The following is a 57,032-nucleotide window of genomic DNA, read 5'->3' on the forward strand; positions in this document are numbered from 1 at the left end:
TGCACCTTCAGGCCCTCCAGAACCCCGTCGGCGCCCTCGTCGTGCTTTCCGGCGTCCTCGCGGGCTCGGACGCGGGCGCCTGGAGAACGGGAACCTTCGGCCCCTGCGGTGCGCTCCCTCGTTCCTCGGGGGCGCACCTCTGGTCGCCGTCCGCCCGGACCAGGGTCGTGGACTGGTCCGGGCGGATCGACGGGCCTCGGGATGGTGAACGCGACACGGGCGGTGATCGGTTCCGATCACAGCGAAATCGACGCCGGGCCTGGCGCTTTCCCGCACCGATCAGCGCAGGGTACTCGTTCGATCACCTTACGTGCGTGTCCCGGGGGCGTGTCCAGCACCGCGGCCCCTGTGGAAGACGTGGCCGCCCGGCTCAGGAGGCGTTCGGCTCGGTGGCCTCGGCCGCGCCCAGCAGGGGGCCTGCGGCCTCCGCCAGGCTCGTCTCGGCCACCGGGGCCTCGGGGAGCGACTCCAGCAGGTAAGGCTCCAGGACGACCGCGAGCGAACGCGAGAACGCGTGCGAGAAGTGGTTGGAGTCGTAGTAGGCCAGCTGGTTGCCGATGACCCCCCGGCACACGCCGTCCCCGCACAGGTGCTCGGTCAGGTCCAGGAAGCGGGTGTTGGCCGGGACGTCGGCCAGTTCCTCGTAGGGAGGACGCTCGGCCATGGAGAAGGACTGCTCCTCGACGCATCCGTGCGCGCCCTCGTGGTCCACGCACTCGGCCACGTCGAAGCCGAACCGCGGGGTGTCCCGCACCGCCAGGACCGCCACTCCGAGCTCCTCCAGCTCCCGCCAGCGCTCGACGTAGCCGTCCGGCGTCCGCTCCGGTGGAGTGCCCGGCGGGTCGTCCGCCTCACCGCCGGTCGTCGTGCGGGTCGCGGTCGTGAACACCGCGTCCGGGCCGATCTCGGCGATCCGCTCCATGACGTCGGCGTTCCAGTCCGTGCACTCGGTGTAGGGCTCGCCCCGGTAGACCTGCTCGTCGGTGCTGAACTGGCAGGCGTTCTTGGTCATCATGACCAGCCGCCAACCGTGCTGCTCGGTCACCGCCCGCAGGCCCTGGAACCAGTGCCGGGCGTGCGAACTGCCCGCCAGGACCAGCGTGAACCCGGCCTCCGGGTCGCCGAACTCGCACGAGACGACCTCGGTCGCGTCGGTGAGGGCGTTGCAGTCGCGGGTCTGGTCCACGGTGTCCGTGGCCACCGTCGCGGTGTCGGGGTAGACCGGCAGGGCGGGCAGGTTCTCCGCGAGCACGGGGTTGAGGGTGACGGCCGCGCCCGGGTACGACATCGGGTCCGAGCTCAGCTCATGGCGCAGCCGGCGGTCGTGCTCGATCGCCTGGCCCCACACCAGTCCGGCGAGCAGCACCGGGACCACGAACAGGACCCCGGCCGCGAGCGACCAGGAGGGGGCCCGCAGCGTACGGGTGAGGCGCGTGAGGCTTCCGTCCACCGACCACGTGGTGAGCAGCGCCGCCGCGAACGCGGAGCCCAGCACGAACAGGCCGCCGGCCAGGGTCGGGCGCTCCAGGCCGGTCACCTCCAGGTAGAAGACCAGGATCGGCCAGTGCCACAGGAACAGCGTGTAGGCCCGCCCGCCGAGCCAGACCAGCGGCCGGGCCCCCAGCAGCCGGGTCGCCGAGAGGCGGGCGGGCGCGTCACCGCCGGCCCCGGCGAGGAGGACGGCCGCGGCGGCCAGCGCGGGCCACAGCGACGCGACCCCCGGGTAGGGCAGGGAGTCGCCGATCACGAGTCCGCACATCACCAGCGCGGAGAGGCCGGTCCACCCCAGCGCCATCCGCAGCGCGCGCGGCAGCCGGACGCGGGCGATGACCAGTGCCAGGACGCCGCCCAGCGCGAGTTCCCACAGGCGGGCACCGGTGTCGAAGTAGGCCCACACGGGGTCGGTGGCGGTGATCCACAGCGAGTACCCGAACGAGGCCGCCAGGACCGCGCCCACGGCGGCCAGGGCCGCGGTGCGCACCCGCAGCCCGCAGCGGAGCGCGACCAGCCCGGCGAGGGTGATCAGGACCGGCCACAGCAGGTAGAACTGCCCCTGGACGCCCAGTGACCAGAAGTGCTGCACCGGCCCGGCGGAGGCGTTCTCCGCCATGTAGTCGACCGAGCCCAGCGACAGGTGCCAGTTGCCGTAGTACAGAGCGGAGGCCTGGACGTCGGCGATGACGTCGGTCCACCGCGAGCGCGGCAGCAGCAGGTAGGTGCCGACCAGGACCGCCGCGAGCACGACCGCCCCGGAGGGGAAGAGCCGCCGGGCGAGCTTGCTCCAGAACGCGCCGAAGGCGAGGCGGCCGTCGCGCTCCATGGCGCGCACCAGCGAGCCCGTGATGAGGAACCCGGTCAGCACCAGGAAGACGTCGACGCCGCCGGAGACCGTGCCGAACCAGATGTGGTAGACGGCGATCAGCAGGGCGGCGACGGCGCGCAGCCCCTCGATGTCGGTGCGGTGCGCGGTGCGTGGCGACGCGGACGCGCCGCGCACCTCCTCGGAGGCATGGTTCAGGACGGGAACGGACACAGATCAGCCTTGGGCTCGGCGGCGGTGAGGCGCAGGGGGGCCGGAGTGCGGCGACGGGAAGGGGGCCGGGGGATGGTCGGCGCCCGAGAGAGTGCCCCTGCTTGTCCAGTATCGGCGGCTTACGCCTGTGACCTGTGTGTTTGGCGCTCCTGTTGTCGAGTCGAGATGGAATCTGTGTTAACGCGTATCCGGGTGGGTGGAAACGCAGTGTCACGGGTCACAGATCGCGCGGGGTTCACATCGTGCCCGAAGGCATCAGTCACACCGCGCACGACAGCGCCCGGAGCCGAATCGGTGACCTCGGACTTTATATGGATTTCACATTTGCGTCCGTCCGAGTCACCATGAATGCCGTTTCGTCGTCGCCTCGTGTCATTCGAGGGAGATGTATGTGAACCTTCGGTATTCGGAAGGCGTCCATCTATCGACGGACATCTGAAGCGGCCCCCCGCTCCCAGGCGCCAACGGTCCTGGCCAGTGCTCTGAGGATTCCGTGCACCGCCCTCACCTCTGGGCGGCGCGCCATTTTTCGTCCATTGTTCCTGGAGCTTTCGGCATGCCTGCTTTCACCCTTCGCGATGTCCAAGAACAGACGTACAAGCCGCGTGACTCCTGGTGGACGGTGTGGCTGGTCGACCCCTTGGCTTCACGCCTCGTGAAGGTCACGGCGAACCGGACCGCCATCACCCCGAACCAGCTGACCGTGGCCGCTCTGGTACTGGGCCTGGCCGCCGCGGCGTGCTTCCTCCTCGCCGACTGGTACTGGCTGCTGGCCGGTGCGACGCTCTTCCACCTCAGCTTCGTCCTGGACTGTATGGACGGCAAGATCGCCAGACTCAAGGGCAACGGGTCGGTCATCGGGAGCTGGCTCGACTACGTCTTCGACCGCGTGCGGGTCCTGATCTGCGCCGTCGCCCTCATGGGCGGCCAGTTCGCCCAGACGGAGAACCCCGTCTTCCTCTGGTTCGCGCTGGGCATCGTCTTCACGGACATGTTCCGCTACCTCAACTCGCCCCAGATGGCCAAGGTACGGACCGCGATGCGTCGGCACATGGTCCGAGCCATCAGGGAGGCGGAGGAGAGCGACGCCCCGGAGAGCGGCCGGGTCCGTCTCCTGGCCACCCGGTTCGACGAGGACACCGCGGCTCAGGACGAGGAACAGGACGAGCCCCGGAGGACCCAGGAGAACGCCCAGGAGGAGGCCGGAGCGGCCGAACCCACCCCGGGCGTCAGGGCGCGCCAGATCCAGAGCACCGCGCTGCAGGCCGGTTTCCACCAGCGGTTCCCGTGGTACGAGCGGTTCCGCGACGTCCTGCGTGCGAACCGCATCCGTCCGCACCTGTTCAGCGGCATCGAGTTCCAGATGGGCGTGTTCATCGTCGCCCCCCTGGTCGGCGCGTTCTCCACCGTCGGCATGCTCGCGACCATCATCGGATCGTCCGCCCTGATGTTCGCCTTCGAGTTCCTGATCATCTACAAGCTCTGGCTGTCCACGCGCGAGTTCACGCGGGTGAAGAACGACATCAACACCGTCCTGTCCCAGGTCACCGAAGAGCACCGCGCGGCCTAGCGGGCCGGAGGCGGCCGTGCCGCGAAGCCGTCGACGGGCCCCGGGCGATGGATCGCCCGGGGCCCGTTCCCCTGTGCGGGTCGGCTACCTCTTCGAGGGGGCGAGCAGACTGAGCGCCCAGTAGACGACCAGGGCGGACAGGAAGCCCACGGCCCAGCCGTAGTCGGCGAGCGGCGACAGGAACGGGATGAGGCCCGCCTCCGGGAAGGGCCCCGCGCCCGGGTCGGAGTGCGAGCCGCCCACCGCCAGGACCGCGCCCACCGCGAAGGCGGCCAGGGCCCGCCAGTTCCAGCCGCCCGTGTACCAGTACGCCGAGTCGCGCGTGTAGAGCGCGTTCAGGTCCATGCGGGTGCGGCGCAGCAGCCAGTAGTCGGCGATGAGGATGCCGCCCACGGTCCCCAGGATGCCGCCCACGGTGCCCAGCCACGTGAAGATGTAGATGTTCGGGTCCGAGATCAGCCGCCACGGGAAGATCGCGACGCTCACCAGGCTCGTGATGATCGCGCCCGTCCGGAAGCTGATCAGCCGGGGCTTGAGGTTGGCCAGGTCGTAGGCCGGGCCCACCAGGTTGGCGGCGATGTTCGTGGACACCGTCGCCAGCAGCACCACGAAGGTGGCGAAGAGCAGCGCGATCCCGTTGTCCATCTGCGCGACGATCTCCACCGGGTCCCACAGCGTCTCGCCGTACACCGCCTGCGTGCCCGCGCTCACCATGACCGCCAGCAGGGCGAACGCCGCCATCGTGGTCGGCAGGCCGAACGTCTGGCCCAGCACCTGCGCGCGCTGCGTGGACGCGAAACGGGTGAAGTCGCTGATGTTCAGGCTCAGGGTCGCCCAGAACCCGATCATCGCCATCAGGGACGGGAAGAACAGCGCCCAGAACTCCGGGCCCCAGCCCAGGTCGGAGTTGACCGCGAACAGCGGCGCGAAGCCGCCCGCCTGCACGACCATCCACGCCAGCAGGGCGACGCCGCCCGCCAGCATGAGCGGGGCGGCCCACACCTGCACCTTGCGGACGCCCTCCATGCCCCAGAGGATGATCGCCAACTGGGCCAGCCAGAACAGGCCGAACGACAGCCACATCGTCCACGGCTGCCCGCCGACCGCCGCCGCCTCGCTCCAGCCGTCGCCGAACACGCGCCCCAGGAGGATGAAGACGCCCTGGCCGCCGATCCACGTCTGGATGCCGTACCAGCCGCACGCGACCGCGCCGCGCAGCAGCGCGGGCAGGTTCGCGCCCCGCAGCCCGAAGGACGCCCGCGCGAAGATCGGGTAGGGGATGCCGTACCGCGCCCCGGCGTGGCCGGTCAGCACCATCGGCACCAGCACGATGAGGTTGCCCAGTGCGATGGTCAGGACCGCCTGGCGCCAGTCCATGCCCACCGCGACCAGGCCGCCGGCCAGTGTCCAGGCCGGGATGTTGACCGACATGCTGATCCACAGGGCGGTGAAGCTGCCCGTGCCCCAGGTGCGCTGGGAGATCGGGACCGGGTGCAGGTCGGCGTTGACGTAGGGGCCCGGCGGCAGGGCGGTGCCCTCGGGCAGGGAGACCCGCCCGTCGGCGTGCGTGACGGCCGCGGCGGATTCGGGGGAGGGAGGGGCGTGGGTCACGTGACACCTGGTTTCGGTGGAGCTGACGGGGGATCGGCCGGGCGCGCACCTGCCCGGACCCGGCCAGGACAGTGTGCGCGCCCGTTGTTGACTCGGTGTTTCAGGTCAGGCCCGGGATGATCTCACTGCCGTAGGCGTCGATGACCCCGTCGACGTCGTCGTGCATGGCGTACACGGCGAACTGGTCGACTCCGGCCTCGCGCAGCCGCTCCAGCTTCTCCTTGTGCTCGTCGATCGTGCCCAGCAGGCAGAACCGGTCCACGATGGGGTCGGGGACGAAGGCGGTGTCCGGATTGTCCGCCCGGCCGTGGTGGCTGTAGTCGTACCCCTCGCGGGCGCGGATGTAGTCCGTCAGCTCCTCCGGGACGGCGCCGGAGTGCTCCCCGTAGCGCGACACCAGGTCCGCCACGTGGTTGCCCACCATCCCGCCGAACCACCGGCACTGGTCGCGGGCGTGCGCCAGCGCCTCCGGCGAGCCGTCGGTGACGTAGGCGGGCGCCGCCACGCACACCTTCACCTCGTCGGGGTCGCGGCCCGCCTCGGCCGCCGCCGCGCGCACCGCCTTGACCATCCACTCGGTCAGGTACGGGTCGGCCAGTTGCAGGATGAACCCGTCGGCCTGGCGGCCCACCAGGGACAGCGCCTTGGGCCCGTAGGCGCCCATCCACACCGGCAGGGCGCCCTCCCTCACCCAGGGGATGCGCATCGCGGCGCCGTCGACGTCGGCCTCCCGGCCCTCCGCGAGGTCCTTGATGGCGCGCATCGCCCTGCCGAGCCGGTCCAGGGTGGCGGGCTTGCGGCCCGCCACGCGCATCGCCGAGTCGCCGCGGCCGATGCCGCACACCGTGCGGTTGCCGTACATGTCGTTGAGCGTGGCGAACAGGGAGGCCGTGACCTCCCACGTGCGCGTGCTCGGGTTGGTCACCATCGGGCCGACGACCAGGTCGCGGGTGCGCTCCAGGACGCGGCTGTAGATGACGAAGGGCTCCTGCCAGAGCACGACCGAGTCGAAGGTCCACCCGTGGGTGAACCCCAGCCGGTCGGCGCGCTCCATCCGCTCCACCAGCAGGTCGGCGGGCGGGTCGGTCTGTAGGACGAGTCCGATTTCCACGCTGTGCTTCCTCCTCAGACCAGGTACTGGCAGGTGGACCTGGGCACGAACCGGCCGTGGCCGGCCTCGCCCAGGTAGGCGCCGTCGTCCACGACGACACGGCCGCGCGAGAGCACCGTGCGCGCGCGGCCGGTGAGGCGCTTGCCCTCATAGGCGGAGTAGTCCACGTTCATGTGGTGGGTCTCGGCCGAGACCACCTGCTCGGCCGCCGGGTCGTAGACGACCAGGTCGGCGTCGGCGCCCGGCGAGACGGTGCCCTTGCGCGGGTAGAGGCCGAACATGCGCGCCGGGGTGGCGCAGGCGATCTCGATCCACCGACGGCGGCTGATGTGCCCGTCCACCACGGCCTGGTGCAGCAGGTCCATCCGGTTCTCCACGCCCGGCATGCCGTTGGGGATCTTGGAGAAGTCGCCCCGCCCCATCTCCTTCTGGCCGCTGAAGCAGAACGGGCAGTGGTCGGTGGAGACCACGGACAGGTCGTTGGTGCGCAGCGCCCGCCAGAGGTGTTCCTGGTGCTCCTTGGGGCGCAGCGGCGTGGAGCACACGTACTTGGCGCCCTCGAAGTCCGGCTCGGCCAGGTTGTCGGTGGACAGGAACAGGTACTGCGGACAGGTCTCGCCGAAGACGTTGAGCCCCTTGGCCCGGGCTCGCGACAGCTCCTCCACGGCCTCGTTCGCCGACACGTGCACGACGTAGAGCGGCGCTCCGGCCACCCGCGCCAGCTGGATGGCGCGGTGGGTGGCCTCGGACTCCAGCAGGGCCTTGCGGACCTCGCCGTGGTAGCGGGGGTCGGTCCGGCCCTCGGCCAGGGCCTGTTCGACGAGCACGTCGATGGCGATGCCGTTCTCCGCGTGCATCATCGTCAGCGCGCCGTTGGCGGCGCCCCGCTGCATGGCCCGCAGGATCTGGCCGTCGTCGCTGTAGAACACGCCCGGGTAGGCCATGAACATCTTGAACGAGGTGATGCCCTCGTCCACCAGGACGTCCATCTCCTTGAGCGAGGACTCGTTGACGTCGCTGAGGATGGCGTGGAAGGAGTAGTCGACGGCGCAGTTGCCCTCGGCCTTGGCCATCCACGCGTCCACGCCCGCCCGCACCGCCTCGCCGCGGCTCTGGATGGCGAAGTCGATGATGGTCGTGGTGCCGCCCCACGCGGCGGCCCGGGTGCCGGTCTCGAAGGTGTCGGCGGAGTAGGTGCCGCCGAAGGGCATCTCCATGTGCGTGTGCGCGTCCACGCCGCCGGGGATCACGTAGTGCCCGGCGGCGTCGATGACGTCGGCGCCGCTGTCGGCCCAGGTGCGCGCGGTGTCGCTGCCGCGCAGGGCGAGGGCCGCGACCTTGTCGTCCTCGATCAGGACGTCGGCCTCGACCTCCTCCGCCGCGGTGACGACCAGGCCGCCGCTGATGACGGTTCGTGCCATGTGCCTGCCCCCTATCCCTCGACCAGCGGCCCGTAGGCGTCCGGGCGGCGGTCGCGGTAGAACGCCCACTGCTGCCGGACCTCGTCGATCAGGTCGAAGTCGAGGTCGCGGACGACGAGTTCGGCGGCGGTGTCCGAGGCGACCTCGCCGACGAACTGCCCGCGCGGGTCGACGAAGTAGCTGGTGCCGTAGAAGTCGTTGTCGCCGTACTCCTCCACGCCCACCCGGTTGATGGCGGCGACGTAGTAGGCGTTGGCGACCGCCGACGCGGGCTGTTCGAGCTGCCAGAGGTAGCGGGACAGGCCGCGGTGGGTGGCGGAGGGGTTGTAGACGAGCTGGGCCCCGGCCAGGCCCAGCGCCCGCCAGCCCTCGGGGAAGTGGCGGTCGTAGCAGATGTAGACGCCGACCCGGCCGACGGCGGTGTCGAAGACCGGCCAGCCGAGGTTGCCGGGGCGGAAGTAGAACTTCTCCCAGAAGCCCTTGACCTGGGGGATGTGGTGTTTGCGGTACTTGCCGAGATAGGTGCCGTCGGCGTCGATGACGGCGGCGGTGTTGTAGTAGAAGCCCGGCTTCTCGATCTCGAAGACCGGCAGGACCATCACCATGCCCAGTTCGCGCGCCAGGGCGCTGAAGCGGGTGATGGTGGGGCCGTCGGGGACCGACTCGGCCCAGCGGTAGTGTTCGGCCTCCTGCACCTGGCAGAAGTAGGGCGCGTTGAAGACCTCCTGGAATCCGATGACCTTCGCGCCCTGCGCGGCGGCGTCTCGGGCGTATTTCTCGTGCGCCGCGATCATGGATTCGGTGTCGCCGGTCCACTCGGTCTGGACGAGCGCGGCACGGACGGTGTGCGGCATGGTTCCCTCGCTCCTCGGTGAGCGCCTGTTCGCACTGGTCGTGCGAGTAGGTGGTGCGCGTGCCGGAACACTAGGGAAGGGACGAATGGCGGGTCAATGACCAGTGTTCCCGCGTCCGTGCTACGAGCGGGTTACCCATTTTCGTGATCGTGCCGAAAGTGACGCAATGTCCCTTGTGGGGCAGGAGAAATTCAGAGGAAAAGACAGGTTTGGGGCCTTTGTCCGTGCTGAATTTCATGGGTCCGCACAGGTCGCCGGGGCGATTCCGGCCCGTCCGCGCCCGCACGGGCACGGACGGGCCGCCCACCCGGTGTCACGAGTAGAGGTCGACGGTCACCATGAGGCGGGGATTGGCCTCGGGAGTGACCGTCATGTGGGTGATGTCGGTGCCCGGTGCGTCGAAGACGAGCGGGAGGTCCCGGACCTCACGCGTGTTGACGGTGCCGTACGCCGCGTCGTTCCGGAAGCCGAAGTCGGAGTCGAACAGAGCGGCCGTGCCGGCCTCGGCCGAGGGCGTGTACGCCGTCCCGCCGCTGTAGAGGGCGAAATCGGACATGTCCAGGTCGAGTGCGAGGAAGCTCTCGTTGGTGACCCGGAGGACGACGACCACGAAGGCGTCGTGTTCGACGGGGCGGGCGTTGTCGATGGCGTCGCCGAGCATGGGGATGCCGGGGTGGACACCGCGGATCGTGTAGTGGACGTTCCTGACCTCGAAGCGGTCGCCCACGGCGAACGTGCCGCCTCGGTCGTCGTCGGTCACCACAAGGGCGAGGGCGACGACCAGCGCCAGGACCGTGAGTACGCTCAGGCCGCCGCACCCCAGGCCGATCCAGAGCCAGGGGGACTTCTTCCGGGGCGCCGGGGAGAAAAGGGGGTACTGGGGGATGGGCCCGGGATCGTGCATCTCGTCCTTCTCGAACGTGGAGGGCCACCGGGTGTCCCGGCGGCCCTCCGTCACTGCTGCTCCCGTCGGGGGACGGGTCAGTTCAGGTCGACCTCGACCTCGTTGCCGCCGTAGGTCTCGGCGCTCAGGCCGATGGAGGCCAGGTCGTCGGCGTCGGGGACGTCGAAGACGATGGCGGTCTCCACGGGGCTGCCCGGAGTCAGCGTCAGCAGCATGCTGTCCATCGCTCCGGTGGCGTCGTAGTCCTCCTCGATCGCCGAACCGCTGCTGGTGTACAGGTGCTGCTCGTCGCGCCAGAACGACGCCGAAGAGCCCGCGGCCTCGACCTCCAGCCACAGGACGACGTACTCGCCGCCGGGGGTGAAGGTCTGCCCCTCGATGTCGAGCTCGGAGTAGGGGCCCTCGATCTCCAGGGGGGTGAAGATGATGCCCTCGTGCTCGACGGAGTCGCCGATCGTGCCACCGCTGGGACCGTCGAGGGTCTCGCCCCCGGTGTCCGTGTCGGTGTCGGAGTCGGTGTCCGTGTCGGTGTCCAGGTCGGGTCCGCTGGAGGTGCCGGAGTCCGAACCGCTGCCGTCGCCGGTCGGCTCGTCGTTGCCGTTGGCGACGAAGACGATGATGACGACCAGGACGATGCCGATGATGAACAGGCCACCGCAGCCGAGGCCCACGAACAGCCACGGAGACGTCTTCTTGGGCTGGGCCGGCTGCGGTCCGCCCGGGTACGGGGCGCCGTAGGGGTCGCCGCCGGGGGGCATACCGCCGGGGGGCATGCCGCCGGGCGGCATCCCGCCGGAGCCGTGGCCGTAGGGATCGTGCGGCCCGCTGGGACCGCCGTACCCCTGGCCGTAGGGGTCACCGGGGCCGCCGGGGCCGCCCGGGCCCTGGCCGTAGGGGTCACCGGGGCCGCCGGGACCCTGGCCGTAGGGGTCGCCTCCGGGCGGCATACCGCCGGGAGGGCCCATCGGGGGCTGGCCGCCGGTGGGCGGACCCTGCGGGGGCTGTCCGGGCGGAGGTCCCCCGTAGGGGCCGTGGGGAGGCTGGCTCATGGTGGTCCTTGGCTTTCTGCTGCGAGCTGGGCGGGTACCTGCCCCCGTGGGCTGGGGGAGGCGCTCGGGGACGGGTCCGGCCGAGGCGCCCGCGAACAGCGGCTGTTGGTCTCTGGTGGTTCTGACGCCGTCGGGGCCGCGGGGGTTCCGGGAGCGTACTGCCTAGTGTGGGGGTATGGCACGACTGCTCATCGTTCACCACACTGTCTCGCCCGCCACCCAGGAAATGCTGACGGCGGTGATGGACGGTGCCGCGACCGACGATATCGAAGGGGTGGAGGTGCAGGCCAAGGCGGCCCTGGCCGCGACCGTGGGCGATCTGCTCGCGGCCGACGCGGTCCTCCTGGGGACGCCCGCCAACATCGGGTACATGTCCGGCGCCCTGAAGCACTTCTTCGACTCTGTCTATTATCCCGCCATGGGTGATACGAACGGAATGCCTTATTCGCTCTATGTTCACGGCGACAACGACACCTCGGGCGCCGTGCGCGCCGTGGAGTCGATCACCAAGGGGATGGGCTGGCGGCGCCACCGCCCGCCGGTGGCGGTGACCGGGCGGCCGGGCAACGCCGAGCGCGAGGCCTGCTGGGAACTGGGCGCGGTCACCGCGCTGGCGGCCCTGGAGCACGGGCAGGAGCGCTCGCCCTCGGCGTGACGCCCGACGCCGGGCAGCCGGCGCGGTCCCGCGTAGCGCCTGAATCCGGGAGTTCTCGTCGACGGGGAACACAGCTGCGCCCGCGGGCGAGGGGAGGTACAAGCCCACCACGTCGCGGATCTTGTCGCTGATCAGCGGGTTGGGGGAGTGCTCGTAGTCCTGAATGCGCCAGGCTTGCAGACCGAACGCCTTCCAGACCCGGCCCACGCTGGAGGGCGAGACCCTGACCTGGGCGTCGGTGATGGTGTGCGGTGCTCGTCTTCGGTCAGGTTCAGTGGCAGTCGTGTGTCGCCCATGGGTTCAGAGGAACCCGGATCAGGGGCGGTGTCACCACTGGGCCGTGGATCTGGGGCAGAACACGACTCATGTGGTGACACCGCAACGCAAACCAAGGACACTAGCCGGCCGAGTCCTGCTCAGCGCTCGATGTCGTGGTCGCCGCCGTCTGGTGTGTCACTGACCGGTTCCCGTGTACTCCCGGTGTTCTGGGAGCCCGCACCGGCTGGGAGGATTCCGCTTTGAGCAAGCCGCGCGGCCCTGGACAGGCCGGATGAGGCCTGTCCGCTCTGGGCGAGACGTGCGACCCTGGAGGTTCCGGTGGCGGATGGGGCCTGTCCGCTCTGAGCCAGACGCGCGACCTTGGAGGCCCCGGACGGGGTCTGTCCGCTCTGGGCGAGACGTGCGACCCCGGACACCTCACCGGTCTTGGCGGGTTCCGCTGCCACAGTCGAATCCTGCAACTGCTCCTGAAGTGCCGCACCGATCGACCTGTTCGGCCCTGATGCACTGGGGGCCACCCCCTTACGCCGCAGGTCCTGGTGATCCTGCTCCGCGTAGTCGACGGTCATCTTGACGGTGTCATCGACCGGTTCGGTGCGCACCGCGGGATCCGTGCTGCGCATGTATGCGACCGTGGAGTCGAAGCGCGCGATCTCCTGGGGAGTAGGGGCCCTGTTGCGTTCGTCGGTGATCGCCTCGCGAGCCCCGAGGTCGTTCTGCATGGACCCGTCCGGGTTGCGATGGTTCTCGTAGAGAACCTCGCCGTCGCGGTTGGCCACGTAGATGTGGTCGACCTTGCCTGTGGATTCCAGGTAGTGGGCGACGTGGGGGTTGTTCGCGTAGGCCGAATCGTGAAGTCGAGGGTCAACCCACCGCCCGTACTCCTTTGTAGGGTCATCACGGTCCTGCTGGTAGCGGTGGGCGATACCGAGCATGCTGTTCGACTCGTGGGTCGCGACGAACACCGCGGTCGTCTCATACCCCCGATTGCGGAATCCGTCGAGCCAGTAGTCGGCATGCTCCTTGCGCCCGAAGGGGTGGCTGGCGACCACGTCGTACTTGGGGCCACCCATGTCACCGCGAAGGTGGCCGATCAGCTCCTCGTGGAGACCAGGGGGCAGCCTCTGCCCAACAGCGGACTGGCCCTGAAGGCCGTTGGTCCGCATAATCTCGTCGTGCCGTGGATGGATCTTGGCGTTGTCATCCCCGTCGTAGGTCGCGACCGGCTCCTCCCCTAGAGCACTGATCACGTTTTTCTGGGTCGTCGTCTTACCTGCGGCCTGTTGACCCGCGATGATGATGAACTGCGGTTTCTCACCGTCCGAGCGAACAGGAACATCCTCGGGAACAAGCTCCTTAATGCGCCGATTCTTGCGCCGCTCAATCGCGGCGGTCTCCCGAGAATCGCTGGAGTAACTCACGTGTCACTCCACCTATTCTTTTCGCGAAGCCGTCGAATGAGATCCGGGTATTCAGCGACGATCGGCTTTGCCACCTCCACATCCATCCACTTCATGGACTTCAACAGGGCCGTGTGCCTATCGCTTTCGTTCTCGAATTTTTCTTTCTGCTCGGCATCCTCCTCGTCGAAGGCCAGGTCCGAGTAGAGGTACATCACATCCCTGATATACGATTCGGCCTTCTCTCTCAGGTTCAGGTACTCCATCAGTTCCATGCCCTCGGGTGGGAAAGGGCGTTCTTTTCGGGGATCCGACTCACGCCGCTCGCCCTTGTTCTCGCTGTTCACGGAACTCGTCTCCTCATTCGTCGAATTACGTGATGGTACCGCCTGCCCCGTCCAAGCTCCAGCGAAGCAGGTCGAAGCTCGGCCGGTCCCGGTCCGGGCGGAATCCCTCCAGGGCGGGCAGCTGTCAACCGCGTGGCTGGAAGATGCCGACGATGCCGGTCTACGACGAAGACTCCACGGCCTCCCCCTCGAAGGTGAAGTTCTGGAACGCTGACGCCGGCTCCTCGCCCGATTCCGCCTCGCAAGGAGGTGATCCAAGTGAGATTCATTCCAGGCGCCCATGCTCGAAATGCGTGAGCACGAGGGCGGCTCTGGCGATATCCCCGATCTTGCCGGGGCTGGCGGTGATGTGCCGCAGCAGCCGTCACTGCTGCGTGAGCAGCGCGAACCCGCGCTCGCCCAGACAGCGCACACCCCGCTGGAGCTTGTTGAGGGCGCGATTGCCAGGGGCCACGCTGACCTCGCGGTCGCCGCCCGGTGCCACCCACTGGTCCGAACGCCCCTTGGCCTCCCAGATCAGGATCTCGCCCTCCAGCGTGGGCCGGATCTGGAAGGCGTTCTGTTCTGGTCGACGGTTATGGCGCCGCCGAGCGGACGGGGGCTCTGGCGTTGGCCTTCCTCGCGGCGGGATCCACGCGGCGGAGCGCCGCCGTCGGGGATCGGGGACAGCCTTGCGAGTATCGCTGAGAAGACCGTGGATCATCCGGGTCAGACCGGTTCGAGCAAGGCGGAGAGTAAGCCGATCCTGTCGTTCGGTTCGAACTCGAAGTGCAGATAGCGATCATTGATCTCGTACCGGTCGAAAGCCTGTCCGGCGCGTTCCGGGGTGCCGTGTGGACGGCGGTGTCGGCAGGGATCGCTGAACGAGGACTCGCGGGTGGGCGGATGGGTTCTCCAACAGGACTCCTTGGCTCGGATCCGACCGGCGCGGGCCCCGATCCCGTCGTGCCCCTCACCCGTATTCGGCTCCCCGGTCCTTCAAGGTGCTCATGAGGCCCCGGATTTCCGGTCCAACTTCCAGGGAGCAGTTCATTTCTCCGGGGCCTTCGTGCCGGGTTGTTACAGGCTGTCCCGCCGGGCAACGGCGAGGAACGCTCGCCACTCGCTGGAGTCGGCGAAGGTGAGGTACCCGAGGTCTCTGTGCTGCGTGTCCCGGACGGCCGCGCCAGTGGGCAGGTCGGCGATCTCGACGCAGTCGCGGTCGGTGCTGCTGTAGGTGCTCTTGCGGAAGGTCGGTGTGTCGGCGAACGAATTCATGATCGAACTTCCTAGAGGTCGGCGTGCAGCTTCTTCATGAGCTGGATGGACTCGGCCTGGGACTTCGCGGTGACCTGAAGGTGGTCGAAGACCAGGCGGTACCCTGCGATCTCCGGCTCCTCTTCGAGGAACAGGCCCTCCGTTCTCGACTCCAGATAGACGAGCGGTGCGTCCAGATCGTCAGGGAAGTCGAGGATGACGAAGGGACCGGAGATCCCGGGGTGCAGGCCTGCGGAGAACGGCAGCACCTGGATGGTGATCCCGTTGTCGGGGTCTTCCGCCAGATCGATGAGGTGGCGGAGCTGCCCATCGGCTACACCGTTGGTGGAGGGAAGCCGCAGGAGCGCGGACTCGTCGATGACGGCCCAGACCGTCGGTGGCTGGTCACCGGTCAGTATTTCCTGCCTTGCCATCCGGGCTTCGACTCGACGCTCAACTTCCTTGGCCGGACGAGTGAGGGTGGCACGCGCAGAGGCTTCGGCGTAGCCGGGAGTCTGGAGCAGGCCCGGGATGACGATCGGTTGGTAGGTCGAGATGACCGAAGCCTCAGACTCGAACCCGACCAGCGAATCCGATCCGAATACGTCCTTGAACTTGGTCCACCATCCCCGAACGCGGGACTCCCGGGCCAGGTCGAGGATCGCCTCGCATCGTTCTGAGTCGGTGACCTCGTAGAAGTCGAGCAGCTGGCGGATGTTGCCCAGGTCGGGCCGGACCCACTTGTTCCCCTCCATGTGAGCGAGACGGCCGCGCGACCATTCAAGACTGTCGGTGACTTCTTCGAGCGTCTTCCCTCGCTGGTGCCTGAGCTGCCGGAGCACGGCAGACAGTCGGCGGCGTCGCACGCTTGGGCTGAATCTCCTGGTCATCGTGCCTCTCCCGGGGGTGGTCGTCCTGATCGTATGGCGAACTTCTCAATAGGTCATCTTTCGGAATCCTGGGATCGGATTCCGTTCATTCACTTGCAAACTTTAGATTCCTAAGTTCATCATGGACGAGTAGTCATCCGAACCGCCCGCCCCCAGCGGCATCTACGTTGAGGAGGCGCCCTGTGCGCTACCTGCGTTCTGTGGACCTGGAGGCCGTGCGCGCCACGGCCGCGCGGTCCTTCCACCTGACCCGGGCTCCCGAACCCTCCGACCCCCTCGCCACTCGATCCCCGGCGCCCGAACCCCCGGAATCGGTCGTGGTGTCCTTCCCGAAGAGCACCGACCGGCCTGCGACCGACGACGACGGCGGCTGGGAGCGGCGGCCGTTGGCCCCCGTGATCGAGCTGTGCGAGCACTACCGGCACCGGGAGGGGCGCCCCGGACTGCGCGTGGCCGCCTTCCGGGCCTGCTCGTGCGACTGGGTGGAGCGGCCCAAGCTCCACCGGCCCAAGCACGCCAAGTGCGCGTCCGAACCCGCGAAGCCGCGCAGGCGTCGGGCTTCGCGGGTACGGGCCTACGTCTCCCACCCGGGCGGGGACCTGGCCCCGCTCGCCTTGGCGGTGCGCTCGTGGATGTCGGTGGTCGCTGTCTCGGCTCCGGACGGCGGCATGTCCCCGCGCGGCCCGGGGCTGGAGGCGGTGGCCTGATGAAGCGGACGATCTGCGACATCCGCGAACTGCCCTCGCTGGCCGCGTTGGAGGTGTGGGCGGCCGAGAGGCACGTGGCCATCGAGTACCTCGGCCGGTCGCTGCGCGACGAACCCGTCTACGGCGCCCGACGCGGTGTGGTGACCAGGGTGGCGCGGGGCAAGCGGGAGGGCCCGAGCCGGGTGGCGTGGGCGTGGGAGTCCCCGCTGGAGCGCCTCTCACACGGCGACCTCGGCGAGTGGGGCAACCACCTCAACCGCAAGGGGTGCAGGCCATGAGCAGTGCGAACGAGATGCCCGAGGACCCATGTCCGCGCTGGTGCGAGGCCGACCACGGCATCGACACCGAACGTATGCGTCACCTGCGCCTGGTGCGCGACCGGGGCGAGGAGGGCGTCAGCGTGTGGCTCACGAGATCGGACAGCTGGGCCGGGAAACGGGGCCTGGGGCTGGTGGAGGTGACCGTGTGGGGCCGTCGGGGCGGCTACACCCGCACCTCGCTGGAACCGTCGATGGCCCGGCTGCTCTCCGACCTCGCCGAGCGGTGCGGGCACGCCGAGCTGTCCACGGCCCTGGCCGAGGCCGCCGACCTGGTGGAGGCGACCCCTGACCGCGTGCCCGCCCCCGGATCCGGTCGCGCCGCCGCCCCCTGATCGCGTGCACGTGACCCGGCCGCCGCCCTGGCCGAGGCCGCTGACCTGTTGGAGTCCCCCCCCTGAGCCCGCTCCGGCTCCGAGCCCGACACCGGCCCCCTGACACGACGGTGCCCCCGTCGAGGGGACGGGGGCACCAGGCGCCGCGTGGGGACGAGGGACGGGGCCAGGGGCCCCAGGGGGCTCTAGAGCCGGTCCCAGGCCTCGGTGAGGACCTTGCGCAGGATGCGCTCGATCTCGTCGAAGTGCTCCGGCCCGCAGGTCAGCGGCGGCGAGAGCTGCACGACGGGCTCGCCGCGGTCGTCGGCGCGGCAGACCAGCCCGGCGTCGAACAGCGCCTGCGACAGGAAGCCCTTGAGCAGGCTCGTGGACTCCTCCGCGGTGAAGACCTCCTTGGTCTCCTTGTCCTTCACCAGCTCGATGCCGTAGAAGAACCCGTCACCGCGGACGTCGCCGACGATCGGCAGGTCCAGCAGCTTCTCCAGGGTCGCCCGGAAGACCGGCCCGTTCTCGCGGACGTTGTCGAGGATGCCCTCGCTCTCGAACAGGTCGAGGTTGGCCAGCGCCGCGGCGGCCGCGACCGGGTGGCCGGCGAAGGTGATGCCGTGCAGGAACGCGCTGCCGGGCTCCTTGAACGGCTCCATGACCCGCTCGCGGGCGATCACGCCGCCCAGCGGCACGTAACCGCTGGTGGCGCCCTTGGCGAAGGTGATCATGTCCGGCAGGTAGCCGTACTTGGTGGCGCCGAAGTACTCACCGAGGCGACCGAAGGCGCAGATGACCTCGTCCGAGACCATGAGCACGCCGTAGCGGTCGCAGATCTCCCGCACGCGCTGGAGGTACCCGGGCGGCGGCGGGAAGCAGCCGCCGGAGTTCTGCACCGGCTCCACGAACACCGCGGCGACGGTGTCCGGGTCGTTCTGCAGGATCGCGTCCTCGATCTGGTCCGCCGCCCAGCGGCCGAACGCCTCGTGGTCGTCGCCGTGCACGGGCGCGCGGTAGAAGTCGGTGTTCGGCACCTGGATGGTGCTCGGCACCAGCGGCTCGAACGGGGTCTTGATCGCCTGGAGGCCGGTGATCGAGAGCGCGCCGAGGCTGCTGCCGTGGTAGGCGATCTTCCGGCTGATCACCTTGTGCCGGGTGGGCTCGCCGATCGCCTTGAAGTACTGGCGCGCGAGCTTCCAGGCCGACTCGACGGCCTCGGAACCGCTGGTGGTGAAGAAGACGCGGTTGAGGTCGCCGGGCGCCAGGTCCGCCAGCCGCGCGGCCAGCTCCGCCGCCTTGGGGTGGGCGTAGGTCCAGATCGGGAAGTAGGCCAGCTCCTTGGCCTGCTCCGCGATCGCGTCCGCGATCTCCTCGCGGCCGTGCCCGACCTGCGAGACGAACAGGCCGGCGAGGCCGTCCAGGTACTTCTTGCCCTCGGAGTCGTAGACGTGGACGCCCTCACCACGGGTGATGACGGGGACGTCGGCGTCGTCGTATCCGGCCATCTCCGTGAAGTGCATCCACAGATGGTCCTTGGCGGCCCGCTGGATTTCTGCCGGGCTCAGGTGCGCTGCCACTTGGTGCTCCCAAGATCGCTGAGTGGGGCGGGGACCTCGGTCGGGTCGACCCGGGGGACCCGAACGGGGTCCTCTCAACAGAAATAGTCGCATCTTTGGCGCCAGTGTCAAGTATCCGTCGGGAAACCCAATCTTTACAACGGAATCCCTTGAAGTCGGGCGTCCTGCCTGGCAGTGTGACAGTTCACACCGCCAGCACGTCCGTCGTGCCCCGACCAGCGCGTCTACGGCGCGCCCGACCCGCAGGAGCCACTGTGACCCAGGAGTCAGGCACCGAACACCTCCGCAACTTCGTCAACGGGGAGTACGTCGACACCGCCGACGGGGCACGTGCCGACCTCGTGGACCCCTCGACGGGCAAGGTCTTCGCCACCGCCGCCGTGTCCGGGGCCGAGGACGTCGACCGCGCGTTCAAGGCCGCCCAGAACGCCTTCGAGGGCGGTTGGCGCGACTCCACGCCCGCCGAGCGGCAGATCGCCATGAACAAGTTCGCCGACGCCGTCGAGGAGCGCGCCGACGACCTCGTCGACGCCGAGGTCCGCAACTGCGGCAAGCCGGTCGGCCTGACCAAGAGCGAGGAGATCGGCCAGGTCCTGGACGCCCTGCGCTTCTTCGCGGGCGCCGCGCGCAACCTGGAGGGGCGCGCCGCGGGCGAGTACATGGCCGACCACACCTCGTGGATCCGGCGCGAGCCCCTGGGCGTCGTCGGCCAGATCACCCCGTGGAACTACCCGATGGCCATGGCCGCCTGGAAGATCGGCCCCGCCATGGCCGCGGGCGACACCATCGTCCTCAAGCCCTCCGACACCACGCCGCTGTCCACGCTGCTCCTGGCGGAGATCGCCTCGGAGTTCTTCCCGGCCGGCGTGTTCAACGTCGTCACCGGCAACCGCGACACCGGCCGCGCCCTGGTGGACCACCCCGTGCCCGCGCTGATCTCGCTCACCGGCTCCACGCGCGCCGGGTACGAGGTCGCCCAGGCCGGGTCCAAGGACCTCAAGCGCCTGCACCTGGAGCTGGGCGGCAAGGCCCCCGTCATCGTCTTCGACGACGCCGACGTCGAGAAGGCCGCCGCCGGGATCGCGGAGGCCGGGTACTTCAACGCCGGCCAGGACTGCACCGCCGCCACGCGCGTGCTCGCCGCCCCCGGCATCCACGACGACCTGGCCGCCGCGCTCGCCGAGCAGGCGCGCGGCACCGTCACCGCCCCGCCCAGCAACCCCGACGCCGCCTACGGCCCCGTCAACAACGCCAACCAGCTGGCGCGCGTCACCGGGTTCCTGGAGCGCACCCCCGACCACGCCGAGGTGCTCGCGGGCGGCCACCGGGTCGGCGACGAGGGCTACTTCTTCGCACCCACCGTCGTGTCGGGCCTGCGCCAGGGCGACGAACTCGTGACCGACGAGATCTTCGGCCCGGTCATCACCGTCCAGCGCTTCACCGACGAGGACACCGCGGTCTCCTGGGCCAACTCCGTCGAGTACGGCCTGGCCTCCAGCGTGTGGACCAGGGACCACGCCCGCGCGCTGCGCGTCTCGCGCCGCCTGGACTTCGGCTGCGTGTGGATCAACACCCACATCCCCATCACCGCCGAGATGCCGCACGGCGGCTTCAAGCACTCCGGCTACGGCAAGGACCTGTCGACGTACTCCTTCGAGGAGTACACCCGGATCAAGCACGTCATGAGCTACATCGGTGACTGAGCCGTCGGCACCGGAACCGCCGCCGGACCCGCGTCCCCCCGTACCAGGAACGAGAGCTGATAGGAACTCCGACGCCATGGCCACCAGCACCACGAGTCCCACGCCCGAGGCACCGCCCGCCACCGAACCGGCGGCGAACCGGCCCGCCATCACCCTCAACGGGGTCGTCAAGGCCTTCCGCTCCGGTTCGGAGACCGTGCGCGCGGTCGACGGCGTGGACCTGGCCATCGAGGCCGGGGAGTTCTTCTCCCTGCTCGGTCCGTCCGGCTGCGGCAAGACCACCACGATGCGCATGATCGCCGGGTTCGAGGAGCCCACCGAGGGCACCGTCCTGCTGGAGGGCAAGGACGTCACCGGGGTGGCCGCCAACCACCGCGACGTCAACATGGTCTTCCAGAGCTACGCGCTGTTCCCGCACATGAGCGTCGCGGACAACGTCGCCTTCGGGCTCCGGCGCCGCCGGGTGCCCAAGGACCAGATCCGCACCCGGGTCGCCGAGATGCTCGACCTCGTCGAGCTCGGACACCGCGCCAAGCACCGGCCCACCCAGCTCTCCGGCGGCCAGCAGCAGCGCGTCGCCCTGGCCCGGGCCCTGGTCAACCAGCCCAGCGCCCTGCTGCTGGACGAACCGCTCGGCGCGCTCGACCTCAAGCTCCGCCAGTCCATGCAGGTCGAGCTGAAGCGCATCCAGCGCGAGGTCGGCATCACCTTCGTCTACGTCACCCACGACCAGGGCGAGGCGCTGACGATGTCGGACCGCATCGCGGTCATGAACGAGGGCCGGGTGGAACAGCTCGGCACACCCGCGGAGATCTACGAGCGCCCGGCCACGCGCTTCGTCGCCGACTTCATCGGCACCAGCAACCTGGTCAGGGGCGTGGTGAAGGGCCGGGCGGGCGACCACTGGAAGGTGGAGGTCGCCGACGGCGCCACCGCCCTGGTCGCCGAGCTTCCCGACACCGTCACCACCGGAGCGCACATCCACCTGACCGTGCGGCCCGAGAAGATGCGCATCGGCACCGACGCCCCGGGAACGGACGTCAGCCGGGTCCCCGGGACGGTCACCGAGACCGTGTACATGGGCTCGTCCACGCACTACCAGGTGGACATCGGGGGCGGCGAGGAGGTCACCGTCTACCAGCAGAACGCGTCCGGCTCGACCCTGGTCGCCCAGCGCGGCGAGTCCGTGTGGCTGTCCTGGCGCCCCGAGCACTCCTACGCGCTGTCCTCCTGAGCATCCCCCAAGAACGAGTAGGGAACGACGACATGAGCAACCGCCCTCGCCCCAACCTGAACACACCGCTTCTCCGGGGCCTCACCCGCGCCCGGCGCTCCCCGCTGGTGCTGCCCGGCATGACCCGGCGCCGCACCCTGCAGGCAGGCGGCGCCGCGGCCGCCGCCCTGGCCCTGTCCGCGTGCGGCGTCGGCGGCCAGCAGAGGGACCCCGCGGCGAGCGAGGACTACTGGGCCGACAAGGAGCAGACCGGTTCCCTGCGCTTCGCGAACTGGCCGCTGTACATGGACTCCGAGCGCACCCAGCTCCAGCAGTTCACCGAGTCGACCGGCATCGAGGTCGACTACAAGGAGGACGTGCAGGAGGCGGCGTCGTTCTTCGGGCAGATCCAGCCCCGCCTGGCCAACGGCGACGACACCGGGTACGACCTCATGGTGCTGCCCAACGGCTTCGAGCTCGCCAAGCTCATCGAGCTCGGCTACCTCGTGCAGCTCGACCACACGAAGCTGCCGAACTACGCGGAGTACGCGGGCGAGTCCTACAAGAACACCGCCTACGACCCGGGGAACCAGTTCACGGTGCCCTACACCTCGGGCATCACCGGCATCGCCTACAACCCGGAGTACGTCGACCGGGAGATCACCAGCATCGCCGACCTCTGGGACCCCGCGTTCGAGGGCAAGGTCGGGATGATGGGCGACGCCCAGGAGATCGCCAACTTCGGCCTCCTGCTCAACGGCGTCAACCCGGCCGACTCCACCCTGGAGGACTGGGAGGCCGCCGCGGAGAAGCTGCGCGAGCAGCGCGACGCCGGCATCGTGCGCGCCTACTACGACCAGGACTTCATCCAGCCGCTCACCAACGGCGACCTGTGGATGACCATGGCCTGGTCCGGCGACATCTACCAGCAGAACGCCGAGGAGGGCACGAACCTGAAGTTCGTCGTGCCCGACGAGGGCGCCACGCTGTGGACCGACAACCTGATGATCCCCTACACCTCGCAGGCGCCGGTGGACGCCATCGAGCTGATGAACTTCCTGTACGACCCGGAGATCGCCACCGGGCTCACGGAGTACATCGCCTACATCACGCCGGTGCCCCACGCCCAGGAGGTCATGGCCGAGTGGGCCGACGCCGAGGACGGCAGCGAGCGCGGTGAGGCGCTGCGGGAGATGGCGGAGAGCTCCCTGGTCTTCCCGACCGAGGGCGACTACCAGAAGCTCCACAACTACGTGAACCTGGAGGCCGACGCCCAGGAGGAGTTCGCCTCCCTCTTCCACGAGATCACGCAGAGCTGAGCCCATGAGGAACCGTAAGATCACGCCCTACGCGCTGGTGCTGCCGGCGTGGGCCTGGCTGGCACTGTTCTTCGTGGTGCCCATCGGCGGGATGCTGTCCCTGTCGCTCACCACGGGCAACGTCATCACCGGGTTCGAGCAGTCCTTCGCGGTCGGCAACTACGTCGACGCCGTCAGCACCTACTGGGAGCAGATCCTGCGCTCCCTGTTCTACGGCGCCTGCGCCACGGTGCTGTGCATCGCCATCGGCTACCCGGTGGCCTACTGGATCGCGTTCAAGGGCGGACCGTACAAGTCCACCTACCTGCTCCTGATCCTGCTGCCCTTCTTCGTCTCGTTCGTGCTGCGCACGATCTCGTGGCGGTTCCTGCTCTCCGACAACGGCGTGGTCCTGGGCCCGCTGAAGTCGGTCGGGCTGGTCCCGGAGGGGTTCGCGCTGCTCAACTCCGCGCCCGCGGTGATCCTGGGCCTGGCCTACAACTTCCTGCCGTTCATGATCCTGCCGATCTACGCGGTGCTGGAGCGCATGGACCCGCGGATGGTGGAGGCCGCCCACGACCTGTACGCGGGCCGCTTCCAGGCCTTCGTGCGGGTGATCCTGCCCGTCTCGCTGCCCGGTGTGTTCGCCGGTGTGCTGATGACCTTCATCCCGACCAGCTCCGACTACGTCAACGCCTCGGTGCTGGGCGGCACGCACAACACGATGATCGGCAACGTCATCCAGACGCAGTACCTGATCAACAACAACTACCCGATCGCGTCGTCGATCACCTTCGTCCTCATGGGCCTGCTGCTGATCGGCATCTTCAGCTACGCACGGGCCCTGGGCACCGAGCGCGTCATGGAGGTGCACGCGTGAGCACCGACGTCCTGACACCCCCGGCGGAGCCGGGCACCCCGGCCGGGCCGCGGCGCGCCGCACGCGCGCGCCGCCGGATCGACTGGGGCCGCTGGTACACGTGGGCCGTCCTGGCCTGGCTGTTCCTGCCGATCGTGTTCATGGCCGCGTTCAGCTTCAACGACCCGGCCGGACGGCACAACGTCACCTGGCAGGGCTTCACCCTGCACTGGTACCAGAACGCGTTCGCCTACCCCGAGCTCAACGAGGCGATGTTCAACTCGGTGAGCATCGCACTGCTCACCATGCTGGTGTCGGGCGTGCTGGGCACGCTCCTCGGCCTGGCCCTGGGGCGGTTCACCTTCCGGGGCAAGCAGCTCACCAACCTGGTGATGTTCGCGGCGATCAGCGCCCCCGAGGTGGTGCTGGGCGCGGCGCTGCTGTCCACGTTCCTGATGATGGGCGTCACCACGGGCTACTGGACGACCGTCGTCGCGCACGTGATGTTCTGCGTGTCCTTCGTGGCGATCACCGTGCGGGCCAGGGTCATCACCCTCGACCCGCAGCTGGAGGAGGCCGCCCAGGACCTCGGCGCCGGCCCGTGGACGACGTTCCGGCTGGTCACACTGCCGATGCTCTTCCCCGCGGTGATGGCGGGCGGGCTGCTCGCCTTCGCCCTGTCGATCGACGACTACATCATCACCACGTTCGTCAGCGGCGACGTCACGACGTTCCCGCTGTGGATCTGGGGTACGACCAGGGTGGGCATCCCGCCCCAGGTCAACGTGATGGGAACACTGCTCTTCCTGGTGGGTGTGGTCCTGGCGGTGGCCAACATCGTCATGGCGCGCCGCCGGAGGTAGCGGGCACGGGCCCCGAGTACGGGAACCTCCGGGCCCGGAGGCGGACCCCCTCCCCGAGGGATCCGCCTCCGGGCCGGCCGGGACCCCGTCGGCGCCCCCGTGCCCGAACCGGGCCACCGGCCCGGGTCCGGGGCGCGGTCCGGCACATCCGTCCGTGCCGGCCCGCGCCCCGCTCTGCTGCATCCGTGCCCGCCGAATCCCCGGCGGGCACGGCCACGACGAGACGGAGTGATACCCATGGCCGACGGAGCCGCCGCGCGAGCGGAGAAGGCGCTGGAGGGCGCCCGCCCGAAGGTCTTCTGGCTGGACCCCGACGTTCCCGGACACGAGGTGCCCGAACCGGCCCCCGAGCTGGTCGGCGACGTCCACGCCGACCTGGCCGTGGTCGGCGCCGGGTTCAGCGGACTGTGGACCGCCCTGATCGCCAAGGAGCGCGACCCCGACCGGAACGTGGTGGTCGTGGAGGCGCGCACGGCCGGATGGGCGGCCTCGGGCCGCAACGGCGGCTTCTGCGCCGCCAGCCTCACGCACGGCTACGAGAACGGGCTCGACCGCTGGCCCGAGGAGATCGCCGAGCTGGAGCGCCAGGGCCTGGCCAACCTCGACGGCATCCAGGAGGCCGTGGAACGGCACGGGATCGACTGCGAGTTCGAGCGCACCGGCGAACTGCTCGTGGCCACCGAGCCGTGGCAGGCGGAGGGCTTCGAGGAGGCCGCCCGGTCGATGGCCGAGCACGGCACGACCGCGCAGGTGTGGGACGCCGAGCGGGTCCGCCGGGAGATCGACTCGCCCACCTACGTCGGCGCGCTCTACGAGCCGGACGGGGTGGCCATGGTGCACCCGGCCAAGCTGGCCTGGGGGCTGCGGGCCGCGTGCGAGCGCCTGGGCGTGCGGTTCTTCGAGAACTCCCCCGTGCGCGCGATCCGCTCAGTGCCCGTGCGCCTGCGCCTGGAGACCGCGCGAGGAGCCCTCCACGCGCCCGGGGTCGCCTGGGGGACCGGGGCCTTCCCCGGCCCGCTGCGCCGGCTCAAGCACTACCTCGCCCCGGTCTACGACTACGCGCTGATGACCGAGCCCCTGACCGACGAGCAGATGGCCTCCCTGGGCTGGAAGGGCCGCCAGGGCGTGGGCGACGCGGCCAACTTCTTCCACTACTACCGGCTGACCTCGGACAACCGGATCCTGTGGGGCGGCTACGACGTCGTCCACCACTACGGCGGCAAGGTGCGCCCGGAGTTCGACCAGCGGCCGGAGACCTTCCGGACGCTGTCGGAGCACTTCTTCGCGACCTTCCCCCAGCTGGAGGGCCTGCGTTTCACGCACACGTGGGGCGGGGTCATCGACACGTGCAGCCGGTTCTCCGGGTTCTTCGGCACCGGGTACAAGGGCCGTCTGGCCTACGCCGCGGGCTACACGGGCCTGGGCGTGGGGGCGACCCGCTTCGGCGCGCAGGTGATGCTGGACCGCCTCGACGGCCTGGACACCGAGCGCACCCGGCTGCGGATGGTGCGGGAGAAGCCGCTGCCGTTCCCGCCCGAGCCGGTCCGGTCCCTGGGCATCGAGCTGACCCTGCGGGCCACGGCCGCGGCCGACCGCAACGGCGGGCGGCGCAACCTGTGGCTGCGCGGCCTGGACGCGGTGGGTCTGGGCTTCGACAGCTGACCCAGGGCAAGCTCGGCGGTGCTCACCCTGCTCCGCCGCTCGCGACGGGCGGCATCCACCGAACACGCCCTGGGTGGAAAGTCTCGGTAAGGGGTTGTCCGCGCCCTACGGGCGGCGGCGTGGCGTTCGCGCCGTTGGCGCGGCCCGGGTGAAGATGGACGGGGTCACGGGCGGTCCGAGGGTGCCGCTCCGTGGCCGTTCCACCCCGCACCGAGCCACCGCGTGGCCGCCCACCGGCCCAAGTTCCCAAGGCCGCGCGGTGTTCAACCCGGCCCCGTCCCCGGTTCCCGGGGGCGGGGCGGGCCTGTCACCGGGGGCGGCGCTCAGCGCCCGTATCGGCCGTGGCCTCCCGGGCGGGGTGTGCCCGTCGCGGGGCGGCGCTCAGTAGCCGCGCCAGCCGTCCTCGTGGTAGTCGATGATGCGGGGATGCATCAGCGTCGACTCCTGGACCTCGCCCACGTCCTCGCGGCGGTCGCGGGGGAAGACCTGGGCGGCGGCGAGCAGCTCCTCGTCGAGGAAGCGCAGCTCCGGCGCGCCCTCGGGGATGTCCAGGTCGGGCGCGGCGCCCGTGGTGGCCAGGTAGAAGCCCCAGTTCCCGAACGAGGGCACGTCCACGTTGTACGGGGTGGCGGCGAACCCGGCCCCCTCCAGGGAGCGGCCCACGCTCCAGTAGGCGTCGGGCGCGAAGAACGGCGATCCCGCCTGCACCACCAGGCGGCTCCGCTCCGCCATGGCGTCGGCCACGAGCGAGTAGAACTCCACCGTGTACAGCTTCGAGGTCCCCACGTCCTCGCCGTCCGGCATGTCCGCCACGACGACGTCGAAGTCCTCGGCGTTGGTGCGCAGCCACTGGAAGGCGTCGGTGTTGACGACCTCCACGCGCGGGTCCTCGAACGACCCCTCGTTCAGCTCGCTGATCACCGGGTCCGTCGACGCCAGCTCCACGACCGCGGGGTCCAGGTCCACGAGCGTCACCGAGGCCACGTCGTCGTAGGCGAGGATCTCCCGGATCGCCAGCCCGTCGCCGCCGCCCAGGACGAGCACGTCCTCGTGCGGACCCGCCATCGCCGGGTGGACGAGCGACTCGTGGTACCGGTACTCGTCCAGGGTCGAGAACTGCAGCGAGCCGTTGAGGAACATCCGCACGTCCCGGCCGTCGAGCGAGCGGGTGAGCACGATCTCCTGGTACTCCGAGCGCTCGGCGTGCACGATCGGGTCCCGGTACAGGGCCTGGCGGGCGTCCACCTCGAACCGGTCGGCGTACACGTAGGCCAGGGCCAGCACCGCCACGATGGCCGCCAGGCCGACGCTCAACCCGGCGTAGGCGCTCCTGGTCAGCTCCGTACGGAACAGCCACAGCACCACCGCCACCCCGACCACGGCGTTCAGGGCGCCCACCATCAGCGCGCCCTTGGGCAGGCCCAGCAGCGGCAGCAGCAGGAACGGGAACGCCAGTCCGCCGATCAAGCCGCCCACGTAGTCCGCGGCGAACAGGTCGGCGACCGCCTCGGAGGCCTCCTGCCTGCGGATCCGCTGGATCAGCGTCATCAGCAGGGGGATCTCCATGCCGATGAGCAGGCCGATGAGGAACGACAGCAGCACGAGCGCGGGCTGGTAGGCGGAGAACCAGGCGAACGCCCCGTACAACAGCAGGACGGACAGGCCGCCGACCAGGGACAGCAGGCCCTCGATCACCGCGAACGAGACCGCGGGGCTGGCCTGGAACCGCTTGGACAGCAGGGACCCCACCCCCATGGCGAACACCATCACCGACAGGACCACGGAGGCCTGGGTGATGGTGTTGCCGAGGAGGTAGCTGCCGATGGCCACGAGCGCGAGCTCGTACACCAGGCCACAGGCAGCGCAGACGAAGACCGCCAGCAGGACGAAGAACCTCGCCGCCCTCGGTGGGACCGGGAGCCGGTGCCGGGTCCGGGTGGTGCTGTCAGTCAACTCGGGTGCCTTCGGGTGGTGTCGGTCGATCAGGTGAGGGCCGCGGCGACGACCATGGCGGTCGCCACGTGCGCGGCGGCGCTCACCCAGCTCGCCGGGTGCGGTTCGGGGCTGCTGATCATGTGGGCGATCTTGGCCGGCGAGATGAGGTCGATCAGCAGGAACGACAGGGCCATGACGCCCAGGCCGATCAGGCCGTAGACGGCGGTCGAGAGCAGGCCGGCGCCCAGACCGATCTCGGAGTCGCTGGAGAGGATCGCGCTGGTGACGACGATGGCCGAACCCAGCGTGTTGGCGCACACGAGCAGCACGGCGTTGCGGTTGCGCTGCTCCCAGATGAGCTCGTGCATCTTACCGGGGGTCAGCAGGTCGGTGATGACGTAGCCCAGTACGAGGATGAGGATGCCCACACCGCCGTAGGCGAGGGCGGCGAGTGCGTTGAAGAGGATCTCGTTCATGGTCCAGTTCGATGTGTCGGGGATCGGGGGAGTCTGGAACGGGGGCTACTTGCCGAAGCCGGAGCCGCCGCCACGGTAGTCACTGCCGGAGCCGGTGTTGCGGTTGCTGCCGCCGCTGCCACCGAAGAAGAAGAACCCTCCGCCGGAGGAGCTCGACGAGCCTTCGCACTCGTCGTCGTCATAGGAGGGGTCGCTGACGTAGTCGTCGTCCGGGCAGTAGCGGTTGCTGTCATCATCGCAGGCGCTGAGCAGGGCGAGGACCAGGATGATGGCGCCGATGACGGCCACCACCGTGATCCACTTCTTCCTGCCAGCGCTCGCGTCCTCGTACGCGTTCAATCGGTTCTCTCAGAGGTGGGGGAATGGATGGAGTGTGCAGTATCGGGGACGGTGCCCCGACCAGGAAGGTTACTTTCCGAACCCGGTGCCGCCGCCCCGGTTGTCGCTGCCGCTCCCGTTGCTGTTGGAGCCGCCGCCACCGCCGAAGAAGAGGAACCCGCCACCGCCACCGCCACCGCCGCCGTTGCGGCGGTCGCAGTCGTCGTCGGTGGGCGAGGGTGAGGCCGGGCCCGGCGCGGTACCCGTGCCGCTGATCGAACCGGTGGAGCTGGTCGAGCGCTGGGAGGGCTCACAGTCGGAGTCGTTGTTGCCGCAGGCGGTCAGGGACAGGACCAGGATGAGAGCGCCGCCGATCAGGGCGCGGTGCCGGGCGGTGTTGGCCATGGTCGGCCTCCTCGGACGTCATGGAGTCACGTGTGCCGTGGTCGTCACCAGTTCTCCACTCTGCGGATAGGCGTGCCAGGTGCGCCAGTGGAGGCTTCCCGTGCTGTCGGGGGCCAGGTGCAGCGCGGTGACCGAGAGCGGGTCACCGGGGAAGGCGACGAGGAGTCCGCCGGGGGAGTCGGCCACCTCGCGGTGGAGCCGTTCCACCCGGCGGGCGAGTGCGCTGCGCGGCAACGACTCCACCAGGGAGTCGAAACGGTAGTCGCCGACGCCGCGCAGCGGACGGTCGGCGCTGTCGGGGAGTCCGCCGGGCAGGCCCGGCAGGCACGCCACCGTCTCCACCAGCGCGTCCCCGTCCGACTCCGGACGCACGACCACCTGGTGCGAGGCCCCGAGGACCCGCAGCTCGACCCGGGCGCCGGGCACCTCGACGGTGCGCACGGCGAGGGCGTCGGCCAACGGGTGGTCCAGGGTCCAGACCAGGTCGGCGGCCCGGGTGTCGACGAAGGGCGTACTGATGCTCGCGAGCACGGACCGATCAGCTCCCGGGGTAGATGGTGAAGCTGCCGGGCAGGATCTTCGTGCCGGTGCTGGCCTCCCAACCGCCGTGGTCGAAGCGCTCGAAGGAGAGCATCCGGCCGTCGGCCGACTCGTAGTCGGCGTAGTCGCAGCCGCCCTCGGACTTGAGGCCGGTGGTGCCCTCCGAGCGGTAGGCGGCGGTGCCGCGCTCGTCGAGCTTGTAGGTGGTGCCCTCGAACTCCAGGGTCTTGGAGTGCGGGGTGAGTTCGACGTCGGGTCGGCCGGTCCACAGCGACAGCTGGACGTCGGGGTCCTCCTCGACGGTCAGCCAGCGCTTGCCGCCCTCGACCTCCAGGAAGTGCTCGGACCAGGTGTAGCCGCCCTCGGCCAGGCGCAGGGTTCCGCGGATCCAGGTGCGCTCGGTGCCCCAGTCGATCATGTCGCCGGCCTTGATCGTGCGGGGGTCACCGGTGGTGTCGCCCTCGGAGGCGAAGGGGTCTTTCGGAGCGGACGGCGGGGGCGGAGCCTGGCGCGCCTTCTGTTCCTTCTGCTTCTGGATCAGCAGGGCGACGAGGGCGCCGATGAGAAGTCCGGCGCCGAGCAGGACGAGTACGGTGACCAATGTTCCTCGATTCTCGGGGGCTCACCTGGACGTACCGCGGCCGTGGGCCTTCGGCCCCGGCCGGGCGTGCGGCTGCTCAGTGAGACGTTCGGTGCGGGGTTCTGGTTCCGTTCGAGGCCGGATACGGCCAGAACGGGCGGGCGGGTGCGTCGAACGGGGGGTGTGCCCCGGTACCGGAGTCCGTGTATCCGAACGTCGGTGTACCGGGGCGGTACCGGCACGGGGGTGTACCGGAGTACGGGAAGGCCGGTGCGGTACCGGAGCACCGGGCGGACCGGCCGTCAGGCCCCGGCGGGATCACCGGTCTCCACGGGCAGGGAGGTGTCGGCGCCCCAGCGGCTCCAGGACCCCGGGTACAGGCGCGCGCCGGTGTACCCGGCGTGCTCCAGCGCGAGGAGGTCGTGGCAGGCGGTGACGCCCGAGCCGCAGTAGGCGGTGATGGTCTCGGCGGAGTCCGCGCCCAGGGCGGCGAAACGGGCGCGCAGGGCCTCCGGGGCCGCCAGGAAGCCCTCGTCGTCGAGGTTGTCGGGCCAGGCGGCGCTGCGGGCGCCGGGCACGTGCCCGGGGCGGGCGTCCACGGGGGCGGGCTGCTCGCCGGTGAAGCGCCCGTGCACGCGGGCGTCCAGGAGCAGGGCCGCGCGGTCGCCGGTCGCGGCGCGCACGGTGTCGGTGTCGGCGATCCGGTCGGACGGCCACGGCAGGGGAGTGCGCTCGACCGGTTCCGGAGTGGTCTCGCCCTCCTCCCACGGGCCGTCCCAGGCCTGGAGGCCGCCGTCGAGGATGGCAGCGGGGGTGCCCAGCACGCGCAGCAGCCACACCAGGCGCGCGGCCACGGAACCGCCGGCGTCGTCGTAGACCACCACCGCCGCGTCGTCGCCGATGCCGAGTCGGCCCAGGGCGGCGGCGAAGTCCTCTGGGGCGGGCAGCGGGTGGCGGCCGCCCTCGGGGCTCGCGGGCGCGGCGAGGTCGGCGTCCACGTCGGTGAACACGGCGCCGGGCAGGTGTCCGGCGCGGTAGGCGTCGCGTCCGGAGCGGCCGTCGAGGTACCAGCGGGAGTCGACGAGGACCACCTGGTCGCGGTGGTCGCGGAGCCAGTCGGCCGAGACGGCGACCGGGAGGGACAGGGTTTCGGACATGGGCGCCACCCTAGTACCGGACCCGGGGGCTCGGGGAGAGGTGGGGCCTGGTCAGCGGTGGTCCATGCGGTGAACGCGCAGGATCCACCACAGGCCGAGCACCGGCAGGACGAGGGGGACGAAGAGGTAGCCGCTGCCGAAGTTCGACCACACGGTGTCGTCGGGGAAGGCGCCGGGCGCCAGGAGGCTGGTCACGCCCACCGTGAGCACGCCGACGAGTTCGACGGCGCACGAGACGAACGCGACGCCGCGCGAGGTCCGTCCGGCGCGGGCCAGGCCGACGGCGGCGACGAGGTAGATGATGCCGGCGAGCAGGGACAGCCCGTAGGCCAGCGGTGCCTCGTCGAACCGGGTGGCGAGCTGGTAGCCGCCGCGAGCGGTGGCGGCGAGGGCGAACACCCCGTAGACGGCGACGAGGAGCCGTCCGGGGCCGGTGCGCAGGGTCCGGTCGGCGGAGGCCGTGGCGTCAGACAACGGGGTTCCAGAGCTGTTCGAGGCGGACCATGAGGACGGGCAGGACCAGGCAGGCGAAGGCGATGACGGCGGGGCCCCACTTGCTGCGCTCCATGAAGCCCCACACGGCGCAGGCCGGGGGCAGGAGCACGACGGTGGCGAGGTAGGAGACGAACATCGCCGTCTGGTCGGGGCGGTCCCCGCCCGCGATGGCGACCACGGAGACGACGGCCTGGCCGATGACCAGGAGCCAGAGCACGGCCACGCCGACGAGGTGGGGGACGACCATGGGCTGGTCCCGGAAGGTCGAGACCAGGCACCAGCCCGCCATACCGAGCGCCGCCATCTGAATCGTCATGGTCAGCCAGTCGACCACGCCGCCTCCACCGGAAAGTCGTGACGTCCCGCCCGTGGCGGCGGAACACCTGTTCTACGACAAAGCGTAGTACCCGGCCGGGGCCGGTCGGGTGTCCGGTTCGCGAGGTAGTGTCAGTGTGGTCCGGTGCGTCCCCCACGCCCCCCGTTTCCCGAGATCCGGAGCACGCCCGTGTCCTATCCCCAGAACCCGTCGGGTCCGCAGGAACCGCCCTTCGGGCAGTCCGGCGGGCAGCCTCCGTACGGGCCGTCCGGCGGCACCCCCGGCTTCGGCCCGCCCGGTGGTGACCCCAACCACGGTCCGCGGCAGCCCCCGTACGGGCCTCCCGGCGGCGACCCGAACTACGGTCCGCAGGGCGGGGACCCGAACTACGGTCCTCCCGGCGGCGACCCCCACTACGGCGCGCCCGGCGGTCAGCCTCCGTACGGGCCTCCCGGCGGGCAGCCTCCGTACGGTCCAGGCGGTCAGCCTCCGTACGGCCCGCCCGGTGGTGACCCCAACTACGGTCCTCCCGGCGGCGACCCCAACCACGGCGCTGACTACGGCGCGCCGCCCAAGCAGGGCATGTCCACCGGAGCCAAGGTCGGCATCGGCGTCGGCGGCGGATGCCTGGTGATCCTCGTCGTCCTCGTGGTCGTCGGATTCCTGATCGCCAGGGGCGCGAGCTCGTCCGATCCCTCGTCGCCGCCCGCCGCGGAGTCGTCGACCCAGGCGGAGGAGGCCGAGGAGGGCGTCGAGGAGGACACGGAGGAGCCCGTGGAGGAGGAGCCGGAGGTCACCGACTCCGGCGTCACCATGACCGCCTCGGACGCCGGCACCACGGGTGACGTCCTGGACGAGGAGGCCGTGTACACGGCGATCGACGTCACGATCGAGAACGGCTCCGACGAGGACATCGAGGTCAACCCGCTCTACATCACGGCGACCCTCGCCGACGGCTCGTCGGTGAACGAATGGGGCGAGACCCTGTTCGCCGACATCGACCAGATCGAGGTCGTCACCCTCGCCCCCGGCGACAGCGTGTCCGGACAGATCGCGCTGGTGGGCGAGGTCGACGTCGTCCAGGTCGAACTCCAGCCCCTGTACGGCCAGAACGAACCGCTCGCCGTCGCCGAGGTCTCCTGACCCACCGCCGCACCGGGCGCCGGGGCCGGACGTTCTCGTCCGTCCCCGGCGCCCGTCCCATGGATGGCCGGACACCCGGGCGATCCGCTTCGCGGCCCGTGTCAGCCCGTCCCGGCGTGCCCCGAGTGCGGCACGATGGTGTCGCACCCACCCGGGAGGTCCCACATGGAATCCGCGCACTCCGTCAGTGTCGTCCGCGCAGCCGAACACGCCCTCATGGCACGACTGCCCGAGGGGGCGCTGATGCGCCGGGCCGCGACCGGTCTCGCCGGGCAGTGCGCCCGGCTGCTGCCCCGCGTGTACGGCTCGAGCGTCGTCCTGCTGGTGGGAAGCGGGGACAACGGCGGCGACGCGCTCTACGCGGGGTCCTTCCTGGCCGCGCGCGGCGCGGCGGTGCGTGCCCTGCTCGCCGGGGACGGCGTCCACGAGGGCGGCGCCGCGGCGCTGCGGGCGGCCGGCGGGCGCGTCCACCGCTTCACCGACGCCACGGCCGACGACACCGACCTGTTCGACGCGGACCTGATCGTCGACGGGCTCCTGGGCATCGGCGGTCGCGGCGGGCTGCGCGAGCCGCACGCCGCCCTGGCGCTGCTGGCGGAGAACGCCCCCGCCCCGGTGGTCGCGGTGGACCTGCCAAGCGGGGTGGACGCCGACACCGGCGAGGTCGGGGGCGTCGCCGTCCGCGCCGACGTCACCGTCACCTTCGGCACGCACAAGCCGGGCCTGTTCGTGGATCCGGGAGCGGGCCGGGCCGGGCGGGTGGTGTTCGTGGACATCGGACTCGCCCCGGAGCTGCCGGGCGCGGCCGCGGTCCGTCCACAGGCTGTGGACGTCGCGTCCCTGCTTCCGGCCCCGGGCGGTGACTCCGACAAGTACCGCCGTGGCGTCCTCGACGTGCGCGCCGGATCCGACCGGTACCGTGGCGCGGCCGTGCTGTGCGTCGGCGGCGCCCTGCGCACGGGCGTGGGCATGGTGCGCTACGGGGGCGCGCAGGAGGCGGTCGACCAGGTCCTCGCGCGCTGGCCGGAGACCGTGGCCAGCGTCCACGACCCCCAGAGCACCACCGATCTCGCTCCAGGACGGGTCGCGGCGGTCGTCATCGGCCCGGGCCGCGGCACGCACCCGTCCAACGCCGACGAGCTCCGCGCCGTGCTGGAGAGCGACCGCCCGGTGCTCATCGACGCCGACGGGCTCACACTCCTCAGCGGCAGCGGCGGCAGCCCGCTCGCCGACACCCTGCGCGAGCGCGACGGGCACACCCTGCTGACGCCGCACGCGGGCGAGCTCGCCCGGCTGCTCGGGGTCGAGCGCCAGGACGTCGAGGCGCGGCGGACCGAGCACGCCGCGCGCGCCGCGGAGGAGTTCGGGTGCACGGTGCTGCTCAAGGGCTCCACCACGGTCATCGCCCAGCCGGGGCTCCCCCTCGCGGTCAACCCCACGGGAACGCCCCTGCTGGCGACCGCGGGGACCGGCGACGTGCTCTCGGGGATGGTCGGAGCCCTCCTGGCCGCCGGACTGCCCGCCTACGAGGCGGCGATGTCCGGCGCCTACCTGCACGGACGCGCGGCGCACCTGGCCCGCGACGGCGCGCCGATCAGCGCGAGCGACCTGCTGGACGCCCTCCCCCTCGCCGTCAAGGAGACCCTGCGGGCCCGATGACGCGAGAGGTCGGCCGCGCACGGTCGGCGCGCAGGGCATCCCTATCGCGACAGCGAGGGGTCCATGAGAACCATGAGCTACTCGCAATCACGCGCGAACCTCGCACGACACTCGACGCGATGGTCGAGGACCGAGAGGAGGTCGTGATCACTCGGACGGGCCGAGAACCGGTGGTCCTGGTCGCCCTGGCCGAGTACGAGTCGTCGCGGGGGACCGCCTATCCGCTCAGGGGCCCGGAGAACGCGTCGCCTGGTGACCGACATCGGACGGCTGGAAGCCGGTCACGACCCGGTCGACGTGCGTCCGGTCGAGGGCTCGTGACCGCCCCGTGGGAGGCTGGTACTCCGTTCCCCCCTTCGGACAGGCATCCCCCGTGCTCTCCTCCTGGTCGATCCACCCCGTCGCCCTCCCCGCCCTCGCGGGTCTGTTCCTCGCCCTCTCGCTGGAGTTCCGCCGCATCGCGCGTGACCGCGGCGAGGACTGGCGGGAGGACGTCCCCCTTCGGCTGCGGCAGACGCTCGTCGCTTCCACCATGGGCTGGTCCTACGCGCGCTGGTGGCTGGCCAGCGGCGGCGTCCTGCTCGTGCTGGTCCAGTCCGAGGAGGTCACGTCGGCCGATCTCGCCCTGTGCCTGCCCGTGCTGATGTGGGGGCTGGCGGGTACTCCGGGCGGGCAGCTGGACATGTACCGCAGAGGGCGCGACCCCGACCGGCGCCTCGATCCCCGGCACCCGGAGGCGCCCCGACCCCGGCCGCGGACCGTGCGCAACCGTCCCGTGACGATCGCCGGGTGTTTGATCGTCGCGGTGCTGCTGTGGTGCACTTTCTGGCTCGGCGCCCAGATGCCGCACGACGCGGAGAGCGCCGCGGACTGGGTCCGGGCCCTCGGGATCCTCGTCGTGCTCGTCGCCCTGTCATGGATCGGCGGCCAGGTCCTGGGCGCGAGCCTCTTCTCGTGGGTCCGGCTGGACGGCACGCACGTCACCGTTCAGGGCGGCGGGCAGCGGTTGTCGATCCCCGTCGAGCTCATCGCCGAGGTCCGCTCGGACCGGGGCGTGCGCGTCCGGTTGGCGGACGGCCGGGAGAGCTCCGTCCTGCTGCCCCGCGGACCGGCCGCGGGCGAACGGCAGGCGGCCGAACGGATCAGGGCGTTCGCCGACGAGGTCCGCTCCACCCTCCCCGAGGGTCCGCTGTACCGCGACACCGTGACGCACCCCGGCCCGGACAAGGGCCTGTGGCAGGTGTGGCTGGGGGTGTCGTTGTACCTCCTCAGCCCGATGTGACCCCTGTCAGGCCGCCGGCCGGGCGGCGGCCAGGCCCAGGCGCACGATGTCGGCGATGAAGTACTCGCCCGGGTCGCGGTGGTCGTGCAGCCGGTCGACCAGCGACTCGTCCACCCACATGTACTCGGTGTGCTTGTCCGCCTCCAGCCGGGGCGCGGACAGGTCGCCCTCGACGCGGACCAGGTAGTCGACCTCGTGCCTGGTCAGCCCGTCGCCCGGGTCCCAGTCCAGGCGGTACAGCTCCGCGACCACCTCGGCCAGCCGCCAGCCGGTCTCCTCGGCGACCTCGCGCGCCAGGCCCTCCAACATGGTCTCGCCCGGTTCGACGTGTCCGCCGACGATGTCCCAGCAGTGCGGGAACACCTTGCGGGTGGGGGAGCGGCGCTGGGCGAAGATCCGGCCCTCCGGATCGGCGATGATCGCGCCCGCCACGTGGGTGCGCCCGTCGGAGGTGTCTGGGAACCCGATCCCGGGAGCCACCGTGATGCCCGTCATGCGTCCTCCTCCTCGTCGTCCGTCGGCCACCCTACGGCGTCGTCGCGCCGGCCCCAGGCGGGCAGCCGCAGGGTGATCAGCTTCGCGCGCGGGGCGAGGACCTGGGCCAGCTCGAACACGGCCTCGGTGCGGGAGTGGTCCTCGTCCAGGACGGAGAACAGGTTGACGCCCAGATAGAACGTGATCGCCCCGTAGGCGACCTCGCGCGCGGGCAGCATCCGGCCGAGCGCCGAGCCGCCCAGGACGCGGTTCCACTCGCCCTCGATGAACGCGATCCACGGCTCGGCGCGGTCGCGGATCTCGGGGCGCAGCTCCGGCTTGGACACCGCGGCCGCGACCAGCTCGGTGAACTCCGCCATGTACCCGCGCTCCAGGTCGGTCCGGTAGATCTCGGTCGCCGCCTCCACCAGCTGCTCGAACGTGCGCGCCTTCGCGGTGAGCTCCCGGTACATCGCCAGGCGCTCGGCGCTGGAGCGGTCCAGGGCCGCCAGAAGCAGTTGGTCGACGCCGCCGAAGTGGTAGAAGACCAGCGCCGAGTTGGCCTCCGCGCGCGTGGCGATGGCGCGCGCCGACGCCCCCGCGTACCCCTCCTCGCGCAGCGTCGCGGTCGCCGCCGCCAGCAGCCGCTCCCTGGTCTCCTCGCTCGTGCGCCGTCCGCCGCCCTTGGCCATCGAATCCCCGCCCCTTGCTCTCCGGTCGCGGTTCATCATACGCTTTAATCAAGTGATTAAATCGAGCGGTTGAATCAAATGATCAAGGAGCGCCCGTGCAGACATCCCCCGAGCGGCCCATCGGCATGCGGGAGCGCTGGATCCTGGCCGTGATCGTCGGACTCGTCTTCGCCGGACTGGTGGTCCTGCGCGTCACCAGCTGGGGCGGCCTGGACCAGACCGCGCTGTTCTACCTGGGCCTTCCCGCCACCATCGCGCTCCTGATCGTGTTCACCGCGCGGCCGAGGACCGGCGTCGGGGCGGCCATGGCCGTCACCGCGCTCGTGCTCGCCATGTCCGGCCCCCTGCTCGCCGAGGGCATGGTGTGCCTGCTCCTGGCGGCGCCGCTGATCTTCGGGGTCGTCGCCCTGGTCGCCGCGCTCTGCTCCGCCATCGCCCGGGGCGGCTCCGGATCACGGCACGCCCTGCTGTTCGTGCCCGTGCTCTTCGTCCTGACGCTGGAGGGCGTCGGCGGCACCACGATCCTGCCCAGGGCCGACCAGGGCACCGGTGAGCGCGTGATCGACGCCGCGCCGGGCGAGGTCGCCGCCGCACTGGCCGCGCCGCCCGAGTACGGCGCGTTCGAGGCCCTCTTCCTGCGCGCGGTCCCCTTCCCCGAGCCCGTGCGGGCCGAGGGGGAGGGCCTGGAGGTCGGTGACACCCGCGTCGTCCACTTCACGCCGCGCACCACCCTCGGGATCGGCGACGAGCCCACCCCGCGCCACATGGAGCTGGTGGTGGCGCAGAGCAGAGTGGGACCCGACGGCGGCCGGGTCGTCTTCGACGTCGTCGAGGACACCGCCTTCTCCGGCTGGATGGACATGCGCGGGGCGCGGGCGTCGTGGTCGGAGGCCGACGGCGGCACCCGGCTCGACTGGACCATCGACTACGAGCGCACCTACGAGCCCTCCTGGTACTTCGGCCCGCTCCAGGCCTACGCCACCGGGCTGGCCGCCGAGTACCTCGCCGCCACCTTCGGGACCACCGCCGAGGAGCAGGCCCGGTGATCGCCGACACCGAACTCCACGCCACCCTGGTCCGCGGCCTGGGCCTGTTCGGCCCCCTCCTCGCGCTCGTGGCGCTGTGCTCCTGGCGCGTGCCCTCCCGCCGGGAGACCGCGGCCATGATCGTCTCCGGCGCCTGGGCCCTGCTCACCCTGCTGCCGCTCAACCTGGTCGCCCTGCGCCTCGGCTGGTGGACCTTCCACGCCGATGGCGGCATGTGGCTGGGGATGCCCGTGGACCTCGTCGTCGCCTGGGTCGTCCTGTGGGGCCCGCTTCCGGCCCTGCTGCTGCGCGTGCTCCCCGTCCCGCTGCTCACCGCCCTGCTGGTCTGGGCCGACATCCTGCTCATGCCGCTCGCCGCGCCCGTGGTGGACCTCAGTCGGCTGTGGCTGGTCGGCGAGTTCGCCGGAGCGGTCGTGTGCCTGATCCCCGCGCTGCTGCTCGCGTACTGGACCCGCGAGGGCCAGCTCGTCCACGCGCGGGTGTGGGTCCAGGCCGGACTCGCGTTCGGGCTGATGGTGGTGCTGCCCGTGTTCGTGCTCGGCGTCGTCCCCAGCGGCTCCACCGTGTTCGCCGGGGCCCAGGCCGTCGCGCTCGCCGGGCTGCCCGGCCTGGCCGCCGCCCGCGAGTTCGCGCGCGTGGGCGCTGGCACCCCGCTGCCCTACGACCCGCCCGTCCACCTGGTCACCAGCGGGCCCTACGCCTACCTGCGCAACCCCATGCAGACCTCGATGGTGGCCGTCTACGCGGTGCTCGCCGTGCTCCTGCGCGAACCCGCCCTGCTCCTGTTGGGCCTGAGCGCACTCGTCTACGGCGCCGGGTTCGCCGACTGGCACGAGGACGGCCAGCTGCGCGCGGCGTTCGGACGCCGGTGGACCGACTACCGGTCGGCCGTGCGCCCCTGGCTGCCCCGGTGGCGGCCCTGGCCGGGCCGCACCCCCGGTGTCCTCTACGTCGCCGAGGACTGCGCCGTGTGCAGGGGCCTCGGCGCCTGGATCGCCGCCCGCTCACCCGTCGCGCTGGAACTGCGGCCCGCGGCCGGGCACCCCGAGGTCCTCTACCGCGTCACCTACGAGACTCCCGACGGCTCGCGCTGGAGCGGTGTGTCCGCCGTCGCCCGGGCGCTGGAGCACCTCCACCTGGGGTGGGCGCTCACCGGCTGGGCCCTCGACCTGCCCGGTCCGCGTCAGTTCGCCCAGGTGTGCGCGGACGTCTTCGGCGCCGGTCCGCGGCCCTCCCGCGCCCCGCGCACAGCCGTCCCGGAGACCGGGCACGGCGAGCGCGTCTGAGCGACGGCCGGGGGCGCGGGCGTCGTGTCAGGGGGACGGCCGTGAGGGACCGGCCTGCGACCGACTGCGTGGGAAGGACCGCGTGGGGATCGGCCGTGCGGGCCTTCCCGTGAGCGCGGCGGCCGTGAGGGACGGACCGCGTGGGACCGGCCTCGTGGCGGCGGCCGCGCGGGACAGACCGTGTGGCGGCGGCCGCGCGGGCCTTCCCCTGCGGGAGGCCGTGGGGACGGACGCGACCGGCTGCCGGCCACCGCCCGGGCCCGTACACCGCCTGCCGCCGCCGCGTCCCGCGCCGTTATGCTCGGTCGGGGCCGACCCTCGGCCCCCGACGCGCTCACCCCCCGGACGGCACGAGGACTCCCATGGAAGAACAGGCCATGCTCGCGCGGGACCTCGTCCTGCGCGTCTGTGCCGGTCCGACCGAGCTCGATCCCCAGTGGATCCGGGCCGGCGGCAAGGTCACCACCCCCTTCCTCGTGCCCCGCGACCGCAACCTCGTCCGCGCGATCGTCGCCGCCGGGCGCTCGATGGGCGTGGACCGCCTCCTCGTCTGCCGGACCCGCCCCGAGTTCTCCTACGAAGCCGTCACCGAGGTCCCCCTCGACACCGACACCCTGGTCGACCTCATCCGGGGGTGGGGGCCCACGCCCACCGACTTCCTCGTCTGTGTCGAGGACTTCTCCGCCGCCGTCCTGGTCGACGCCGACGAACTCACCGTGGCGGCCGGCCCGCCCGACTTCGTCCGCGAACTCGTCGGGGCCGACATCCCCCAGGCCCGCGCCCACTTCGCCGCCCGGGCACGCGCGGAGGGCGGCGCGGTCCTCACCCGCGCCGCGCAGCTCTACCACTGCGTCGAGCCCGGTGCCCGCCACGCCCGCACCCCGCGCGGGCCCGGACCGGACCTCGCCGAACGCCTGTCCCGCGCCGCCGACCGCGCCCGCGAGCGCTCCCCGCGGGCCGTGCGCGGCCTGCGCGTGCTCCGCGGCTCCTGGGGGTGGCTCATGCTCGTCGCCCTGCTCGCCGTACCCCTGGCCGCGCCCGCCCTGCGACCCGTCCTTCCCGTGCTGGCACTCACGTACCTGCTGCTCTTCCAGCTGGCCTGGCTCTCGCGCTCGCGCACCGTCTCCTTCGCGACCCTGCTGCGGGTGGTCGCCCTCGGCGCCGCCCTGCTGTGGCCGGTCGCCCTCGCCGAGTCCGCGCTCGTGCGGTTCCTGGGGGCCGACCCCTACGGTGTCCTCGCCTACACCTACGTCGCGGTGCCCGTGGAGGAACTCGGCAAGCTCGCGCCGCTGCTGCTCCTGCCGCTCGTGGCCCGGCGCCGGGCGCGCCGCCTGGCGGCCACCGACTTCCTGCTGCTGGCGGCGGCCTCCGGAGCCGGATTCCAGCTCGCCGAACGACTGCTGACCGAGGTGGCGCTGATGGAGGGCGGCCACACCGGTGGAAACGGCCTGCTCCTGCCCGGCGGATCCGTCGTCTACGCCCCGGACGGCGGCGTCCTCGCCGTCTTCTCCGGGCACGCCGTGACCACCGGCCTGGTCGGCGCCGCGCTCGGGCTGGCCATCGTCGGCCGCCGCTACGGTGCCTGGCTCTGGCTGCTGCCCCCGCTCGCGCTGGCCACCGCCGTCCTGGAACACCTCAACCTCAACGCGGTGCTCTCCGGCGCGAGCCTGCACTGGGCCACCGACGCGGTCTTCGCCGTCCTCGGCGGCGGCGTGCTCACCCCGTGGCTGCTGCTCCTGCTCCTGCTGTGCGCGGTCGCGATGGACTACCGGATGATCGGTACCGCCGCCGAGAGCACACCGCCGCTGCCCGGGCAGCCGCCCCTGGCCCGGCTGCGCCGCTGGGCGTGGGGCCGCTCGATCGCGATGCGCGTGCGGGTACCCGCCGACATCGCGCCGCTGTTCCGCCGGATCGCGCTGTCGTGGATCGACCTGCCGGTCACCCTGGCGACCATGCTGTCCTCGATCGCGCACGAGCTGGCCGCCGCCACGATCGCGGCCCGCCGGGGGCCGGGGGTCCTGTGCGACACCTGGCGCTTCGTGCGACACCGGAGGGCCAGCGCCATGGGCGAGGCCCGCTCCGAGGGGCGGCCCTGGCGCCCCTACCCCGCTCAGGAAACCCTGACCCGCACCGCGCGCGAGCTGGCCATCCGGCTCGGCCTGGCCGCGACCGGGGGGATCACCGCGGCCGCCGCGGCGGCGCTCATGCTGGCCGCCCTCCCGGCCGCCGCGGTCCTGCCCCCGGTCACCGGGGCAGGCGCCGACACCCCCGCCTACGCCCTGGTGGCGGTGGCCCGGCTCCAGACCTGGCTGGGCGAGCAGGACGGGGTCGTGTGGGCCGTGGTGGCGCTGGTAGCGGTGGTGAGCCTGCTGACGACCGGCAACGCCGTGCCGCACGCCCACCCGCGGATGCGCGAGTTCCTGCGCGCGCCCACCGCCAACACGGGCGCGATCCTGGGCATGCTCGCCCCCGGGCAGGTCGGCTACGCGCTGCCGGGCCTGGTCGGCCTGGCCCTGCCGCGTGGGGTGGACCGCCTCCTGGTCCGCTGACCCGCTCAGGCCCGGTACGCGTCCCGACGGTGGCGGATCGAATGGATCTCGATCACGTCCTTGTCCGGGCGGATCGGGAAGTTCCCGGGATCGAGCGGAAGACCGGTATGCCTCGCTGATGGAGTTCTCGGATGACCAGGTCAGCCGTGGGGTTCAGCCTTCGGAACTGTCAGAGGAGACGTTCGTCTTTCTCTTCGAATACCGAGATGGCGGGGAAGTCCTCCGGAACCGCGTCCATGACCACCTCGCCGCACCGGCGGCCCCTCCACTGCCCGGCGCTGCGCATCGTGCCGACCTCCTGGAAACCGGCCTTGGCGTAAGCGCGTCGTCCAGCGGCGTTCGGCTCCAGGACCTTCAACCACACCATCTCCAGTCCGATGATATGAAAGGCGTAGTCCAAAGTCAGCCGGGTCGCGGTCGTGCCCACCCCCGTGCCCCTGGCCTCGGGGCGATGACGAGAACGAATTCGGCGGTGCGCACCTGGTGGTCGATGAGCAGACTCGCCATTCCCACCGGCCTCGGGTCCCCGTCACGCACGTTGTAAATCGTGAACCTGGCCTGGTCGGGGGCCCGCGCAGCTGGTGCTCCAGGCCCTCGGTGCGAGACTCCGGGCTTTGGGGTACCTGCCTGCCGTAGCCGAGGACGGCGCCGGGGTCGCTCTCCCACCGCCAGTACTCGCGGGCCAGGTCGGCGCGCAGCGGCCCGAGCGCCACGCCGTCGGACTCCGCCCACAGAACAGGCGGGGTGGTGTCACTCATGTGATTCCTTGAAGGGTGTGTAGTCGGTGATGTCGTCTCTTCGGCGACGGGAGACCCGTCGATCTCGATGGGTGTAGAACTCTCCGGCACCGACTACTGAACCGACCGCCCGGGAACGTCAGCGGTCTGACGAAGCCGTGTCCAGGTCCCATCGGTGCGGGCCGTCCGGCCGATCGAGCCACAGCCGGTGTCGGCCGTTCCCTTCCACGGTGAGTCCGTACCGGCCGATGTCGGGACGTCCCGAGCCGTCCCAGTCACGCAGCAGCCCGCAGAAGGCATCCCAGAAGGAAGCCTTCCCGTCCTCGGCGACCACGGCTCTGCCACGCTCGTCGATCTCGGCCCGTACCCAGGCCCCTGGGGCGCAGCCCAGCACACAGTGGACCTCGCCCTCCTCCCTGTGCTGGACCACCCGAAGCCCGAAAGGCAGCAGCAGGGAGAGGAAGAATTCGGACATGGCGTGGTCGTCCAGGCCAGGAACCTCGTCCATGTGGCGCACCCGGTCGGGTTCGCCCCCGGTCGCGGACAGCACCTGGGCCAGTGTCGGAACACCCGGTGTCGACGAGGAGCGCAGCCGCATGAAACCAGCGGCGTCGGGCAGGAAACGCCCGCGTACACAACCGTCCCCGTGCTTGCGGAGCCGAGCCAGTCCCAACCCGACGTTGGCCAGGATCAGACCGCCCTCGTCCAGTTGGTCCAGCCACGCGGCCGGGACGCGCCCCAGACCGCAGGTGGCCAGAATCCGGTCGTAGGGAGCCCTCGGCGCATATCCCTGGGCGCCGTCCGCCACGGCGACGGAAGGCCCGTACCCGGCGGCAGCCAGAGACACGCGGGCCTGCTCGACCAGCGCCTCGTCATGGTCGATCGATGTCACCAGCGCGGAACTGAGGCGCTCGCTCAACAGGGCCGCGTTGTATCCGGTCCCCGTGCCTACCTCCAGAACCCGCATACCGTCCTCCAGCTGGAGGTGTTCGAGCATCAGCGCCATGAGTGAGGGTTCGGTGGAGGAGCTGATGGCCAGGCCCTCGGGTGAGAACTCGGTGATGAGGGTGGCGTCGGTGTAGATCGCCTCCAGCCAGCCCGGGGTCCGGTCGGTGTACGAGACCGTGCCCTGCGGGGTGCGCACGTGGAAGGCCGGGACGAACAGGTGGCGGGGCACGGTAGTGAACGCGTGCCGCCACCGAGGAGAGCGCAGGCTGCCCTTGTCGGTCAAGTCCTGCGCCAGCCGGTCGGCGTGCCCGGCCTGGCCGAGCCGCTGGGTGTGTGAGCGCGTCATCTGCTGCTTTCCTGTAGTTGGTCGGCGATCGCGGCGGCGATGGGTTGCCCGGTAGCGAGCTGGATCCATCCCCACTGCCCGTTCGGATTCAGTTCGAGGAACACCCATCGCCCATGTGGGGTGACGACGAAGTCCAGTGCTCCGAAGGTGAGGTGCAGGCCGGACATCAGCCGGTGGACCGCCCGGCCCACCCCGCTCGGCGGCTCGATCGGGCTGTAGGCAAGATTTCGGTAATCCGCTCGCCAATCAACGTGGGCCTTCGCGCTCCGCGCATCGATCCGCGCGGCGAACAGCCGTTCTCCGACGACGGTCAGCCGGACCTCGCAGGCTTTGTCCACCCACGCTTGGAATAGGTGCGCCGTACGCGCCACGCCGGGGGTGATCTCGTCCGCGGTCACCAACGTCGTGTACAGAGCACTGGCGGTCCTGGCTTCTCCACCGGTGTCGGGGCCGCCTGTCATCGCCTTGTAGACCGCCTTGCCCTGTGCTTCGGCAAAGTCCCGGGCTGCGTCGGCGTTGTTGGTGATCAGGCTTTCCGGGACGGTAAGGCCGGCGCGCGCGGCGGCGGCGAGTTGGTGGGGTTTGTGTGCGACGGCCATGTTGCGGTGGGGGTGGTTCACCCAGCGGCAGCCGAGCGTCGTCACAACACCGCCGAACCCGGCCGCTGCCTCGCGCTCGGACCAGGTCTGCTCTGTGGAGTTCAACCGGGAGTGCGCCCGGTGTGGCGTGGGGCGCCGGTAGTACACAGAGGTGACCTTCTCAAGATCGACCTCCCGCTCTGCCGAGCGCAGGACCCCCGTGACCGCTCCGGTCACCGAGACGTGTGCCTCCAGCTCAACGGCTTCCGGGAAGTCCCCGGGATCGCAGCGGAAGACCGGTATGCCTCGCTGATGGAGTTCTCGGATGACCAGGTCAGCCGTGGGGTCCAGCTGTTGTGTCAGAACCAGGACGGTCACGGGTCTCCTTCGGTCTCAGGAGTCGGTGACCTGGTCGGTCCAGGCCTGCATGTCCTCGGTGGTGGTTACCGTGCACTGCACGGCCGTGCCCAGGATCGGCTGGTCGATGAGGGGGCGGCCGTCGCGCACCGACATCTGCGAGCCGGGCTCGTAGTCGATCCCGGACACGTCGTAGCCGGACTCCGGTTCTGTGGTGGTGCAGCGGGTCAGGCCGAACGGGCGGTACGCGCCCTCAACGGGCGGGGTGACGTCAGTGGTTGCTGTGAGGGGCATGGCTCCTGGTTTCCTTGGCTTTTCCGTGCGGATCCGTTTCGGTGAATCCGGGCACCAACGTAGGAAGAGTGAGGTCGGTGCGCCACAGGGATGCTCATCTATTCGACAGCAGACTCAGGACGGAAGCGCTTGGAGAATATCTCCGAATAGAGCTGGTACCAGTCACCCACGTCACTCATCGTGTCAATGACTGGACCGCTTCACAGATCCGCTGATCAGAGACCTCGCCTCGCTGTTGAACCTGGCACCCGCAGAGGCCATCTGGAAGACGTGGAGGTACTGCTCGATCTCGCTTTGATGAGTGAGTGTGAGTTCAGCGGAAACCGTTTCAACCACGACGGACGTGTTGTCCTGCACCCAAAATCCGTGGAGAGGAAGATAGGGGGGAGACGAGTCAAAGGGGATGATTCCGAGGGAGACGTTGGAAAGTTCGGCGACGGTGAGCAGTCGATCCATCTGCGCGGTCATGGTGTCGCGGTCACCCCGCCTGTGGCGCAGTGCGGCCTCGGCGACGACGAAGCGGAAGCGCTTGTCGCGGCGGTAGAGCAGTTCCTGACGTCTCATCCGTTGTTCGACCGCGTCCTCGATACCGGCCGCTGACCCATCCCTGCGGTTCGCCGCCTCCAGGACGGCGCGGGCATAACCAGGGGTCTGGAGCAGACCCGGGATGATCATCGATTCATAGACGCGGAAGACGCGGACGTGTTCCTCTTCGAGGGCCATGCGCGTTTGGATACCGCTGTGGCCGTGGTGAAGCTGGTCCTTCCAGGCGACCCACATCGACTCCAGCTCGTTCAACCGGGTGATGAGGTCGCCGGTGGCGTCCTTCCTGCCGCAGACTCGGGCCCAGTCCCTGATCTCCGCCGTGCTGGGGGTCTGGCGGCCGGTCTCGATCTTGGAGACCTTCGACTGACTCCATGACAACAACTCCGCGAGCTGGACACCGGTCAGCTCGGCCGACCTGCGTATCTCACGGAGCCGTCGGCCCACATCCTGCCGGGCGCGGTCAATGCTGTAGGTCACCTGCGTATTGAACCGCTTACCGTGCTCGGGACGTACTCGTTGTGCGCGATGGCATGGTGCCAGGCAGTGTCCCGCCACCGGCGGTACCGGGCCACCGTGGCGGGGTCGTCGATGCGTTCGAGCTCATAGGGCACGTCATCGTCGTCGAAGTGCAGGACACAGATCCACTTGCTGTCGAAGAGCCAGAAGTCGAGTTCGGGCAGGTCCTTCACGGCCGGGTGGTGGCGGGGAAGCCAGCGGATGTCCTCTCCGGCATCAAGGTTGAAGCGGGTGACGGCGTGTTCCCACATGATGTAGTCGCTCAGCGGCTCCGAGACGACGCGAACCCGTTGCCAGACCTTGCCCTCCTTGCGCGATGCGGTGACGTTGCGGTGCCACGGTGACGTGCGGGCATGGTCCTCGTCCCGTCCGAGGTCGCCGGTTTCCAGGAAGTGCTGAATGGCCTCGGCCTCCTCCACGACGTTGTACCGGTCACGGACCTCCAGCTTCCAAGCTGTGTCCTCGAACTCAGAGAACTGGCGGACGAACTCGTCGTCGGTGAGCAGCCTGCGCATGGATCAGCCCTCTTCTTCCGCGTAGCGCAGGAGTTCGCGGGGGATCTCGACAACGGTCTCGTTGTCCGCCAGGTCGCGGACATCGGCCAGAGCGTCGGGGTCGGTGACCTTGTAGCCCTGCACCACGATGGTGCCGCGATCGGTCTTGTAGAGGGTCGGGCACTTACCGCCCTCGCTGTCGGTGCCCAGGAACGTCAGCCGCATCAGCATCCGCCTTCGCATAGTCGCGAATATTCTTGACTCAGCTTGGCACAACCCTGTGGAGTGGGCCAGGTGTTCTCGGTGACCGGGTCCGGTCACCGAGAACACCTGGGAAGGGGGACGGCCTCTACCCGGCCCTATGCGGGCGTGACGCCCCGGGGCGGGGTGAAGGCCCGGACCGGGGGCAGCGGGTCGGTGAATGGTTCGACCGCCACGCGCGTCAACTGGCCCGTGCACGCCTGGCTCAGGGACGACGTGCCCGTGTCCTCGGTCAGTGCGTTCGGGTTGCCGTGCGCGCAGGTCACACCCGGCGCGGTCGGGTCGTACCAGGCGCCCGTCGACAGCTGCACCACACCCGGCCGCACGGACTCGCTCAGCACCAGCCCCGCCAGGCACGAGCCGCGCGGGCCGACCACCCGTACCACCGCGCCGTCGGCCAGGCCCCCGGCGCGGGCGTCCGCCGGGTGCATCCGCAGCGGCGCGCGCCCCTGGACCTTCTGTGACATGCTGTGCGCCCCCATGTCCTGCTGGCTGTGCAGCCGCCCGCTCGGCTGGTTCGCGACCAGCGTGAACGGCCGCTCGCCCCCGCCACCGCCGCCGTCCTCACCGGTCACCGTCGGTCCGGGCAGCCACACCGGGTGGCCGGGGCAGTCCTCGTACCCGAAGGCGTCGATCGTGCGCGAGAACAGCTCGATCCGCCCGCTCGGGGTGCGCAGCGCGCTGCCCTCGGGGTCGGCCCGGAACTCGCCGAGGAACGCCTCGTCCTCGACCCGGCCGGGGATCTCCACCCGGCCCAGCGACCAGAACTCGTCGAACCCGGGCACCTCCAGGCCCCGCCGCGCGACCAGCGACCGCCAGCGCTCGTAGACCACGCGCATCCACTGACCGCTGGTGCGGCCCTCGGTGAACTCCTCGCGCACGCCCAGCCGTTCGGCCAGGTCGGCGTAGGTGTCGTACTCGTCCCGGGCCTGCCCGTGCGGCTCCACCGCGCGGGGCATCGCCCGCACGGTCAGGTCGCCCTGGCTCGCGGTGAGGTCGTCGCGCTCCAGCACGGTCGTGGCCGGGAGGACGATGTCGGCGTGGCGCGCCGTCGCGGTCCAGTGCGTCTCGTGCACGACCACCGTGTCCGGCCGCCCGAACGCCTCGGTCAGCCGCGCCAGGTCCTGGTGGTGGTGGAAGGGGTTGCCGCCCGCCCAGTACACGAGCCGGGTGTGCGGGTACCGGCGCTCCTCGCCGTCGAAGTCGTAGTGCTCGCCCGGGTGCAGCAGCATGTCCGCGATCCGCGCAACCGGGATGAACGAGTCCACCGGGTTGTTGCCCTGCGGCATGCGCGGCAGCCCCAGCGGGGTCGCCCCGCCGCCGTAGTTGCCCATGGACCCGTACCCCGACGCGAACCCGCCGCCCGGAAGGCCCACCTGCCCCAGGCAGCACGCCAGGGCCAGCCCGGCCCACAGCGGCTGCTCGCCGTGGCGGGCGCGCTGGACCGACCAGCCCACGTTCACCAGCGTGCGCCGCCCGGCCATCCGCCGGGCCAGGGCGCGCAGGTCGCCGGCGGGCACACCGCTCACGGACTCGGCCCACTCCGGGTCACGCGCGGGGCCCGAACCGTCCTCGCCCAGCACGTGGGCGCGCACGACGTCAGCGCCCACCGTGTACCGGTCCAGGAACGCGGTGTCGGCCAGCCCTTCGCTGAACAGCACGTGCATCAGGGCCAGCATCACCGCGGTGTCGGTCCCCGGTTCGATGGACACCCAGTCCGCCTTGACGTTCTCGGGTGTGTCGTCGCGCAGCGGGGAGACGGACACGAACTCCACCCCGTTCTGCGCGGCCTCACGCATGGCCGGACCGGCGGTCTGCACCGCCCGCCCGCCGGAGGAGGTCCACGTGTTCGACACCCGCAGTCCGCCGAAGGTCACCAGCAGGTCGGTGTGCTCGCGGATCACCGTCCACGCCGGGGCCCGGTGCAGCAGCCGGTTGGCCGCCGGAGTCCCCAGGATCCGCGGCATCAGCACCTCCACCGCGCCGTGGCTGTAGGTCGTCCGGGACCGCGTGTAGCCGCCGATCGTGTTCAGGAACCGGTGCAGCTGGCTCTGCGCGTGGTGGATCCGGCCCGCGCTGCCCCAGCCGTAGGAGCCGCCGTAGACCGCCGCGTTGCCGTGGTCGGACCGCACCCGGTCCAGCTCACGGGCGAGCAGGTCCAGGGCGGTGTCCCACTCGACCTCGACGTACTCGTCCTCCGGGTCGCCCCGGCGCGGGTCCGGGCCGGGGCCGTGCTCCAGCCAGCGTCGGCGCACCGCCGGGCGCGCCACGCGCGAGGGGTGGTGCTGGGCGGCCGGGGTGTTGGCGATGATGGGGGAGGGCGCGGGGTCCTCGGGGTCGGGGCGCGCGTCCACGACGCGTCCGTCCTCCACGACCACCTGGTAGCCGCCCCAGTGGGCGCTGGTCGGATACACCGCGCGCGACATGCCGCTCTCCCGTCTCCCCGTTTCCCCACGCGGGAGCGCCCAGGCGCTCCCCTCCGGGCCCGGACCACACTCTACGCACCAGACGGTGCCAAAATGGGGCACGCGATCGGCAGTCGAGCGGAACGGGCGGTAGGACGATGGGCGAGCTCAGGTCACGGCGGTCGGTGCTGGCGGTACCGGCCTCCAACCCCCGGTTCGTCGAGAAGGCGCGCGGGCTGGAGACCGACGCCTTCTTCCTCGACCTGGAGGACGCCTGCGCGCCGCTGGAGAAGGCCGACGCCCGCGACACCGTCGTGCGGGCCCTGCGCGAGGGCGGCTGGGACGGCCGGGTGCGCACCGTCCGCGTCAACGACGTCACCACCGAGTGGGCCTACCGCGACGTCATCACGGTCGTGGAGGGCGCCGGGGCCGACCTCGATGCCCTCGTGCTCCCCAAGGTGACCTCCGCGCGCGACGTCCACTGGCTGGACACCCTGCTCACGCAGATCGAGCGCGCCACGGGGCTGGAGGTGGGCCGCATCGGCATCGAGGCGCAGATCGAGGACGCCCGCGGCCTCACCGAGGTCGACGCGATCGCCGCCGCCTCGCCCCGGCTGGAGTCGCTGGTCTACGGCCCCGCCGACTTCATGGCCTCGCTGAACATGAAGAGCCTGGTCGTGGGCGAGCAGCCGCCCGGCTATGACACCGGCGACGCCTACCACTACGTGCTGATGCGCATCCTCACCGCGGCCAGGGCCCACGGGCTCCAGGCGATCGACGGCCCCTACCTGCGGGTCCGCGACGTCGACGCCTTCCGGCGCTCCGCCGCCCGCACCGCCGCGCTGGGCTTCGACGGCAAGTGGGTCCTGCACCCGCTCCAGGTCGAGGCCGCCAACGAGGTGTTCGCGCCCTCCCAGGAGGACTACGACAAGGCCGAGCGCATCCTCGACGCCTACGCGCACGCCACGGCCGTCGACCGCCGCGGCGCCGTCATGCTCGGTTCCGAGATGCTGGACGAGGCGTCGCGCAAGATGGCGCTGGTCGTGGCGGGCAAGGGCCGTGCGGCCGGGATGAGGCGCACCAGCGGGTCCGACGGCGACGGAGCCTGATCCCGCCCCGGACACCGAGGCCCGGCCCGCCGGTCACCCGGCCCCTGGCGCTCGCCCGGGGCTGCGGCAACACGTCCACCGGCCTCTTACCGCGCTCTCACCCCGGTGATGCAGCATGAGGCCATGGAAGCCACCTCCACCTCTACCGCGACGGTGCTGATCGCCGACGACGACCGGGCGATCCGCGAGTCCCTGGAACGCGCCCTCCAGCTCGAGGGCTACACCGTGCGCACGGCCGCCGACGGCGTTCAGGCCCTGGCCACCGTGCACGCCGACCCCGTCGACCTTCTGATCCTCGACGTCATGATGCCCGGCGTCGACGGACTGGGCGTGGCCCGCGTCCTGCGGGCGGAGAAGGACCGCACGCCGATCCTCATGCTCACCGCCCGCGTGGAGACGCCCGACCGGGTGGCCGGGCTCGACGCGGGCGCCGACGACTACCTCGCCAAGCCCTTCGAGCTGGAGGAGCTCCTGGCCCGTCTGCGCGCGCTGCTGCGCCGGTCGGCGCACGTGACGGAGGAAGGTGTCGAGGAGGGGCCGCTGCGGGTCGGCGAACTGCGCCTGGACCCCCTGGCCCGCCGGGTGTGGCGCGGCGAGCGCGAGATCGAGCTGTCCAAGACCGAGTTCGACCTCCTGGAGCTGCTGGTCCGCAACCACGGCATCGTCCTGGACCACGCCACCATCTACGACCGCATCTGGGGCTACGACTTCGGTCCCGAGTCCAAGAACCTCGCCGTCTACATCAGCTACCTGCGCCGCAAGCTGGAGGACGGCGGACCGCCGCTGATCCAGACCGTGCGCGGCGTCGGATACACACTCCGGGGATGAGTTGAACACCGTGCGCGACTCCGCCGCTGCCACCGTGCCGTACCGGCTCCGGGCGCTGTTCACACCGGGCGGCTGGCGCCTGGGCACCCGCTTCGCGGTGCTCTTCGCCGTCGTCGTGGGCGTCACCGTCGCCCTGATCGGCACGCTCGCCTACTCGACCGCCGCCACCCTCATCCGCAGCGACGCCCGGGACGAGTTCCAGCGCAGTGTGACCTCGCTGTCCGAGGAGCTGGTCAGCCTGCACGAGGACGACTCCGGGGCCTCCGCGGGCAGTGTGATGTTCCTGGCGGGCAAACACGTCCAGGTCCAGTTCATGCGTCCCGACGGCGCCCGCACGCACCCGATCGCCGACCCCGGCGGTGCCGTGGACCTGGAGCCGGACGCCACGGACCTGGAGGTCGCCGCCTATGAGGACCCCGGGGTGGTGGAGAGCCGCGAGAAGGAGGTCGGGGAACAGACCTACCGGGTGGCCACGGTGTCGGTGGGCGACGGCGTGGGGGCCTTCCTGGTCGTGCAGCGCCTGTCGCCCACGGAGAGCACCATCGACCGCCTGGCCACCCAGATCCTGTGGGTCGGGCTGTTCGTCGCCATCGCCGCGGCGTCGGCGGGATGGCTGGTCGGCCACCGCGTCACCGGGCGCCTGGCCCGGCTGACCGACGCCGCGGAGTACGTCAGCTCCACCGGCCGCCTGGACCCCGTGACCGCCGAGCACAACGGCGAGAGCGGCTCGGGGGCACCGCTCGGAGCCGAGGAGGTCGGCCGGGACGAGGTCGGGCGGCTCGGCGCGGCCTTCAAGGCCATGCTGGCGCGGCTGACCCAGTCGCAGGACGAGCAGCGCCGACTCGTCCAGGACGCCGCGCACGAACTGCGCACGCCGCTCACCAGCCTGTACACGAACGTGCAGGTGCTGGGGCGGGTGGACCGCCTCAGCCCGGAGGCGCGCGAGCGCCTCATCGACGACCTGCGCGGCGAGGCGCGCGAACTCACCGCGCTGGTGAACGAGCTGGTCGGCCTGGCCACGGGCGACCACGAGACGGAGACGCCGTCCACGGTCCGGCTGGGCGACGTCGCGGAGTCGGTCGCCGCCCGGGTCCGGCGCCGCACCGGGCGCGAGATCATCGTCGACGCCGACGACAGCACCGTGTGGGGCCGACCCAAGGCGCTGGAGCGGGCCGTGGTCAACCCGGTGGAGAACTCGGCGAAGTTCGACGCGGAGGGGACCGAGCCGATCGAGATCCGGATCCGCTCCGGGACCGTGGAGGTCAGCGACCGCGGGCCCGGGATCGACCCCGCGGAGCTCGACCACGTCTTCGACCGCTTCTACCGTGCCACGGTGGCCCGCGGCCTGCCCGGGTCCGGACTCGGACTGTCGATGGTCCGCGACATCGCCCAGGCCCACGGCGGACGCGTGTTCGCCCGCAACAGGGTCGGCGGCGGCCTCGTCATCGGCTTCGAGCTGCCGGTGGCCCCGCCGGACGGGAGCCCGCCGACGTCCGGCACCGCCGACGCGTAGCGGCACGGTCCCCGTGGTCCGGTCGCCCGGGACGCGGAGATCGGCCCCCGGGCGTCAGTCCGCGCCCAGGAGGGTGGCCAGGTGGTCCAGACTGCTCGCCGTCATGTCGAAGGAGTCCGAGGCCCGGGGCGGATCCCCGACCGGACGCTCGACATAGGCGGTCCGCAGACCCGCGGCCTGGGCGCCCCGGAGGTCCCAGGCATGGGTGGCGACCATGAGCAGGCGGTCCGGCGCGCGACCCGCGTCCTCGACCGCGAGCCGGTAGACGTCGGGCCGGGGCTTGTAGCCGCGGACCTCCTCGGCGGAGAGCACCTGGTGCCACCGCAGACCGGCGTGCGCGTTGATGCGCGTCAGCGCCGAGCGGGCGGCGTTGGACAGGCCGACCACGGGGAAGCGCGAGGCGATCCGGGCCAGGGCCGCGACCGAGTCCGGCCACGGGTCCAGCCGTCGTCCGGCGCCCGCCAGCGTCCGGACCGCGTCCTCGTCGTCGACACCGGCCTCGGCCGCGACGCGGGCCGCCGCCTCCAGGTCGATCACCGTGCTGTCGGCGTAGGCGCGGCGGCCCTCGGCGATCTCACGCTGCTGCTCGTCGACGTGGCGGTACCAGGTCCGCACGAGCGCGTCCGTTCCCGCGTCGTCGAGGCCCGGGAGCAGCGTGCGGATGCCGCGCGCGATCCCGCCGGGTTCGTCGACCATGGTCCCGAGGACGTCGAAGACGATCACGTCGATGTCGGGGCGTGGGGTCACGTGGAACACTCCTGAGCGTCTCGGCCCGCCCCGCCCGGCCCGCGTGTGGCCCCGGAGGCCCGGCGGACCCGGAGGAACCGGGCGGCGGAGAACCCGTGCTCGCCCGGGCTCGGTGGCGAGGATAGCCCGTGCCCCAGATCGGTTCTTCGCGGACCTCCGGCGACCCAAAGCCCGCGGAGGAGACCTCCCTAGCCGCGGGCGGCTCCGGACAGCGCTCCGACCGCCGCCTCCAGGTAGATGTGCTCGAACCGCTCCAGCGAGTCCTCCAGGCGGTGCCGCTCGGCCATCGCGCGGCTGTGCGCGCCCATCCGGGCGCGCCGGTCCTCGTCGGCGAGCACGTCCGCCACGCGGGCGGCGATCTCGGCCGGCCGACCGGGCGGGAACAGGTACCCGTTGCGGCCCTGCTCCACCAGGTGCGGGAGCGCCATCGCGTCCGCCGCCACGACCGGCAGCCCGCTCGCCATCGCCTCCAGGGTGGCGATGCTCTGCAGCTCCGCGACGCCCGCGATGGCGAACACGTCCGCGCACCGGTAGACGTCCGGCAGGTCGGCGTGCGCGACGAAGCCCAGGAAGACGACGCGGTCCGCCACACCCGATTCCCGGGCCAGCTCCTCCAACCGCCGACGGTGGGACCCGTGCCCGGCGAGGACGAGCTGCGTGTCCGGGGTCAGCGCCACGGCGCGGATCAGCTCGTCGGTGCGCTTCTCCTCATCCAGACGCCCCACGAACACGAGCGTCCTGCGGTCGGGCACCCCCAGCCGGGCGCGCAGCCGCCGCCGCTCCGCCGCCCCGCCCGCCAGGGGACGGAAGCGGGCGAGGTCGATCCCGCAGGAGACGGCCTCGACCGCGCGGCCGAGCCCCTGCTCGCGCAACAGGCGCGCCGCCGCCGGGGTCGGCGTGGTCACGTGCTCCACGCCGGAGAGGACCTCGCGCAGGTCCCACCAGGCCAGCCGGGCCACGTGCGGGCGCAGCGGCGCGGGCACGCGGAGGTGGTCGAAGAGGTTCTCCGGCATGAAGTGGTTGGTCGCCACCACCGGAACACCGCGGCGGCGCGCGGCCGGGGCCAGGATCCGGCCGATCACGAAGTGGTTCTGGATGTGCACGGCGTCCGGCCGCAGGCGGTCCAGGAGCCGCTCCATGTGTCCGCGCGCGCCCGGGGGCAGGGCCAGGCGCACACTCTCGTGGGCCAGCGAGGGCACCGACCGGAGCCGGTGCTCGACGACCCCGTCCCGCTCCACCACGCGCGGCGGCCCCTCCGCGGACGGGCACACCACGTGCACGCGTACGCCGCGCTCGACCAGGCCCCGGGCCAGCCGGGCGGTGAAGTAGGCGGCGCCGTTGACGTCGGGAGGGTAGGTGTCGGAGGCGATCAGCACCCGGGTGCCCCGGGAACCGCCGGGGCCGGCGGGTGCCGGTGGCGGCGGTCGCAGGTCGGTGACGGCGTCGGGGAGCGCGCCGACGGGAGCGGCGGCGGGGGATGCGAGCGACGTGGACATGGGTCGGATCTCCTGGGCCGGTGCGGCGTCGGTCGCCGCGTACGCACGAGTGTGGCCGACCACAGTTGACCGTCGCCGACCTCTCGGTGACGGCGGGGCGACCGGTCAGGGAGCACGCGGCCCGGGAGACGATACTCCTCGGGCCCGCGTGCGCACCGCGACACACCCGCGTGTCGTCGATCGGTGACCTGGCGTGAATCGTTCCTGGTCAGAGACGGACAGGCGTGGTCCGCGCGCCGGGGCGGGCGCGCGGGGCCCCGCGCTGGAACCACCACTCCAGCAGGACCAGCGGGAGCAGCCAGCTCAGGAACAGCGACGCGGGCGCCAGGTCGGCGGCCAGGGCTCCGACGTCCCCGCCGTACACCGACCGGGCCTGGGGCATCATCACCAGGAGCAGCACCATCACGACCAGGCGGTTCAGGGCGATGCCGTAGAGCAGGACGAAGCTGCGCAGCATCCACCGGCGGTGGTCGGCGAACCGGCGGCGGCGCGCCATCACGTAGCCGGTCACGGTGAAGGCCAGCCACGCGACCGCCCACAGGGTGCTGCCGACCTGCGAGGACGGGCCCGTGTGGCTGAGCGGTGCGATGAGCAGGGCGGGGACGCCCACGAACACCACTCCGCCGAAGACGTACACCCGGCCGCTCCACCGGTGCACGGCCGGGTGGCGCCGGCGCATCCACGGCCAGACCTGGAGGACGACCAGCGGCATGAGGACCGTGCCGCCGAAGATGTGCGTGACCAGCATCGCGTAGTGCCAGGGCACGTCCTCGCGGATCGGGAAGCGCGACCGGGCGGGGTCCAGACCCAGATAGGGCGGAACCGCGAAGGCGAGGAAGGCCAGGGTGGCCAGTGCCAGTGGCGCGATCCAGGGGCGCCGCCACCAGCGCACGGCGGGTGCGGAGCGGGACGGCGGAGGGGAAGGGGCCTGGGGTGTGTGCGGTGCCTGGGGTGCCATGGGGGTGTCTTCCTCGCTGGGTGCGGACGACCGATGGGAATACGCCTCCCATCGGCTCCGACGCTAGGCCCCGGCGCCCGCGCGCCACGAGAGTGCGCGCACCCGGCCCGGCGGTGGGGGAGGGGGGCACGGGCCGGTGGGCCGCGGTCCCCGGGCGCCCGTGGTGC

General features: G+C 71.2%; 54 protein-coding genes and 1 pseudogene. 21 read left to right on the top strand and 34 right to left on the bottom strand.

The annotated features are described in order from the left end of the window. Window positions 1-370 precede the first annotated feature (370 nt). Window positions 371-2,533, bottom strand: coding sequence for an acyltransferase family protein (locus tag ADL05_RS08580; RefSeq protein WP_053616346.1), 2,163 nt, complete (start codon window positions 2,531-2,533; stop codon window positions 371-373). Between the two features lie 556 nt (window positions 2,534-3,089). On the opposite strand from ADL05_RS08580, the gene ADL05_RS08585 reads away from it, so the two are divergent. Further along, a complete protein-coding gene (locus ADL05_RS08585; protein WP_053616347.1) occupies window positions 3,090-4,103 on the top strand; it encodes a CDP-alcohol phosphatidyltransferase family protein in 1,014 nt (337 codons plus the stop codon). Window positions 4,104-4,187: 84 nt separating this feature from the next. Here the strand turns inward: ADL05_RS08585 and ADL05_RS08590 are convergent, their stop codons facing one another. The 6 genes from ADL05_RS08590 to ADL05_RS31040 form a co-directional block, all read right to left on the bottom strand. Then, window positions 4,188-5,714: an NCS1 family nucleobase:cation symporter-1 gene (locus tag ADL05_RS08590; protein ID WP_053616348.1), complete on the bottom strand. Its 1,527-nt coding sequence runs from the start codon at window positions 5,712-5,714 to the stop codon at window positions 4,188-4,190. 100 nt (window positions 5,715-5,814) lie between these two features. Further along, complete coding sequence (locus ADL05_RS08595; protein ID WP_053616349.1) at window positions 5,815-6,825, bottom strand: TIGR03842 family LLM class F420-dependent oxidoreductase; 1,011 nt, start codon at window positions 6,823-6,825, stop codon at window positions 5,815-5,817. A 14-nt stretch (window positions 6,826-6,839) separates the two neighbouring features. Continuing rightward, window positions 6,840-8,246, bottom strand: a complete 1,407-nt coding sequence (hydA, locus tag ADL05_RS08600; RefSeq protein ID WP_053616350.1) for a dihydropyrimidinase — start codon at window positions 8,244-8,246, stop codon at window positions 6,840-6,842. 11 nt (window positions 8,247-8,257) lie between these two features. Continuing rightward, window positions 8,258-9,100: a nitrilase-related carbon-nitrogen hydrolase gene (locus ADL05_RS08605; RefSeq protein ID WP_053616351.1), complete on the bottom strand. Its 843-nt coding sequence runs from the start codon at window positions 9,098-9,100 to the stop codon at window positions 8,258-8,260. A gap of 313 nt (window positions 9,101-9,413) precedes the next feature. After that, a complete protein-coding gene (locus ADL05_RS08610) occupies window positions 9,414-10,058 on the bottom strand; it encodes a DUF4352 domain-containing protein (RefSeq protein ID WP_053616352.1) in 645 nt (214 codons plus the stop codon). Window positions 10,059-10,081: 23 nt separating this feature from the next. Continuing rightward, complete coding sequence (locus tag ADL05_RS31040; protein ID WP_231640666.1) at window positions 10,082-11,053, bottom strand: DUF4352 domain-containing protein; 972 nt, start codon at window positions 11,051-11,053, stop codon at window positions 10,082-10,084. Between the two features lie 175 nt (window positions 11,054-11,228). On the opposite strand from ADL05_RS31040, the gene ADL05_RS08620 reads away from it, so the two are divergent. After that, window positions 11,229-11,708 carry a flavodoxin family protein gene (locus ADL05_RS08620; protein WP_053616353.1) on the top strand — a complete coding sequence of 160 codons (480 nt, stop codon included), beginning with the start codon at window positions 11,229-11,231 and terminating at the stop codon, window positions 11,706-11,708. A 416-nt stretch (window positions 11,709-12,124) separates the two neighbouring features. Here ADL05_RS08620 and ADL05_RS08625 read toward each other — a convergent pair whose 3' ends face one another. The 4 genes from ADL05_RS08625 to ADL05_RS08645 form a co-directional block, all read right to left on the bottom strand. Then, entirely contained in the window at window positions 12,125-13,408 is a 1,284-nt protein-coding gene (locus ADL05_RS08625; protein WP_053616354.1) for a zeta toxin family protein, read from the bottom strand. After that, a complete protein-coding gene (locus ADL05_RS08630; protein ID WP_156365770.1) occupies window positions 13,405-13,734 on the bottom strand; it encodes a hypothetical protein in 330 nt (109 codons plus the stop codon). The genes ADL05_RS08625 and ADL05_RS08630 overlap by 4 nt, the downstream gene beginning before the upstream one ends. A gap of 1,059 nt (window positions 13,735-14,793) precedes the next feature. Then, window positions 14,794-14,991, bottom strand: coding sequence for a DUF397 domain-containing protein (locus tag ADL05_RS08640; RefSeq protein WP_053616357.1), 198 nt, complete (start codon window positions 14,989-14,991; stop codon window positions 14,794-14,796). 11 nt (window positions 14,992-15,002) lie between these two features. After that, on the bottom strand, window positions 15,003-15,812 hold the full coding sequence (locus ADL05_RS08645; protein WP_369800910.1) for a helix-turn-helix domain-containing protein: 810 nt from the start codon (window positions 15,810-15,812) through the stop codon (window positions 15,003-15,005). 230 nt (window positions 15,813-16,042) lie between these two features. Between ADL05_RS08645 and ADL05_RS08650 the strand changes: the two genes are divergently transcribed. The 3 genes from ADL05_RS08650 to ADL05_RS08660 are packed head-to-tail and all read left to right on the top strand — an operon-like array spanning window position 16,043 to window position 17,219. Beyond that, entirely contained in the window at window positions 16,043-16,567 is a 525-nt protein-coding gene (locus ADL05_RS08650) for a hypothetical protein (protein ID WP_053616359.1), read from the top strand. Continuing rightward, window positions 16,567-16,845, top strand: coding sequence for a hypothetical protein (locus ADL05_RS08655; protein ID WP_053616360.1), 279 nt, complete (start codon window positions 16,567-16,569; stop codon window positions 16,843-16,845). Before ADL05_RS08650 ends, ADL05_RS08655 begins: the two co-directional genes overlap by 1 nt. Then, entirely contained in the window at window positions 16,842-17,219 is a 378-nt protein-coding gene (locus ADL05_RS08660; RefSeq protein ID WP_156365771.1) for a hypothetical protein, read from the top strand. Before ADL05_RS08655 ends, ADL05_RS08660 begins: the two co-directional genes overlap by 4 nt. A gap of 185 nt (window positions 17,220-17,404) precedes the next feature. On the opposite strand, the gene ADL05_RS08665 is transcribed toward ADL05_RS08660, so the two are convergent. Then, the gene (locus ADL05_RS08665; RefSeq protein WP_082376203.1) at window positions 17,405-18,781 is read right to left on the bottom strand and encodes an aspartate aminotransferase family protein; all 1,377 of its coding nucleotides are present in this window, start codon (window positions 18,779-18,781) and stop codon (window positions 17,405-17,407) included. A 254-nt stretch (window positions 18,782-19,035) separates the two neighbouring features. Between ADL05_RS08665 and ADL05_RS08670 the strand changes: the two genes are divergently transcribed. The 6 genes from ADL05_RS08670 to ADL05_RS08695 all read left to right on the top strand — a co-directional run bounded on the left by ADL05_RS08670 (window position 19,036) and on the right by ADL05_RS08695 (window position 26,379). Beyond that, the gene (locus ADL05_RS08670; RefSeq protein WP_053616363.1) at window positions 19,036-20,484 is read left to right on the top strand and encodes a gamma-aminobutyraldehyde dehydrogenase; all 1,449 of its coding nucleotides are present in this window, start codon (window positions 19,036-19,038) and stop codon (window positions 20,482-20,484) included. 76 nt (window positions 20,485-20,560) lie between these two features. After that, window positions 20,561-21,718: an ABC transporter ATP-binding protein gene (locus ADL05_RS08675; protein WP_053616364.1), complete on the top strand. Its 1,158-nt coding sequence runs from the start codon at window positions 20,561-20,563 to the stop codon at window positions 21,716-21,718. Between the two features lie 32 nt (window positions 21,719-21,750). Beyond that, complete coding sequence (locus ADL05_RS08680) at window positions 21,751-23,016, top strand: PotD/PotF family extracellular solute-binding protein (protein WP_197285730.1); 1,266 nt, start codon at window positions 21,751-21,753, stop codon at window positions 23,014-23,016. A gap of 4 nt (window positions 23,017-23,020) precedes the next feature. Then, on the top strand, window positions 23,021-23,875 hold the full coding sequence (locus ADL05_RS08685) for an ABC transporter permease (RefSeq protein WP_053616365.1): 855 nt from the start codon (window positions 23,021-23,023) through the stop codon (window positions 23,873-23,875). Beyond that, window positions 23,872-24,717: an ABC transporter permease gene (locus tag ADL05_RS08690; protein WP_082376204.1), complete on the top strand. Its 846-nt coding sequence runs from the start codon at window positions 23,872-23,874 to the stop codon at window positions 24,715-24,717. The genes ADL05_RS08685 and ADL05_RS08690 overlap by 4 nt, the downstream gene beginning before the upstream one ends. A 237-nt stretch (window positions 24,718-24,954) precedes the next feature. Beyond that, window positions 24,955-26,379 carry an FAD-binding oxidoreductase gene (locus tag ADL05_RS08695; protein WP_053616366.1) on the top strand — a complete coding sequence of 475 codons (1,425 nt, stop codon included), beginning with the start codon at window positions 24,955-24,957 and terminating at the stop codon, window positions 26,377-26,379. A 381-nt stretch (window positions 26,380-26,760) separates the two neighbouring features. On the opposite strand, the gene ADL05_RS08700 is transcribed toward ADL05_RS08695, so the two are convergent. The 9 genes from ADL05_RS08700 to ADL05_RS08740 form a co-directional block, all read right to left on the bottom strand. After that, entirely contained in the window at window positions 26,761-28,332 is a 1,572-nt protein-coding gene (locus tag ADL05_RS08700) for a polyamine aminopropyltransferase (protein ID WP_053616367.1), read from the bottom strand. Between the two features lie 29 nt (window positions 28,333-28,361). Beyond that, window positions 28,362-28,790, bottom strand: a complete 429-nt coding sequence (locus ADL05_RS08705) for a DUF350 domain-containing protein (protein ID WP_053616368.1) — start codon at window positions 28,788-28,790, stop codon at window positions 28,362-28,364. A 45-nt stretch (window positions 28,791-28,835) separates the two neighbouring features. Further along, window positions 28,836-29,129: a hypothetical protein gene (locus tag ADL05_RS08710; RefSeq protein ID WP_053616369.1), complete on the bottom strand. Its 294-nt coding sequence runs from the start codon at window positions 29,127-29,129 to the stop codon at window positions 28,836-28,838. Window positions 29,130-29,198: 69 nt separating this feature from the next. After that, a complete protein-coding gene (locus tag ADL05_RS08715; RefSeq protein WP_053616370.1) occupies window positions 29,199-29,513 on the bottom strand; it encodes a hypothetical protein in 315 nt (104 codons plus the stop codon). 18 nt (window positions 29,514-29,531) lie between these two features. Then, a complete protein-coding gene (locus ADL05_RS08720) occupies window positions 29,532-30,044 on the bottom strand; it encodes a DUF2617 family protein (RefSeq protein WP_053616371.1) in 513 nt (170 codons plus the stop codon). A 7-nt stretch (window positions 30,045-30,051) separates the two neighbouring features. Further along, on the bottom strand, window positions 30,052-30,654 hold the full coding sequence (locus ADL05_RS08725; protein WP_053616372.1) for a DUF4178 domain-containing protein: 603 nt from the start codon (window positions 30,652-30,654) through the stop codon (window positions 30,052-30,054). A 281-nt stretch (window positions 30,655-30,935) separates the two neighbouring features. Further along, a complete protein-coding gene (locus ADL05_RS08730; RefSeq protein WP_053616373.1) occupies window positions 30,936-31,790 on the bottom strand; it encodes a sulfurtransferase in 855 nt (284 codons plus the stop codon). A gap of 51 nt (window positions 31,791-31,841) precedes the next feature. Next, entirely contained in the window at window positions 31,842-32,264 is a 423-nt protein-coding gene (locus ADL05_RS08735) for a hypothetical protein (RefSeq protein ID WP_053616374.1), read from the bottom strand. Beyond that, window positions 32,257-32,619 (bottom strand): hypothetical protein, encoded by a 363-nt coding sequence (locus ADL05_RS08740; protein ID WP_053616375.1) that lies wholly within the window; start codon window positions 32,617-32,619, stop codon window positions 32,257-32,259. The genes ADL05_RS08735 and ADL05_RS08740 overlap by 8 nt, the downstream gene beginning before the upstream one ends. A gap of 171 nt (window positions 32,620-32,790) precedes the next feature. Here ADL05_RS08740 and ADL05_RS08745 point away from each other — a divergent pair, with 171 nt between their 5' ends. From ADL05_RS08745 to ADL05_RS08755, 4 genes and pseudogenes are all read left to right on the top strand, one after another. Continuing rightward, entirely contained in the window at window positions 32,791-33,744 is a 954-nt protein-coding gene (locus ADL05_RS08745) for a DUF4352 domain-containing protein (protein ID WP_082376205.1), read from the top strand. Window positions 33,745-33,909: 165 nt separating this feature from the next. After that, window positions 33,910-35,403 (top strand): NAD(P)H-hydrate dehydratase, encoded by a 1,494-nt coding sequence (locus ADL05_RS08750; RefSeq protein ID WP_053616376.1) that lies wholly within the window; start codon window positions 33,910-33,912, stop codon window positions 35,401-35,403. A 119-nt stretch (window positions 35,404-35,522) separates the two neighbouring features. Continuing rightward, window positions 35,523-35,591, top strand: a pseudogene (locus ADL05_RS32395) (type II toxin-antitoxin system prevent-host-death family antitoxin); the annotation flags it as partial. Between the two features lie 185 nt (window positions 35,592-35,776). Next, window positions 35,777-36,685: a hypothetical protein gene (locus ADL05_RS08755; protein WP_053616377.1), complete on the top strand. Its 909-nt coding sequence runs from the start codon at window positions 35,777-35,779 to the stop codon at window positions 36,683-36,685. Window positions 36,686-36,691: 6 nt separating this feature from the next. Here the strand turns inward: ADL05_RS08755 and ADL05_RS08760 are convergent, their stop codons facing one another. Further along, the gene (locus ADL05_RS08760; protein ID WP_053616378.1) at window positions 36,692-37,180 is read right to left on the bottom strand and encodes an NUDIX hydrolase; all 489 of its coding nucleotides are present in this window, start codon (window positions 37,178-37,180) and stop codon (window positions 36,692-36,694) included. After that, entirely contained in the window at window positions 37,177-37,851 is a 675-nt protein-coding gene (locus ADL05_RS08765) for a TetR/AcrR family transcriptional regulator (protein ID WP_053616379.1), read from the bottom strand. The genes ADL05_RS08760 and ADL05_RS08765 overlap by 4 nt, the downstream gene beginning before the upstream one ends. A 95-nt stretch (window positions 37,852-37,946) precedes the next feature. On the opposite strand from ADL05_RS08765, the gene ADL05_RS08770 reads away from it, so the two are divergent. The 3 genes from ADL05_RS08770 (at window position 37,947) to ADL05_RS08780 (ending at window position 42,732) form a co-directional block, all read left to right on the top strand. Next, entirely contained in the window at window positions 37,947-38,897 is a 951-nt protein-coding gene (locus ADL05_RS08770) for a hypothetical protein (protein ID WP_369800911.1), read from the top strand. Continuing rightward, on the top strand, window positions 38,894-40,183 hold the full coding sequence (locus ADL05_RS08775; RefSeq protein ID WP_231640667.1) for an isoprenylcysteine carboxylmethyltransferase family protein: 1,290 nt from the start codon (window positions 38,894-38,896) through the stop codon (window positions 40,181-40,183). The genes ADL05_RS08770 and ADL05_RS08775 overlap by 4 nt, the downstream gene beginning before the upstream one ends. A 362-nt stretch (window positions 40,184-40,545) precedes the next feature. Beyond that, a complete protein-coding gene (locus ADL05_RS08780; RefSeq protein ID WP_053616380.1) occupies window positions 40,546-42,732 on the top strand; it encodes a PrsW family intramembrane metalloprotease in 2,187 nt (728 codons plus the stop codon). 169 nt (window positions 42,733-42,901) lie between these two features. On the opposite strand, the gene ADL05_RS31690 is transcribed toward ADL05_RS08780, so the two are convergent. The 8 genes from ADL05_RS31690 to ADL05_RS08820 form a co-directional block, all read right to left on the bottom strand. Next, a complete protein-coding gene (locus ADL05_RS31690; protein ID WP_231640668.1) occupies window positions 42,902-43,159 on the bottom strand; it encodes a GNAT family N-acetyltransferase in 258 nt (85 codons plus the stop codon). Between the two features lie 449 nt (window positions 43,160-43,608). Next, window positions 43,609-44,763 carry a methyltransferase domain-containing protein gene (locus ADL05_RS08790; protein ID WP_053616381.1) on the bottom strand — a complete coding sequence of 385 codons (1,155 nt, stop codon included), beginning with the start codon at window positions 44,761-44,763 and terminating at the stop codon, window positions 43,609-43,611. After that, window positions 44,760-45,719 (bottom strand): ATP-grasp ribosomal peptide maturase, encoded by a 960-nt coding sequence (gene tgmB / locus ADL05_RS08795; protein WP_053616382.1) that lies wholly within the window; start codon window positions 45,717-45,719, stop codon window positions 44,760-44,762. The genes ADL05_RS08790 and tgmB overlap by 4 nt, the downstream gene beginning before the upstream one ends. A 15-nt stretch (window positions 45,720-45,734) precedes the next feature. Further along, window positions 45,735-45,992: a hypothetical protein gene (locus ADL05_RS08800; protein ID WP_053616383.1), complete on the bottom strand. Its 258-nt coding sequence runs from the start codon at window positions 45,990-45,992 to the stop codon at window positions 45,735-45,737. 183 nt (window positions 45,993-46,175) lie between these two features. Then, window positions 46,176-47,015, bottom strand: a complete 840-nt coding sequence (locus tag ADL05_RS08805; protein ID WP_053616384.1) for a helix-turn-helix transcriptional regulator — start codon at window positions 47,013-47,015, stop codon at window positions 46,176-46,178. Next, on the bottom strand, window positions 47,012-47,569 hold the full coding sequence (locus tag ADL05_RS08810; RefSeq protein WP_053616385.1) for a DUF6879 family protein: 558 nt from the start codon (window positions 47,567-47,569) through the stop codon (window positions 47,012-47,014). The genes ADL05_RS08805 and ADL05_RS08810 overlap by 4 nt, the downstream gene beginning before the upstream one ends. A gap of 3 nt (window positions 47,570-47,572) precedes the next feature. Further along, window positions 47,573-47,773, bottom strand: coding sequence for a hypothetical protein (locus tag ADL05_RS08815; RefSeq protein ID WP_053616430.1), 201 nt, complete (start codon window positions 47,771-47,773; stop codon window positions 47,573-47,575). A 134-nt stretch (window positions 47,774-47,907) separates the two neighbouring features. Further along, window positions 47,908-50,235, bottom strand: a complete 2,328-nt coding sequence (locus tag ADL05_RS08820; RefSeq protein ID WP_053616386.1) for a molybdopterin-dependent oxidoreductase — start codon at window positions 50,233-50,235, stop codon at window positions 47,908-47,910. A gap of 137 nt (window positions 50,236-50,372) precedes the next feature. Here ADL05_RS08820 and ADL05_RS08825 point away from each other — a divergent pair, with 137 nt between their 5' ends. From ADL05_RS08825 to ADL05_RS08835, 3 genes are all read left to right on the top strand, one after another. Next, complete coding sequence (locus ADL05_RS08825; protein ID WP_053616387.1) at window positions 50,373-51,323, top strand: CoA ester lyase; 951 nt, start codon at window positions 50,373-50,375, stop codon at window positions 51,321-51,323. Window positions 51,324-51,446: 123 nt separating this feature from the next. Beyond that, window positions 51,447-52,151, top strand: a complete 705-nt coding sequence (locus ADL05_RS08830) for a response regulator transcription factor (RefSeq protein ID WP_053616388.1) — start codon at window positions 51,447-51,449, stop codon at window positions 52,149-52,151. Between the two features lie 10 nt (window positions 52,152-52,161). Then, a complete protein-coding gene (locus ADL05_RS08835; protein WP_082376213.1) occupies window positions 52,162-53,664 on the top strand; it encodes a HAMP domain-containing sensor histidine kinase in 1,503 nt (500 codons plus the stop codon). A gap of 54 nt (window positions 53,665-53,718) precedes the next feature. Here the strand turns inward: ADL05_RS08835 and ADL05_RS08840 are convergent, their stop codons facing one another. The 3 genes from ADL05_RS08840 to ADL05_RS08850 form a co-directional block, all read right to left on the bottom strand. Next, window positions 53,719-54,411, bottom strand: a complete 693-nt coding sequence (locus ADL05_RS08840) for a haloacid dehalogenase type II (protein ID WP_053616390.1) — start codon at window positions 54,409-54,411, stop codon at window positions 53,719-53,721. A 188-nt stretch (window positions 54,412-54,599) separates the two neighbouring features. Further along, the gene (locus tag ADL05_RS08845; protein ID WP_082376208.1) at window positions 54,600-55,907 is read right to left on the bottom strand and encodes a glycosyltransferase; all 1,308 of its coding nucleotides are present in this window, start codon (window positions 55,905-55,907) and stop codon (window positions 54,600-54,602) included. A 208-nt stretch (window positions 55,908-56,115) separates the two neighbouring features. Beyond that, a complete protein-coding gene (locus ADL05_RS08850; RefSeq protein WP_053616391.1) occupies window positions 56,116-56,865 on the bottom strand; it encodes a DUF2306 domain-containing protein in 750 nt (249 codons plus the stop codon). Window positions 56,866-57,032 lie beyond the last annotated feature (167 nt).

The organism is Nocardiopsis sp. NRRL B-16309 (genome assembly GCF_001279585.1).
GTDB lineage: Bacteria > Actinomycetota > Actinomycetes > Streptosporangiales > Streptosporangiaceae > Nocardiopsis.

Excerpts from the sequence above, each read along its gene's own strand:
- ADL05_RS08820 (WP_053616386.1), bottom strand. The coding sequence starts at position 50,235 with ATGTCGCGCGCGGTGTATCCGACCAGCGCCCACTGGGGCGGCTACCAG.
- ADL05_RS08760 (WP_053616378.1), bottom strand. The coding sequence starts at position 37,180 with ATGACGGGCATCACGGTGGCTCCCGGGATCGGGTTCCCAGACACCTCC.
- ADL05_RS08685 (WP_053616365.1), top strand. The coding sequence starts at position 23,021 with ATGAGGAACCGTAAGATCACGCCCTACGCGCTGGTGCTGCCGGCGTGG.
- ADL05_RS08815 (WP_053616430.1), bottom strand. The coding sequence starts at position 47,773 with ATGCGGCTGACGTTCCTGGGCACCGACAGCGAGGGCGGTAAGTGCCCG.
- ADL05_RS08655 (WP_053616360.1), top strand. The coding sequence starts at position 16,567 with ATGAAGCGGACGATCTGCGACATCCGCGAACTGCCCTCGCTGGCCGCG.
- ADL05_RS08705 (WP_053616368.1), bottom strand. The coding sequence starts at position 28,790 with ATGAACGAGATCCTCTTCAACGCACTCGCCGCCCTCGCCTACGGCGGT.
- ADL05_RS08845 (WP_082376208.1), bottom strand. The coding sequence starts at position 55,907 with ATGTCCACGTCGCTCGCATCCCCCGCCGCCGCTCCCGTCGGCGCGCTC.
- ADL05_RS08830 (WP_053616388.1), top strand. The coding sequence starts at position 51,447 with ATGGAAGCCACCTCCACCTCTACCGCGACGGTGCTGATCGCCGACGAC.
- ADL05_RS08585 (WP_053616347.1), top strand. The coding sequence starts at position 3,090 with ATGCCTGCTTTCACCCTTCGCGATGTCCAAGAACAGACGTACAAGCCG.
- hydA (WP_053616350.1), bottom strand. The coding sequence starts at position 8,246 with ATGGCACGAACCGTCATCAGCGGCGGCCTGGTCGTCACCGCGGCGGAG.
- ADL05_RS08810 (WP_053616385.1), bottom strand. The coding sequence starts at position 47,569 with ATGCGCAGGCTGCTCACCGACGACGAGTTCGTCCGCCAGTTCTCTGAG.
- ADL05_RS08750 (WP_053616376.1), top strand. The coding sequence starts at position 33,910 with ATGGAATCCGCGCACTCCGTCAGTGTCGTCCGCGCAGCCGAACACGCC.
- ADL05_RS08800 (WP_053616383.1), bottom strand. The coding sequence starts at position 45,992 with ATGCCCCTCACAGCAACCACTGACGTCACCCCGCCCGTTGAGGGCGCG.
- ADL05_RS08850 (WP_053616391.1), bottom strand. The coding sequence starts at position 56,865 with ATGGCACCCCAGGCACCGCACACACCCCAGGCCCCTTCCCCTCCGCCG.
- ADL05_RS08730 (WP_053616373.1), bottom strand. The coding sequence starts at position 31,790 with ATGTCCGAAACCCTGTCCCTCCCGGTCGCCGTCTCGGCCGACTGGCTC.
- ADL05_RS08620 (WP_053616353.1), top strand. The coding sequence starts at position 11,229 with ATGGCACGACTGCTCATCGTTCACCACACTGTCTCGCCCGCCACCCAG.
- ADL05_RS08675 (WP_053616364.1), top strand. The coding sequence starts at position 20,561 with ATGGCCACCAGCACCACGAGTCCCACGCCCGAGGCACCGCCCGCCACC.
- ADL05_RS08825 (WP_053616387.1), top strand. The coding sequence starts at position 50,373 with ATGGGCGAGCTCAGGTCACGGCGGTCGGTGCTGGCGGTACCGGCCTCC.
- ADL05_RS08605 (WP_053616351.1), bottom strand. The coding sequence starts at position 9,100 with ATGCCGCACACCGTCCGTGCCGCGCTCGTCCAGACCGAGTGGACCGGC.
- ADL05_RS08640 (WP_053616357.1), bottom strand. The coding sequence starts at position 14,991 with ATGAATTCGTTCGCCGACACACCGACCTTCCGCAAGAGCACCTACAGC.
- ADL05_RS08695 (WP_053616366.1), top strand. The coding sequence starts at position 24,955 with ATGGCCGACGGAGCCGCCGCGCGAGCGGAGAAGGCGCTGGAGGGCGCC.
- ADL05_RS08790 (WP_053616381.1), bottom strand. The coding sequence starts at position 44,763 with ATGACGCGCTCACACACCCAGCGGCTCGGCCAGGCCGGGCACGCCGAC.
- ADL05_RS08765 (WP_053616379.1), bottom strand. The coding sequence starts at position 37,851 with ATGGCCAAGGGCGGCGGACGGCGCACGAGCGAGGAGACCAGGGAGCGG.
- ADL05_RS08780 (WP_053616380.1), top strand. The coding sequence starts at position 40,546 with ATGGAAGAACAGGCCATGCTCGCGCGGGACCTCGTCCTGCGCGTCTGT.
- ADL05_RS08660 (WP_156365771.1), top strand. The coding sequence starts at position 16,842 with ATGAGCAGTGCGAACGAGATGCCCGAGGACCCATGTCCGCGCTGGTGC.
- ADL05_RS08680 (WP_197285730.1), top strand. The coding sequence starts at position 21,751 with ATGAGCAACCGCCCTCGCCCCAACCTGAACACACCGCTTCTCCGGGGC.
- ADL05_RS08715 (WP_053616370.1), bottom strand. The coding sequence starts at position 29,513 with ATGGCCAACACCGCCCGGCACCGCGCCCTGATCGGCGGCGCTCTCATC.
- ADL05_RS31040 (WP_231640666.1), bottom strand. The coding sequence starts at position 11,053 with ATGAGCCAGCCTCCCCACGGCCCCTACGGGGGACCTCCGCCCGGACAG.